Raw genomic sequence first — 56,123 nt, 5'->3', positions numbered from 1 at the left:
GGGGGGGGGGGGGGGGGGGGCGCCCCCCCCCCCACCAGAGGGGATGTCAGCCGAGGAGGGGCGTGATGCGCTTCTCGGCGTCGGCGAGGGCCGCTTCGACCGTCTTGCGGCCGGCGGCGGCCTCGGTCAGCTCCTCGGTGACGATGTCCTGCATCTCGGCCTGGCCGTCGCCGATCGACGGCGCGAGCGCGACCTCCTCGAGCGAGTCGAACACGGCCTGGCGGTTGGCCGGCGGGGTGATGTCGAGGTAGGCGGACAGCGCCGTCTGGTCGGCGATCGGCGGGAGCTCCCAGCCGGCCGTCAGACGCGTGTCGACGGTCGTCTTCGAGCTCGTGAGGAACTCGGCGAACTTCGTGGCCGCCTCCTTGTTCTTCGTGCCCGCAGACACGCCCACGGCGTTGGAGAACAGCGCGCTCGCGTGCTGCGTGTCACCCGGCTCGACGGCGATGTCCCAGGAGATGCCGGCGTCGGCCAGGCCCCCGAACATCCAGATGCCGCTGTGCCACATCGCCAGCTTCCCGTCCGCGAACAGCTTGCTGTCGAAGTCGGGGGTGCCCGCACCCTGCTCGGCCGTCGGCATGGTCGTGCCGCTCTTGCCGACGAGCCAGGTGGCGGCGGCGATGCCCTCCGGGCTGTTGAAGCCGACCTTGCCGTCGGCGGTGAGGAACTGCCCGCCCGCCTGGGCGACGGCCTTGTAGAACTCGTGGTACGAGATGGGCTGGTAGTCGCCCCACACCCCGGCGCCCGCGTCGGTGAGCTTCTCGGCGGCGGCCTTCTCGTCCGCCCACGTCCAGTCGGCGGTCGGGTACGCGAGACCCGCGGCATCGAACAGGTCGGCGTTGTAGAACAGCACGACGTTGGAGAAGGAGCTCGGCAGCGCGTACGAGGTGCCGTCGGTGGCGTAGGCGTCGACGAGCGAGGCCTGGTAGACGCTCGTGTCCACGCCGTCCAGCGCGGCGAGGACGCCGCTCTTCTGATACGCGGCGTAGTTCGCGAACTCGATGTCGAACACGTCCGCCGCCGTGCCGCCGGCCAGGTCGGTCTGCAGCGCCGTGAAGTAGTCGGTGTAGGGCAGCGTCTTCACCTCGACGGTGATGCCGGGGTTCTCCTTCTCGAAGGCGTCGACGATCGACTGCAGGTTCTTCTCGTTGCCGCCGGCCGAGATGAAGTTCGAGTACGTGATGGTCACGTCTCCCCCCGCGGCGGGCGAGCCGGAGCCGGAGCATCCGGCGAGGGCGAGGCCGGCGACGGCGAGGACGCCGATCCCGGCGATGGGTGCTGTGCGGTTCATGCGATATCTCCTTCGATACGGGTGTGCGAGGTGAGGTCGTGCGGGTCTTACTTGATGCCGCTGGAGGCGACGCCCTGGATGACGTAGCGCTGAGCGAACAGATAAATGGCCAGCATCGGGAGGATGCTGACGACCGAGCCCGCCATCATCACGTCCCACTGGGTCGTGTACTGGCCCTGCAGCCCGGCGAGCGCCAGCGGCAGGGTCTTGAGCTCGGCCGAGCGCAGGATGATGAGCGGCCACAGGAAGCCGTTCCAGCTGTTCATGAACGAGAACACGGCCAGCGTCGCGAGCGTCGGCCCCACCAGCGGCAGCACGACCGTGCCGAAGATGCGGAAGTGGCCCGCGCCGTCGAGGGTCGCGGCCTCGTCCAGCTCGCGCGGCACGGCGTTCATCGCCTGCCGGAGCAGGAACACGCCGAATGCGCTCGCGACGCCCGGCAGCAGCACACCGAGATAGGTGTCGACGAGGCCGAGGTCTCGCATCTGCACGAACAGTGGCACGATGAGCACCTGGATGGGGATCATCATCGTCGCGAGGTACACCGCGAACACCACGGAGCGCCCACGGAAGGGCAGACGACTGAAGGCGTAGGCCGCGAGCGAGCTGGTGATCAGCTGGAGCAGCGCGGTGGCGACGGCCAGACCGAGGGAGTTGGCGATGATGCGGGCGAACGGCAGTTCCGCGAACAGCGTCTGATACGCGGAGAACGACGGCTCCTCCGGGATGAGGCGGGGCGTCGCGTCCAGGCCGGCGCCCGGCGAGAACGACGTCGACAGCGTCCACAGGAACGGGAAGAACATCACGACAGCGCCGGCGATCAGCACCGCGGCCAGGAGGGCGCGCTGGGTCTTCTCACGCATAGGTCACCCACTTCTTCTGGCCGACGATCTGCACGACGGTGACGCCGAGCACGAGGATGAACAGCATCCACGACAGGGCCGAGGCCTCACCGGCGGCGCCGTAGCGGAACGTCAGGTCGTAGATCTGCTGCACGACGACGGTGCTCGAGCCCGCCGGACCGCCGCCGGTCATCGCGTAGACCTGGTCGAAGACCTGGAAGCCGTTGATCAGCGAGATCACGACGACGAAGAACGTTGAGGGCGACAGCAACGGCAGGGTCACGTTGAACAGGCGCCGCCACGGGCCCGCGCCGTCCACCTTCGCGGCCTCGTACATCTCCTGCGGGATGGCCTGGAGCCCGGCGAGCAGGATGATCATGACGAACCCGAGGTCCTTCCACGCCGAGGCCAGGATGATCGAGGGCATCGACCACGCCGGGTCGGTCCACCAGCCCGGCCCGTCGATGCCGAACACCGCGAGGGTCGCGTTGACGATGCCGACGGACGGGTTGAGGAGCCAGCGCCACACCAGGGCGACCACGATCCAGCTCGTCACGACGGGAAGGAAGTACACACCGCGCAGGATGTTGCGACCGCGCAGCGGCACGTTGAGGGCGAGGGCGAGGGCAAGACCGCCGATGTAGACGAGCGGCAGGTAGCCGACGAGGTAGTAGAGCGTGTTGAAGAACGCCCGCTGCGTCGCCGGATCCTGCACGAGGTGGACGTAGTTGTCGAGCCCGACCCACTTCATGGGGGCGAGCAGGTTCCATTCGTGCAGGCTCGTCCACAGCGCGCCGAACATCGGGTAGATCGTGAAGAGGGCGAGCGGGATGGCGCTCGGCAGCAGGAACGCGAGCACCGTGAGCGCGTAGCGCAGTCGTCGCCGGGGCCGCCGCACGGGCCGGGTCCGGATCGCCGCGCGTCCCGTCGTGGCCGGGAGAGGCCGGGCCGTGAGGGTCATCTCGCGCCGCCGCCTTCTCCGGGCTCGACCGCACGCGCCACGGCGAGCCGCTCGCGCACGAGACGTCCCTGCTCCCCCGAGCGCCCCTGGTCGTCGAACGGGGTCGAGAGCACGAGCGAGGCCGCGCCCTGCGCCCAGCGGTCGTCCTGCCACGTCTCGACCGCCACCGGTACGGCGCGGTTGCGCGGGATGAGACCGGCGCGAAACGCCGGCTCGAATCCGAACGACCAGTGTCGCCACGACTCGACGCCCTCACCGAGGAGGATCACGATCTCGGGGTCGACCACGTTGACGACGCCCGCGAGGACCCGACCGAGCAGATGGCCGGCGTGCGAGAAGAGCTGCTGGGCGCCCGCGTCGCCCGCGTCCGCCGCGGAGCGCAGCGCGCCGATGCCGGCATCGCGGCCGATGATCCCCTGCTCGCGGGCGCGGCGCACGAGGGCGTCCTGGCCGACGATGGCTTCGAGACAGCCGCGGCCGCCGCACTGGCAGAGCGGACCGTCCTCCTCCACGGGGACGTGCCCGATCTCCCCCGCCCCGCCGCTCCGGCCCCGCAGCACGCGGCCGTCGGCCACGAGCCCCGCACCGACGCCGGTGCCGATCGTGAGGACGAGGACGTTCTCGTGCCCCCGCGCCTGGCCGTGCAGCGCCTCGGCGATCGCGAGGGCGTTGACGTTGTTCTCGACGAGGACCGGGAGGTCGAGCTCGCGACGCAGCGCTTCGCCGAGGGGCACGCGCTGCCAGCCGAGCTGCGTGGAGTCGACGGTGCCGACCGCCTGCTCCTCGACGTTGCCGGGCACGCCCACCCCGAGACCGAGGAGCGGGGCGCCGTCGCCCCCGGCGATGAACGCGCGCAGCTTCTCGGCCAGGCGTGTCGTCGCGGTGCCCGAGGCCGCATCGAAGGGCTCGGTCGCGGAACGGACGACGGTGCCGTCGATCCCGACCTCCACGACGGTGATGTGATCCGCGACGACCTTGACGCCGATCGCGCGACCCGCGTCGGCCACGAGTCCGAGAAGCCGCGCCGGGCGTCCGCCGCTGGAGGGGCTGTGGTCGAGCTCGACGAGCAGCCCGTCGGCGATCAGCTGACGCGTGTGCTGGGTGATGAGCGCGGGCGAGACGTCGAGCTCGCGCGCCAGGTCGGCCCGCGAAGTGGGACCGCTGCCGCCGATGAAGGCGAGCACGGCCGATCGAGTGACATCGGCTCGGGCGGATGAAGACGGCACGGGAACCCCTTTGTTTAGGCCTGAAAGAACATTAGGACACGACGCGCGCGAACGTCAACTCGATTCCCCTTCGCCCCGATCAGCCCGGCGCGCGACTGCTCGATGAGAACAAAGGGTTGATATCCGACGCACAGGTGGTCCATACTCTCCACTAAATTCAGACCTGAACAAAGAGGTTCCCATGTCTTCTGCTGCACGGACTGTTCCCCTCGTCGGCCCCCGGCGCGCGATCGTGCTCGCCGCGGGTCTGGTGACGGCTCTCGTCATCGCCCTCCTCGCGGCGACCCCGGCACAGGCGAGCACGCTGGACGGGGTGTGGCACGACCCCTACGGCGACGACGAGCTGTATGCCGCGCAACCGACGGAACGATCGCCGCGCGACCCGATGGCGGGCGAGGACGTCACGGTCCGCGCCACGACGTGGCCGATCGCCTCGGGCCAGTCGGTGTGGGTCACCTGGAGCGTCAACGGCGTCGCCCAGACCCCGCGCGGCGCGAGCTGGGACTACAACTCCGGCAACAACACGTACTGGAAGATCGATCTGGGATCCTTCACCCGCGGCGACGACGTGCAGTACACCGTGCACGCCGACGTGAACGGCGCCGGCCAGCGCGACATCGGACCGTTCTCGTTCGCGACCACCTCGTGGAGCACCGTCACCGACGTCACGAACGTGATCGACAACGGCACCTCGGTCGACATCGTGACGGGCGACAGCGCCGGCGACTTCACTCCGAAGGTGCGCTTCGCCTTCCCCCGCCTCGACGGCTACGACGTGCAGATCGCGCCGAGCGGATCGGGCCTGAACCTGAGTGGACTGACGGACTACACCCTCACCAACGGCGCGTCGCAGGTGACCATCGCCACGAGCCAGCTCGTCCTCAAGATCGACAAGAGCCCCTACCGCCTCTCGGTCTACAAGGGAGACGGCACGACGCTCATCACACGCCAGTACGACCCGGCGCAGTTCCGCAACATCGGCTGGGCCAGCGACGGCAGCTCCACCGTGACCAAGATCGAGGACCACTTCCTCAGCCCCGCGAGCGAGCGGTTCGAGGGCTTCGGCGAGCGCTACGACCGACTCGACCATCGCGGAACCGACGTGCACAACTACGTCTACAACCAGTACCAGGACCAGGGCGCGACCCGCCGCACGTACTACTCCGTGCCGTATTTCGCGAACTCCGCCGGCTACGGCGTGCACGTCCCCAGCACCCGGTACGCGATCTTCAACCTGGCGACCTACCGCTCCGACATGGCCGGGTTCACCGTCGACACGGGCGGCGCCGTGAACTCGACCCTCACGTACCAGTTCTTCACCGGCGACCAGACCGAGATGCTCGACGACTTCACCGCCGAGACCGGCCGTCCGCTCCTGCCGCCCAAGTGGGCCTTCGGCCTCTGGGGATCGGCGAACGAGTGGAACACGCAGGCCGAGGTCGACACGTGGCTGAACCAGGTGGACTCCTCCGGCATCCCGCACAGCGCTCTCGTTCTGGAGCAGTGGAGCGACGAGGCCACCTTCTACCTCTGGAAGGACGCCCAGTACACGCCGACCGCGGGAAGCGGCAGCCTCGACTACGCCGACCTCACCTTCCCCTCCGGCGGGGCGTGGAGCGACCCGAAGCAGATGATCCAGGATGCCCACGACCAGAACATCAAGGTCATCCTCTGGCAGATCCCGGTGCTCAAGGAGAACTTCACCTCCAACCCCTCCACCGCTCCGCAGCAGCACCTCAACGACAAGGCCTACGCCGCCGCGCAGGACTTCCTCGTGAAGGACGGCGCCGGTCAGCCCTACCGCATCCCGACGGGCCAGTGGTTCGGCGACAGCACGGTGCCCGACTTCACGAGCACCGCCGCCACCGACTGGTGGATGAGCAAGCGCGCCTATCTGTTCGACGACCTGGGCGTGGACGGCTTCAAGACCGACGGCAGCGAGGCGCTGTTCGGCCGCGACCTCCAGGTGGCCGACGGACGCCGGGGCGACGAGATGCACAACGCGTACCCGAACGAGTACACCCGCGCCTACAACGACGTCGTGCAGCAGAAGACCGGTGGCGACGGCACGCTCTTCAGCCGCGCGGGCACCTCCGGCGCCCAGAGCCAGTCGATCTTCTGGGCGGGCGACCAGTCCTCCACCTTCGGCGCCTTCCAGGAGGCGGTGCGGGCGGGACAGAGCGCCGGGCAGTCGGGCGTCCCGTTCTGGGCGTGGGACCTCGCGGGCTTCACCGGCTCGTTCCCGAGCGCCGAGCTCTACCTGCGCTCGACGTCGCAGGCCACCTTCTCGCCGATCATGCAGTACCACTCCGAGAAGTCCGACCCCACGCCGTCCGAGGCCCGCACTCCCTGGAACGTGCAGGCGCGCACCGGCGACACGAGTGTGGTCCCCACCTTCGCGAAGTTCGCGAACGTCCGCATGAACCTCGTCCCCTATCTGTACACCGAGGCCGACGACAGCGCCTCGACGGGCGTGCCGATGATGCGGGCCATGAGTCTCGCCTTCCCGGGCGACGCGACCGCCGCGACCTACGACCAGCAGTATCTGTTCGGCTCGCAGCTGCTCGTCGCCCCGATCACGACGCAGGGCCAGACCGTGAAGGACGTCTACCTGCCCGCCGGCGAGTGGTACGACTTCTGGAACGGCGGCCGCGCGCTCGGCGACGGCGTGAAGCCGTACTACGCCGCCACCGACAGCATCCCGGTGTACGCACGGGCCGGCGCGGTCATCCCCCTCAACCTCAACGACGCCTACGAGCTGGGCGGCACGATCGGAAACGACGTCGAGGCGTACGACAACCTGGTGTTCCGGATCTACCCGTCGGCCTCCAGCACGTACGACTACTTCGAGGACGCGGCGGACGCCCACCGCGCCATCGCGGTCACCTCCGACCGCGTGGCGCGCACCGTGTCGATCTCGGCTCCGGCGCTGACCACCGCCGCGACCTACCAGGTGTCGGGCACGAAGCCCACCGCGGTGGCGGTCGGCGGGTCGGCGCTCACCGAGGTCGGGTCGGTGGCGGCGCTGGCCGCCGCGAGCACCGGCTGGTTCTGGGATGCCGTGCAGCAGCTGACCTCCATCAAGGTCGCAGCGAGCACGTCCGCGCGCACGATCGCGCTGGCCGGCGTCGACAAGGCCGCGTACGAGGCCGAGTTCGCCGCGCAGACGGGCGTGGGCACGAACACGGATCACCCCGGCTACACCGGCACGGGCTTCGTGGACGGGTTCGCCACGAGCGGCGACGCCGTGCAGTTCGACGTGTGGGCCGACGCGAACGCGACCCACCAGCTGCACGTGCGCTACGGCAACGGCGCGGCGACCTCGGCCGTGCGCACCGTCCGCGTCGACGGGACGTCCGTCGGCACGCTGACCCTGCCCTCGACCGGCTCCTGGGACAGCTGGGGCATCGCCTCGATCGGCGCGAGTCTCACTCCCGGCCGCCACACCGTGCGCATCGAGTACGACAGCGGCAGCGCCGGCGGCATCAACATCGACAACCTCGTGCTCGCACGCTGAGCCGGATCCCGCGGAGAGAACCATGAACGCTCTGACCCTGCGGCGCCGCGTCGCCACCCTCGCCATCGCGTCGATCGCGGCGGCCTCCCTGACCGCCCTCGGCGGCTGGGCGGATGCCGCGCCCGCCCAGGCCGCACCGCTCGGCGTGCAGCGGGCCGAGTTCACCTCCGGATCGAGCTACCTCGTGGTCGAGGTGCTCGACGACGACCTCATGCACTTCGAGGTCGCCGGCGGCGGCACGTCGCCCGGGACGTCGACGGCGCTGTTCACGACGCCGCAGATCGCGAAGACCGACTACCCCGGCCCGGAGACCTACACGCGCAGCGGCGGCACGATCCAGACATCGGGGCTGCGACTCGACGTCGACACGTCGACGCTGTGCGTGACGGCGACCGACATCACCCGTACGCCGGAGCTCGTCCTCCAGACGACCTGCCCGGTCGATCTCACGCAGGCGTGGAAGGGCCTGAACATCACGAAGTCGTCGATGGAGAACGCCTACGGCCTCGGGCAGCAGTTCTTCACGGGAGCCAGCGCCGACGGCGACTGGGTGGGGCGCGTCCGCTCCCCCGGCGGCACCTACGGCAATGCGATGGTCTACGACGCGGAGAACGGCCCGGTCGGCAACACGCAGATCCCGGTGCTGTTCGCCGTGGGCGACGCCAACGCCAACTACGGCCTGTTCGTCGACCAGCTGTACAAGCAGGAGTGGAACCTGACCGGCGACCCCTGGACGATGCGCACGTGGGGCGACCAGCTGCGGTGGTATCTCATGGCGGGGCCGGACCTGCCCGACCTTCGCGAGGACTACATGCAGCTCACCGGCACCCCGCCCGTGCCCCCGAAGAAGGCGTTCGGACTGTGGGTCTCGGAGTTCGGCTACGACGACTGGTCCGAGCTCGACGACACCATCTCCGGGCTCCGTGCCGCCGACTTCCCCGTGGACGGCGCCATGCTCGACGTGCAGTGGTTCGGGGGCGTGACCGCCGACTCCGACGACACCCGCATGGGCACCCTCGACTGGGACACGTCGAGCTTCCCGAACCCGGCGTCGAAGATCGCCGCGCTGAAGGCCGACGGCGTCGGCATCATCCCGATCGAGGAGTCGTACGTCGGCAAGAATCTGCCCGAGCACGCCGACATGGCCGCCGACGGCTACCTCGTGCGCTCCGGATGCTCGACCTGCTCCCCGGCCTACCTCACCGGCAACCCGTGGTGGGGCAAGGGCGGGATGATCGACTGGACGCAGCCCGCCGCCGGTGCCGCGTGGCACGACGAGCAGCGCCAGCACCTCGTGGACGAGGGCGTGATGGGGCACTGGCTCGACCTCGGCGAGCCGGAGATGTACGACGCGAACGACTGGACGGCCGGGATCCTCCCCGGCAAGCACGCGCACGCCGATTACCACAACGCCTACAACCTCCTGTGGGCGCAGAGCATCGCCGACGGCTACGAGCGCAACGACGAGGACGCCCGCCCGTTCCTGCTCTCGCGCGCCGCGGCCGGCGGCATCCAGCGTTTCGGGACGGCCATGTGGTCGGCCGACATCGGTTCCACGATGAAGGCCCTCGCGTCGCAGCAGAACACGCAGCTGCACATGTCGATGTCGGGCATCGACTATTACGGCTCGGATGTCGGCGGGTTCCGCCGCGAGATGCTCGACGCGGATGCCGACGAGCTGTACACGCAGTGGTTCGCCGACAGCGCCTGGTTCGACACGCCGCTGCGCCCGCACACCGAAAACCTCTGCAACTGCCTGGAGACCACGCCCGACGCGATCGGCGACGTCGACAGCAACCGCGCGAACCTGGTGCGCCGCTACGAGAACGCGCCCTACACGTACTCGCTCGCCCACCGCGCGAACCGGTACGGCGAACCGGTGGCTCCGCCGCTCGTGTACTACTACCAGAACGACGACAACGTCCGCGAGATGGGCCACCAGAAGATGCTGGGCCGCGACCTCATGGTCGCCATCGTGGCCGGGTCGGGCGAGCGCGAGCGCGACGTGTACCTGCCCGCCGGCGACTGGATCGACATCCACACGAACGAGCGCATCGCCAGCACGGGTCAGTGGATCACGGACGTGCCCCTGTGGCGCAATGGCGTGTTCACGCTGCCCGCCTACGCCCGCGCGGGAGCGATCATCCCGCAGGCCTTCGTCGATGCCGAGACGAAGGACATCACGGGCCTGCGCTCGGACTCGACCGTGCACGACGAGCAGATCACGACCGTCTACGCCGACGACACCGCGACCAGCTTCACCCTGTACGAGGACGACGGCACGAGCACCGCGTACCAGAGCGGTGCGGTGCGCACGACGCCGATCAGCCAGTCGACGTCCGACGGCGTGGCCACCGTCACCGTGGGCGCGGCATCCGGCACGTACGCCGGCGCCCCGTCAACGCGGCCGACGATCGTCAAGCTCGTCACCGACGACACGCAGGCCGCCTCGGTGACCCTCAACGGCAGCGCGCTCACCGAGCACGCGAACAAGGCCGCCTTCGACGCCGCCGCCAGCGGGTGGTACAACGCCGGTGGCAACACGGTCATCGCCAAGGCCGCCAGCAGCGCGGTCGGCACCGCGAAGACCTTCGCCTTCACCCTGGGCGAAGACCCGGTGTGGGCGACCTTCGCGTGCGAGTTCGCGACGACGACGTTCGGCCAGTCGGTCTACGTCGTGGGGAACATCCCGCAGCTGGGCAACTGGTCGCCCGCGAGCGCGATCAAGCTGAACCCGAGCGCGTACCCGACCTGGACCGGTGTGATCGAGAACCTCCCGCCGTCCAGCGCGATCGAGTGGAAGTGCATCAAGCGGCAGGAAGCGGGCAATCCGAACACGGCCGACGCGTGGGAGCCCGGCGGCAACAACGTGCTGAACACTCCCCCGTCGGGATCGGCCGGGATCACGACGGGCGCGTTCTAGCCGTGCGGACCCGGTCCCCGCGCGGGGACCGGGTCGACGCGGGCTACGCGCCGACGCGCTCCCGCACGCGCGCGGTGGCCGTGACGAGGTTCTGCAGCGCCGCCACGGTCTCCTCGTAGCCGCGCGTCTTCAGCCCGCAGTCGGGGTTGACCCAGACCTGGTGCAGCGGAAGCTCGTCCGCGGCGCGCTGCAGCAGTTCCTCGATCTCGTCGACGCTCGGCACGCGCGGGGAGTGGATGTCGTACACGCCCGGCCCGACTCCGTGCGAGAAGCCCGAGGCCGCGATGTCGTCGATGACCTCACCGCGGCTGCGCGCCGCCTCGATCGAGGTGACGTCGGCGTCCAGCGCGGCGATCGCGTCGATCACGACACCGAACTCGGAGTAGCAGAGGTGGGTGTGGATCTGGGTGGCGTCGGCCGCCCCCGCCGTCGCGAGGCGGAACGAGCGCACCGACCACTCGAGGTAGGCGGGCTGGTCGGCCCGCCGCAGCGGCAGGAGCTCCCGGAGGGCGGGTTCGTCCACCTGGATGATGCGGATGCCGGCGGCCTCGAGGTCGGCGATCTCGTCGCGCAGCGCCAGGGCGACCTGGTCGGCCGTCGCGGCGAGCGGCTGGTCGTCGCGGACGAAGGACCACGCGAGGATCGTGACGGGTCCGGTCAGCATCCCCTTCACGTACTTCTCCGACCGGGATTGCGCATACGTCGACCACCCGACCGTCATGGGCGCGGGACGCGACACGTCGCCCCACAGGATCGACGGGCGGGTGGCGCGCGAGCCGTACGACTGCACCCAGCCGTTCTGGGTGACGGCGAAGCCGTCGAGGTGCTCGGCGAAGTACTGCACCATGTCGTTGCGCTCGGCCTCCCCGTGCACGAGGACGTCGAGGCCGAGGTCCTCCTGCAGGTCGATGACGCGATCGATCTCGGCGCGCAGGAACTCCTCGTACTCCGCTGCCGACAGCTCACCGCGCGTGTGGGCCGCGCGCGCCCGGCGGATGTCCGCGGTCTGCGGGAACGAGCCGATCGTCGTCGTCGGCAGCGTGGGCAGACCGAGCGCCGTCTGCGCGGCGGATCGCCGGGCGAACGGCGCGCGGTCGGATGCCGCGGCGTCCAGCCCCTCCAGACGCGCGCGCACGTCGCCGTCGGCCACCCCGGGCGCCGACCGACGGTCGGCGAGGGCGGCGTCGGCCGCTGCGAGCTCGTCGGCGATCGCGGCGCGCCCGGCGACGAGACCGCGCGCGAGGGTCGCGACCTGGGAGACCTTCTGATCCGCGAACGCGAGCCATGCCGCGAGACGCGGGTCGAGCGCCGGCTCGTCGGCGACGTCGTGCGGCACGTGCTGCAGCGACGTCGAGGTGCCGACGGCGACCGCGGCCGCGCCGACCGCGCGGAGCCGCTCCAGCCGGTCCGCGGCGGCGGTCAGGTCGCCGCGCCACACGTTGCGACCGTCGACGACACCGCCCACGATCGTCTTGCCGGCGAGGCCGGGATGCGGGGCGGGCGCCTCGGCGGCGCGGTGCAGATCGATCGCGAGGGCCTCGATGGGCGCCGCGGCCAGCACGCTCCACGCGTCGGCCGTCAGCGGCCCGTAGGGCGCCGCCACGAGGATCGCCGGACGGTCCGCGGCGGCTCCCAGCACCGCGTACGCGCGCTCCGCCGCGGCGGCGAGTCGGTCGGCGTCGATTCCCAGACTCTCGCTGACGAGCGCCGGCTCATCCAGCTGCACCCACGACGCGCCGGCCTCCCGCAGCGACTGCAGCAGCGATGCGTAGACCGGAAGGAGATCCTCGAGGCGGTCGAGCGGGGAGAAGCCCGCGGGCGCGCCGTCGGCGGGCTTCGCCAGCGCGAGGAGGGTCACCGGACCGACCACGACGGGGCGCACGGTCACGCCGTCCGCGGCGGCCTCCGCGACCTGCCGGGCGAACCGGTCGTGCGAGAGCGCGAAGCGGGTCTCGGGAGCGATCTCGGGAACGAGGTAGTGGTAGTTCGTGTCGAACCACTTCGTCATCTCCAGCGGCTGACGATGACCGTCGCCGCGCGCGGCGGCGAAGTAGGCCGCGAGCGGCACGGCGCCGTCCTCGCCCCGGAGCGCGTCGAAGCGCGCCGGGAGGGCGCCGACGGCGGTCGCCGCGTCGAGCACCTGGTCGTAGTAGGAGAAGGTCTCGGGGATGGACGAGTCGTCGCGGCCGAGGCCGAGGTCGAGGAGCCGCGCGCGCGTCGCGCGGCGGAGGGCCGCCGCCTCGGTCTCGAGGCCGGCCTCGTCGAGCACACCGGCCCAGTGGCGCTCGACGGCACGCTTGAGCTCGCGGCGGCGGCCGATGCGCGGGTAACCGAGGATCGTGCCGGCGGGGAAGGACGTGGTCATGGGGTCGTCTCCTCAGGGATGAGCCCGGCGGCGCGGAGCACGGCCAGGACGGTGTCGTGGTTGTTGAAGGCGTAGAGGTGGATGCCGGGCGCTCCGCCGTCGAGCACGGCGCGGGCGAGGTCCGCGGCGTGGGCGATGCCCACCGCGCGCTGCGCGGCGGCATCCGTCGCGGCCTCCAGGGCGACCGCGAGGTCGTCGGGCCGGGGGTCGCCGGTGAGCTCGAGGACGCGGCGCAGGCGTGCGGGCGAGGTGATCGGCATGATGCCGGGCAGGATCGGGATGACGACGCCGGCGGCGCGGGCGCGCGAGACGAAGTCGAGGTAGTCGTCGGGGCGGAAGAAGAGCTGCGTGATCGCCGAGGTCGCTCCCGCCGCCTGCTTGGCCAGGAGCGCATCGATGTCCTCGAAGCGGTGGCGCGAGCGCGGGTGGCCGTTCGGGAAGGCCGCGACCGCGATCTCGACCCGCTCCCCGGCGGCGACCTGCGCGGCCCCGGGAACGCCGGGGATCTCCTGCTCGCGATACGGCGAGCGCTCCGCCTGCACCCGGTCGATCAGCTGCACGAGCTGCGCCGCCGACTCGAGGTCGCCGAGCGCGACCTCGTCCTCCGCGACCCCCGCGGGAGGGTCGCCGCGCAGGGCCAGGAAGCGGGTGATGCCGGCGTCGAGGAACTCCCGGATCACGGTGGTGGCCTCCGCGTAGCTGCTGCCGACGCACGTGAGATGGGCCACCGGGGGCACGGGCGTCTCGCGGAGGATGTGGGTGAGGACGGCGAGCGAGCGGTCGGTGGTCGATCCGCCGGCCCCGAACGTGACGGAGATGAAGCGCGGCCCGGTGGCGGCGAGCACACGGATCGTCTCGTGGAGGGCCGGGAGCCCCTCGGCCGTCCGGGGCGGATAGATCTCGAAGGAGAAGGGCACCGTCCGAGCGGACCTCGGGGACACGTCGTCGACGATCGGCGCGGTCGCGCGGGGCTCGTGAGACATCATGGCTCGGTTCGCTCTCGGGTCAGGGTCGTTCAGCCGGTCGGCCGCGGGGCGCACGAAGGTGCGGTTCTCGCGGGCGGGTGCCGGGCTCGGCTGTCGCTCCTGCCCGGGCGAACCGGGCGGCCCGCTGGCGCGGGCGTCGATGGCACCACTGTAGGGCCACGACGGCGGCATCCGGTGTTGTGTGACGACACGTTTCACTCCGGGCGGGGAGGATGCCGTCGCCCCGCGGCGTAGCGTGGGACGTATGGTCGACGCACGCCCCTACGGATCCTGGCCCTCCCCGCTGACCGCCGCGTGGGCCTCCGCCGCCTCCCCGCGCATCGACGGCGCCGCCGTCGTCGGCGACGAGGTGTGGTGGGGGCAGTCCGTCCCCGAGGAGGCCGGTCGCACGGCCGTCTTCCGCCGCGACGCGCAGGGCGAGGTGCACACCGTGCTGCCGGCGCCGTGGAACGCGCGCTCGGGCGTGCACGAGTACGGCGGCGGGTCATGGGCGGCCGATGACGAGGGCCGTCTGTTCTTCGTCGAGCGCAGCGATCAGCAGGTCTGGGTGATCGAGCCCGGTCACGAGCCGCGCCCCCTCACGGCGGAGCCCGACGTCCGCTACGGCGGTCTGCGCGTCAGTGCGGGAGTGCTCCTCGGCATCCGCGAGCGCGGCGGGCGCGATCGGGCGATCGTGCGGATCGAGCGGGACGGCTCCGGCGCGCGCGACCTCGTCGCCGGCAGCGACTTCGTCGCGCAGCCGGTGCTCTCGCCGCGCGGCGATCGCCTCGCCTGGGTCGCCTGGAACCATCCGGACATGCCCTGGGACCGCACGGTCCTGCGCGTCGGGCGGATCGACGACGGCGCCGTCGTCGAGTGGACGGACGTGACCGACGGCGCCTCCGCGGCGCTGCAGCCCGAATGGGCCGACGAGGACGACCTCGTCTACCTCGACGATGCGAGCGGGCACTGGAACCCGTGGCGGGTGCGGCTCGATGCGGATCTGCCGCGTACCGCACTCGCCCCCGCGGACGCCGACACGGGTGGGCCGCTGTGGTCTCTCGGCAGCCGCTGGTACGGGCTGCTCGACGACGGTGGGCTGCTCGCCGTGCGGACCGAGGGTGCCGATGAGCTCGTGGCGGTGGATGCCGCCGGCACCGCGACCGCCGTCGACGTCCCCGCCACCGCGTCGCTGGCCGTCGAGGCCGTCGCCGGTCGTCGGGCGCTCGTGTCGGGGATGGCCCCGGGAGTCAGCGGGATCTGGCTCGTCGACCTCACCGACGGTCCCGACGCGGCGCATGTGACGCGCGTCGTCGGGGCGCCGGCGCAGATCCCCGGCGACGAGCTGGGCTCGTGGGTGCCGCCGACGCGGCCGCTCACGGTGGAGGGACCGACCGGGCCGGTGCACGCGTTCGTCCATCCGCCGACGAACCCGCACGCGGCGGGCCCCGCCGGTGAGCGTCCGCCGTACCTCGTGCTCGTCCACGGCGGCCCGACCGGCCACGAGGGCGGCGTCGCCGACGGCAAGACGCTGTTCTTCACGAGTCGCGGCATCGGGGTGCTCGAGGTCAACTACGGCGGCTCCACCGGCTACGGCCGGGCGTACCGGCAGCGCCTGCGCGGCCAGTGGGGCGTCGTCGACGTGCAGGATGTCGCGGCCGCGGCATCCGGTCTCGCCGCGTCCGGCGCGGCGGACCCGCACCGGCTGGCGATCAAGGGCGGGTCGGCCGGCGGGTGGACGGTACTGGCCGCGCTCGCCCGCACCGACGTCTTCGCCGCGGGCATCTCGCGCTACGGCGTCGGCGACGCGCGCGCCCTCGCGGCGGACACCCACGACTTCGAGTCCCGTTATCTCGACGGCCTCATCGGCCCGCTGCCGGAGGCCGAGGACCTGTACGTCGAACGGTCGCCCCTGACGCACATCGCGGGCTTCGCGGTACCCGTCCTCCTGCTGCAGGGCGCGGAGGACGCGGTCGTGCCGCCGTCGCAGGCCGAGGCGATCCGCGATGCCCTCGCCGCGCGGGGGGTCCCCCACGCGTACGTCCTGTACGAGGGCGAAGGGCACGGCTTCCGCCGCGCGGAGTCGGTCGTGCACGCGTTGGAGAGCGAGCTCGCGTTCCTCGGGCAGGTGTTCGGCTTCGAGACCCCGGGGGTGCCGCCGATCACGCTCGCGTTTCGACTCCTCGCTGCGCTCGTCGCTCAACGACCGGGCCTGTCCCCCACCGCCCCGCCCGGTCGTCGAGCGAGCGCAGCGAATCGAAACGCCCGACCGTCACCACCGGTCGTCGAGCGAGCGCAGCGAGTCGAAACGCCCGACTGTCACCACCGGTCGTTGAGCGAACGCAGCGAATCGAAACGCCCGACCGTCACCACCGGTCGTTGAGCGAACGCAGCGAATCGAAACGCCCGACCGCCCCGCCCGGTCGTCGAGCGAGCGCAGCGAATCGAAACGCCCGACCGTCACCACCGGTCGTTGAGCGAGCGCAGCGAGTCGAAACGCCCGACCGTCAGACGGCGTAGGGCGCGAGCTCCGCGGCGAGACGCTCCGAGACGTGCGCGTGCACGGCCGTGCCGTCCTCCTCGTGCGACGTCGAGACGATGTGCCCCGACTCGTGCACGGCGTTGATCAGGTCGCCGCGGTCGTACGGCACGAGCGCACGCACCTCGACGGCCGGAAGCGGCAGCGCCTCCTCGACCACGGCACGGAGCTGGTCGATGCCCTCGCCCGTCCGCGACGACACGAACAGCGCGCCCGGCTCGAGACCGCGCAGCACGAGTCGGGTGTCCTCGTCGACGAGGTCCGCCTTATTGAACACGACGATCTCGCGCGTGGAGCGCGCCCCCACGTCGCCCATCACGTCGCGCACGGTCGCGAGCTGCGCGGCGGGATCGGGGTGCGAGCCGTCGACGACGTGCACGAGCACGTCGGCGTCGCCCACCTCCTCCAGGGTCGAGCGGAACGCCTCGACGAGCTGGTGCGGGAGGTTCCGCACGAACCCGACGGTGTCGGTCAGCGTGTACACGCGGCCGTCGGCCGCCTCGGCCCGGCGCACCGTGGCATCCAGGGTCGCGAACAGCGCGTTCTCGACGAGCACGCCGGCGCTGGTCAGCCGGTTGAGCAGGCTGGACTTGCCGGCGTTGGTGTAGCCGGCGATCGCCACCGAGGGGATCGTGTTGCGCTTGCGCTCGCTGCGCTTGGCCTCGCGGGCGGGTGCGAAGTCGCGCAGCTGCTTGCGCAGCTGGGCCATCTTGGTGCGGATGCGGCGGCGATCGAGCTCGATCTTCGTCTCACCCGGACCGCGCGAGCCCATGCCGGCGCCACCGGCGCCCACCTGGCCACCGGCCTGACGGCTCATCGATTCGCCCCAGCCGCGCAGGCGCGGCAGCAGGTACTCGAGCTGGGCGAGTTCGACCTGGGCCTTGCCCTCGCGGCTCTTCGCGTGCTGGCTGAAGATGTCGAGGATGACGGTGGTGCGGTCGATGACCTTCACCTTCACGACGTCTTCCAGCGCACGGCGCTGGCTGGGGGCCAGCTCGGTGTCGGCGATGACGGTGTCGGCGCCCACGGCCGCCACCAGGTCGCGCAGCTCCGCGGCCTTGCCGCGGCCGATGTAGGTGGCGGGGTCGGGGTGCGGGCGACGCTGCAGCACGCCGTCGAGCACGACGGCTCCCGCGGTCTCGGCGAGCGCCGCGAGCTCGCGAAGGGAGTTCTCGGCATCCTCGTGCGATCCCTGGGGGTACACGCCCACGAGCACGACGTTCTCCAGCCGCAGCTGGCGGTACTCGACCTCGGTGACGTCCTCGAGCTCGGTCGACAGCCCGGGCACGCGGCGCAGCGCCGCGCGTTCCTCACGGTCCCACTGGTCGCCGTCGGTGTCGCCATAGGCGACGGTCGCGGAGTCCTGCAGCGCCTGGGCGGCCACGAAGACGCGCGCGCTCGAACGCCCCTCGGCGTGGGCCAGCACGCGATCCACCGGGTCGATCGGCGTCTCGTCGCCGTGCGCGTCGGTGGTCTCGGTGGTGTGGGTCATGGATTCCTTCCAGGTCAGCCTTGCAGTCTAGCCTCCCGCGGGGGCGGGTGGCTCCGGTACGCTCGCAGGATGGGGAGTGACCACTACTTCAGCGTCTCCCCGTCCAGCGCCGAGAACCTCCGCCGCATCCGTGTGTCCCTCGCCGGACGCTCTGGCGAGGTCACGACCGCGGGCGGGGTGTTCAGCCCCGACCACGTCGATGGCGGGACGGCCGTGCTCCTGGCGAACACGCCACCGCCTCCGCCGGGAGGGCATCTGCTCGACCTCGGCTGCGGGTGGGGGCCGATCGCGTTGAGCCTCGCCGTCCAGTCTCCCCACGCCACCGTGTGGGCGGTCGACGTGAACGACCGGGCCCTCGATCTCGTCCGCCGCAACGCCGCGGAGTGGGGACTCGACAACGTCAACGCCGCACGCCCAGAAGATGTTCCGGAGGACGTCCGCTTCCGCGGCATCCGGTCGAATCCCCCGATCCGGGTCGGCAAGAACGAGTTGCACGGCCTTCTGGAGCGCTGGCTTCCGCGGCTCGACGAGCGCAGCGACGCCTGGCTCGTCGTGCAGCGCAACCTCGGCTCGGATTCTCTGCAGCGCTGGCTCGCGGCCACCTTCGACGACGGCTACTCCGTGACACGGGCCGCGACCGGGCGAGGATTCCGGGTGCTGAAGGTGCGCCGGCACGGCGCCGTGCGCACGGGAGCCATCGAGCTTCCCTGACGTGCCCCTGGCGCCGGCGCGGGCGGCGCGCCGGCCTCAGGCGAGACGGACCTCGCCCGAGTAGACGAGCGCCGCCGGTCCGGACAGCAGGACGTGGTCTCCGTCGGCCTCGGCGACGATGCGTACACCGAGCGTGCCGCCGGGCACCTCCACGCTCCACCGGTCCGGCGCCGCGGCCCCCGCCCAGTGCCGGACCGCCAGCGCGGCGGCGGCCACACCGGTGCCGCACGACAGGGTCTCCCCGACGCCCCGCTCGAACACACGCATCCGGATCGTTCCGACGCCGTTCTGCACGAGCGGATCGGCCGGGACCACGAACTCGACGTTGGCGCCCTCGACCGGGTCGGGATGCAGCTGCGGCTGCACCGTGAGGTCGAGTCCGTCGAGCTCCGCGGAGCTGGAGAGGGCAACGACCACGTGCGGGTTGCCGACGTCGACGCCCTGTCCGGGCCGGGCGACGTCGAGGCCCCTCGCCTTCACCACGACATCGCCGTCGACCCGGAACACGCCGAGGTCGACCTCGAAGCCGAGGTCGCTGCGAGTGAGGGTCTTCACGCCCGCGCGGGTGCCGATGCGCAGCGGCGCGTCATCGATGTTCGCGCGGCCGGTGTCGACGAGGTACTTCGCGAACACGCGGGTGCCGTTGCCGCACATCTCCGCGGCCGATCCGTCGGCGTTGCGGTAGTCCATGAACCACTCGGCATCCGCCGTCGCCTCACCCTCGCGGAGGCGGGCGCTGCGGACGACGCGCAGGATGCCGTCGCCGCCGATGCCGAAGCGGCGGTCGCAGAGCGCGGCGATCTGGTCGGCCGACAGGTCGAGGGCACCGTCGTCGTCCGGGACGATCACGAAGTCGTTGCCCGTGCCGTGACCCTTGGTGAATGCGATCGGCTCTGCCACCCGGCCAGTCTACGGGCCGCGCGCTGTGCACCGGCGGGGTGGACGGCGGGCACGCGTCAGTCGGCGATCAGCCGCTTGCCGGTCATCCAGACATCGAACGGCTCGTACCCGAGGCGGGCGTAGAAGTCGTGGACCGCGGTGTTCTCCGGACGCACCATCAGCTCCACCTTCGGGCATCCGAGGGCGCGCAGGCCCTCCTCCGCCGTCTCCACGAGGCGGCGCGCGATCCCCTCGCCGCGACGCTCCGCGGCCGTCGCCAGGTAGTACAGCCACCCGCGATGCCCGTCGTAGCCGGCCATGACGGTGCCCACGAGGTCGCCCCGATCGTGGGCGACGAGGAACAGCTCGGGCTGCACGGTGAGCTTGCGGGCGATGTCCCGGTACGGGTCGTTCCAGGGCCGCGTCAGCCCCGCCTCTCGCCAGAGCGCGACGACGGCGTCCGTATCGGCGGTGGCGAAGGGGCGGATCTCGACGGCGGTCACGCCATCGAGTCTGCCAGCGCGGCGGCGTCCGCGTCGGGCGCGACCCAGTGGATGCCGGGGTACCGACGGAACCACGACACCTGTCGCCGCGCGTAGCGCCGCGTCAACGCCTGGGTATGCGCGATCGCCTCCGCCTGGTCGATGCGTCCGGCGAGCTGGTCGACGGCCTGAGCGTACCCGATGGCACGGCTCGCCGTGACCCCGCGCTCGAGGCCTCGCGCGCGGAGCGCCTCGACCTCGGCGAGCATCCCCTCGCGCCACATGCGCTCCACGCGCTCGTCGAGGCGCGCGACGAGCTGCGCACGGTCGAGCTCGACGCCGACGAGCATCGTGGGCTCCTGCCACAGCACCGGTTCCGCGGGCAGTGCCGCGCCGTGCCCGCGGTCGCCCTGCAGAGCGATCTCGAGCGCACGGACGATCCGACGCCCGTTGCGGGCGTCGATGCGCTCGGCCGTCCTCGGATCGAGGAGGCGGAGCCGTGCGAGCAGGGCGCCGGGGCCGTCCTGGGCGAGGTCCTGTTCGAGCCGCTCGCGCACCGCGTCGTCGTGCGGCGGGAAGCGGAAGTCGTAGACGACGCTCGACACGTACAGCCCCGAGCCGCCGACGAGGATGGCGTCGGCATCGCGGGAGAAGATGTCGGAGATCGTGGTGCGCGCGGCATCCTGATAGGCCGCGACCGCGGCCTCGTCGGTCACCTCCAGCACGTCGAAGAGGTGGTGCGGGATGCCGCGACGCTCGGCGACCGGCAGCTTCGCAGTCCCGATGTCCATCCCGCGGTAGAGCTGCATGGCATCGGCATTGACGATCTCCGCCGCGCGTCCGCGGGCGCCCAGCGCCTCGGCGAGGCGCAGCGACAGGTCCGTCTTGCCGGTGCCGGTGGCTCCGACGACGGCCCAGAGGCGCCCGGTCACCCGAGGCGCAGCGTGGGAAGGCCCAGCGACACCGCGCGCGGCGCGCCGCCCTCCGCGCCCGCGGGAGCGGGGACGCCGCAGGACTCGGCCTGCGTCCGGTCCCACGCATCGCCGGCGCGTGTGCGGCGGATCTGCAGCGGGGCGCCGTCGGTGCTGTCGGCGAGCAGGTGGAAGGGAGCGGCGTGGGTGACGGTCACGGTGACGACGTCGCCCGGGCGGGGCACCGCGGAGCCGTCGGGCAGCTCGAAGTGCACGAGGCGGTTGTCCTCCGCGCGGCCGGTCAGGCGGCGCGTCTCGGCGTCCTTCTTCCCTTCGCCCGTCGAGACGAGCACCTGGAGCTCGCGTCCGATCTGGGCCTGGTTCTCCTCCAGGCTGATGCGCTCCTGCAGGGCCACCAGGCGCTCGTAGCGCTCCTGGACGACGGCCTTGGGGATCTGGTCGGGCATCGTGGCGGCGGGCGTGCCCTCGCGGATGGAGTACTGGAACGTGAAGGCGCTCGCGAAACGGGCCTGCTCGACGACACGCATCGTGTCCTCGAAGTCCTCGTCGGTCTCGCCGGGGAAGCCGACGATGATGTCGGTGGAGATCGCCGCGTGCGGGATCCGCTCGCGGACCCGGTCCAGGATGCCGAGGAAGCGGTCGCTGCGATAGGAGCGCCGCATCGCGCGCAGGATCCGGTCGGAGCCGGACTGCAGCGGCATGTGCAGCTGAGGCATCACCTGCGGCGTCTCGGCCATCGCGTCGATCACGTCGTCGGTGAACGCCGCCGGATGCGGGCTCGTGAAACGGATGCGTTCCAGGCCGGGGATCTGACCGGCGGCGCGCAGCAGCTTGCCGAACGCCTGGCGGTCGCCGAACTCGACCCCGTAGCTGTTCACGTTCTGACCGAGGAGCGTGACCTCGATCGCGCCGTCGTCGACGAGGAGCCGGATCTCGTTCAGGATGTCGCCGGGGCGGCGGTCCTTCTCCTTGCCGCGCAGGCTCGGCACGATGCAGAACGTGCACGTGTTGTTGCAGCCCACGGAGATCGACACCCAGCCGCTGTGGACGGCGTCGCGCTTGGTGGGCAGCGTGGAGGGGAACACCTCGAGGGCCTCGAGGATCTCGAGCTCGGCGTCGCCGTTGTGCCGTGCGCGCTCCAGCAGGCGCGGAAGCGATCCCATGTTGTGGGTGCCGAAGACGACGTCGACCCAGGGCGCCTTCTCGAGGACGGCGTCCTTGTCCATCTGCGCCATGCAGCCGCCGACCGCGATCTGCATGCCCTCGTGGCGGTCTTTACGACTCTTGAGGTGTCCGAGCGTGCCGTACAGCTTGCCCGCGGCGTTGTCGCGCACGGCGCACGTGTTGATGACGACGACGTCGGCCTCGGTCCCCGCATCCGCACGCACGTATCCCGCGCTCTCGAGCGAACCCGACAGCCGCTCGGAGTCGTGGACGTTCATCTGGCAGCCGAAGGTGCGCACCTCGTAGGTGCGGGTGCGGCCGTCGGCGGCGACGGCGGCGAGCGACGGCGCGATCAGCGTGGGGGCGGCGGACGGAGAGGTCATGGTGCCTTCATTCTACGATCCGACGACGCGTCGGACTCCGGTGCGACTGCGGGCGCGGCGGGCGGCGGGCCCGCTCAGTCGAAGCGGACGGTACCCGCGGGCGGTCGCCGTACGGGCCGGCCGAGCTCGTCGAGCGCCTGCCGGGCGGCCGACAGCGCCGTCGCGCCGTAACCGCGCCGCGCAAGCTGGCCGGACAGTCGCCGCAGCGCCGTGTCGCGATCGAGGTCGCGCAGCGATCGCGCCTTCTGGCGCGCGAAGTCGAGCGCGCGTTCGGCCTCGTCGTCCGGCAACGCCCCGAGGGCCTCGTCGACCACATCACGAGGGATGCCGCGCTTGGCCAGCGCCTGCGCGAGCATGACCCGGCCCTGACCCTTCCGCTCGACGCCACTGTGGACGAGCTGCTCCGCGAGCGCCGCGTCGTCGAGATAGCCGAGGCCGCGCATCCGCGCCAGCACGTGCTCGATCGCGTCGTCTGCGAGGTCGCGCTCGCGGAGGAAGGCCCTCGCCTCCCGCTCCGACAGCGACCGCGTCCGTAGCCGCTTGACGAGCGCGGCCTCGGCGTCCTCCGCACGAGTCGCCGTGTCGGCATCCCAGGCGTCCGCCTCCGGACTGTCCTGCTCGTCCGTCCACGTCGTGTGCCACGTCGTCGACGGGGCGTCGCGGAACGGGGTCACTCCCCCGCGGTCCGCGTCCCCGACAGTCCTGTCCTCCGCAGTCGCGTCCTCCGCGGCCCCGTCGTCGCGCCGGGCGTGATGTGCTCCGCCGAACAGCGGGATCACGGGGGCGAGGCCGTCGCGCTCGCCCCCGTCGCGCGCACCGCTCATCAGGCCGGGCGGCGCGCAGCCAGATCGTCGGCGGGCACCGTCTCGGCGGCGCCGCGCGGCTGTCCGATGCCGAGCTTCTGCTTGATCTTGGTCTCGATCTCGGCGGCGATGTCGGGGTTCTTCAGCAGGAAGTTGCGCGCGTTCTCCTTGCCCTGCCCCAGCTGCTCGCCGTCGTAGGTGTACCAGGCACCGGACTTCTTGACCAGCGCGTGCTCCACACCGAAGTCGATGAGGGAGCCCTCGCGCGAGATGCCGATGCCATACAGGATGTCGAACTCGGCCTGCTTGAAGGGCGGAGCCATCTTGTTCTTGACGACCTTCACGCGCGTACGGTTTCCGACCGCCTCGGTTCCGTCCTTGAGGGTCTCGATACGACGGATGTCGAGGCGCACCGACGCGTAGAACTTCAACGCCTTACCACCGGCGGTGGTCTCCGGCGAGCCGAAGAACACGCCGATCTTCTCGCGCAGCTGGTTGATGAAGATCATCGTGGTGTTGGTCTGGTTGAGCCCACCGGTGAGCTTGCGCAGCGCCTGCGACATCAGTCGCGCCTGCAGACCCACGTGCGAGTCTCCCATCTCGCCCTCGATCTCGGCCTTGGGCACCAGCGCGGCGACCGAGTCGATCACGACGAGGTCGATCGCGCCGGAGCGCACCAGCATGTCGGCGATCTCCAGGGCCTGCTCCCCCGTGTCGGGCTGCGAGACGAGGAGCTGATCGATGTCGACGCCGAGCTTCTGGGCGTAATCGGGGTCGAGCGCGTGCTCCGCGTCGATGAAGGCGGCGATGCCGCCCGCGCGCTGCACGTTGGCGATCGCGTGCAGCGTCAGGGTCGTCTTACCCGACGACTCGGGACCGTAGATCTCGATGATGCGGCCGCGCGGCAGACCCCCGACGCCGAGGGCGACGTCCAGCGCGATGGATCCGGTCGGGATGACCTCGACGGGGGCGCGCTCGTCGCTGCCCAGTCGCATGACCGAGCCCTTTCCGAACTGCCGGTCGATCTGGGCGAGGGCCGATTCGAGGGCCTTCTCGCGGTCGGCGGGTGAGGGCATGACGTGCTCCTTGTGCTCTGCCGTCGGCGGCTCGGCCGCGTCGGGGATTCCGTCGCCTGTAGGCTGTCGCGCTCCCACCCGACGGGAGGGACGCTGCGACAAGGCGGAGGTGTCGTGATGACGATGTCCACGCTAGGGAGCGCCTCCGACATCGGTCGGGGGCACGCCCACGGATGTGGACAAACATCTCGCTCTACCTCATGTGCAGGAGCCTACGCCCCTCGAACAGAGTTTCGAGATCGCGACACGCCGTGGCGCCGCGCACACCGTCAGCGCCGACGGGGCTCCATCATGCCCACGCCGTGTCGGCGCGCGAGAGGCACGTCGGTCTCCACGCACAGCGCGAGCCAGATCTCCCGCGGATCCACCCCGTCGGCCAGCGCCTGCGCCGCGGTGCGATGACCGACACCGGACAGGGCGAGGTCGGCGACGAGGCTCGACCCGCGGGGGCCGAATTCGTCCGCGACCGCGCGCGCGAACTCACTGCGCCGCACGTCAGCGCAGCGAGAGCTCGGGCTGGACCAGACCGCCGTCGAGGGCGGCCAGATCGTCGGGGACGACGTCGGGGAAGACCTGCAGGCCTTCGAGGACGGATAGGCGGTCGCCCACCTCGCGCATGATGGTCGAGATCGGGACGTCGAGGGCCTCGGCGACCGCGGCGAGGATCTCGCTCGACGCCTCCTTCTGACCGCGCTCGACCTCGCTGAGGTAGCCCAGGGCGACGCTCGCGCGCCCGGCGACCTGACGGAGGGTGCGCCCCTTCTGCAGACGGAAGTCGCGCAGGACTTCGCCGATCTCCTGACGAACCAGGATCATGTTCGGGCCCCCTCCTCTACTCGTGTTCCCTCGCCGGTTTCGGTACCCGGGTGGACAACAGTACCCGACTTGCTGGCCACGATAGCCCTCACGTGCTGGGTAATGGTTGGGAATCGCTCAGACGTAACCAGCGCGACACGAACGGTATTCCCCGCGACATCGCCCGCGCGCGGGCGGGCGCGTCAGAGCGCGTCGAGCACCAGTCGGATGGCGCGCGCCGCGGTCTCCGCACGGATGCCGTCCCGGTCGCCGTCGAGCTGCACCGACTCCACCCGCGAGCCCAGGGGCGTCGCGACGGCGATGTGCACGGTTCCCACCGGCTGGCCGTCGGACGAGACCGGGCCGGCGATGCCGGTGGTCGCGATGCCGACATCGGCCGGAACACCGTCGCGTCCGAGGGCGCGGCGGGCCCCCTCGGCCATCTGGCTCGCGACCCGCGGGTGGACGGGCCCGTGCGCGTCGAGGAGGTGCTGCTCCACCCCGAGCAGGCTCGCCTTGACGTCGGTCGCGTAGGCGACCACCGCGCCGCGGAAGACCCGCGACGCCCCCGACACCGAGACGATGGAGGCGGCGACGAGACCGCCCGTGAGCGACTCCGCGGCGGCGATGGTCCAGCCCAGCTCCGCCAACCGGGCCACGAGGCGTTCGGGGTCGGTGCGGCGACCGACCGAGACGAGGGTGCTCTCGAGGTCGTCGGCGAGGCCGGTCTCGCCGGACGCGGGGGTGGGCGACGCGGTCATCGCCGGGGCTCCCCGGATCCGGCCGCCCGCGACGCGCGCGCGCCGCGCACCTCGGTCACGACGTAGTCGAGACCGCTCGCGACGGTGAGGACGACCGCGATGACCATGGCGATCGTGTTGACGACGTGGATCCCGTCGCCGACGAGGGTCGACAGCGGCAGCAGCGCGAGCGAGAGCGCGACGGCCTGGGCCACCGTCTTGAGCTTGCCCATCCACGCGGCGGCCACGACGTGGTCGCTCGCGACGACGAGGCGATGCACCGTGATGCCCACCTCGCGCACCAGCACGAGGATCGTGACCCACCAGGGCAGCTCGCCCAGGAGGGAGAGGCCGACGAACGCACAGCCGGTGAGCGCCTTGTCGGCGATGGGATCGAGGAGCTTGCCCAGGTCGGTGACGATCTCGTACCGGCGGGCGAGGTAGCCGTCGATGCCGTCGGTCGCGATGGCCACGATGAACAGCGCGCCCGCCCACCAGCGCAGGGCCCCGTCGGCGCCCTGGTCGGCGAGGAGCATCCAGAGGAAGACCGGTGCGCACAGGATGCGCACGATCGTGATCGCGTTCGGGAGCTGCCGGGGAATCGCCACGAGCCGAGCCTACCCGCGGGCTCGCCGCGTCGCCGCGCTCAATCGCGGCCGGTCAGACCCCAGGCATCCTCGGAGCCCTCGTCGCCGTCCACGACCTCGAGGCCCTCGAACTGCGAGGTCACGGCATCCGGACCGTACGGGTCGGCCGACGCCGCCGCCGCCGGCGGATCGTCGCCGCGGAGGCGAGCGAGCACCTCGGGGAGCTGGTCCGGCGTGACGAGGACGTCGCGGGCCTTCGAGCCCTCCGAGGGGCCGACGATCTCGCGGGACTCCAGGAGGTCCATCAGTCGTCCGGCCTTGGCGAACCCGACGCGGAGCTTGCGCTGCAGCATCGACGTCGACCCGAACTGCGTCGAGATGATCTGCTCGGCGGCCGCCAGCAGCAGGTCGAGGTCGTCCCCGATGTCGGCGTCGATCTCCTTCTTCTCGGCGACCGCCTGCACGTCGGCGCGATAGTCGGGTCGCGCCTGGTTCTTGACGTGGGTGACGACCTTCTCGATCTCGCTCTCGGCGACCCACGCCCCCTGCACGCGGATGGCCTTCGAGGCGCCCATCGGGAGGAACAGGCCGTCGCCCTGGCCGATCAGGCGGTCGGCGCCGGGCTGGTCGAGGATGACGCGGGAGTCCGTGACGCTCGTGACGGCGAACGCGAGCCGCGACGGGACGTTCGCCTTGATGAGACCGGTCACGACGTCCACCGAGGGGCGCTGCGTGGCGAGCACGAGGTGGATGCCGCTCGCGCGAGCGAGCTGGGTGATGCGCACGATCGAGTCCTCGACGTCGCGAGGGGCCACCATCATGAGGTCGGCGAGCTCGTCGACGACGACCAGCAGGTAGGGGTAGGGCTTGAGCACGCGCTCGCTGCCGACGGGGAGGTTGATCTCGCCCGCGACCACGGCCCGGTTGAAGTCGTCGATGTGACGGAAGCCGAACGACGCGAGGTCGTCGTAGCGCATGTCCATCTCCTTCACGACCCACTGGAGCGCCTCGGCGGCCTTCTTCGGGTTCGTGATGATGGGCGTGATGAGGTGCGGCACCCCGGCGTAGCTCGTGAGCTCGACACGCTTGGGGTCGATCAGCACCATCCGCACCTCGGAGGGCTTGGCACGCATGAGGAGGCTCGTGATCATCGAGTTCACGAAGCTCGACTTGCCCGAGCCGGTGGAGCCGGCCACGAGCAGGTGGGGCATCTTGGCGAGGTTCGCGACGACGTACCCGCCGCCGACGTCCTTGCCGACGCCGATCGTCATCGGATGGGTCTGACCCGTGGAGGCCGGGGAGCGCAGCACGTCGCCGAGGGTGACGATCTCGCGGTCGGTGTTGGGGATCTCCACGCCGATCGCGCTCTTGCCCGGGATGGGCGCGAGGATGCGGACCTCGTTGGAAGCGACGGCGTAGGCGATGTTGTTGGTCAGCGCCGTGATGCGCTCGACCTTGACGCCCGGGCCGAGGGAGATCTCGTACTGGGTGACCGTCGGTCCGCGCGAGAAGCCCGTGACGCGGGCGTCCACGCCGAACTGCTCGAACACGCCCATGATCGCCGCGACGACGCGGTCGTTCGCCTCGGAACGCGCCTTCGGCGGCGTTCCCTGCGCCAGCGCCGCCACCGAGGGCAGCACGTAGGGCGCCTGCGGCGGGCGACCGTCGTGGTCGTCGCCGAGGGCGGAGATGCCGGGAAGCGTGCCGTCGTCGAGGATGATCTCGCCGCTGTCCTCCCGGATGCCGGTGTCGGCACGGCGGGCGGCCTTCTTGGCGTTCGCGATCACCGAGGGGTCGATGATCTCGGTGGGCGCGTCGGCAAGGGGCAGCGGCGGGACGGGCGGCACCGCGACCGCCTGCTCGAAGCCGCCGTCGCCGGTGGTGTCCAGAAGGGCCGTCAGGTCGTCGGAGCCCAGATGACCGTCGACGTCCTCCTCGCGTCCCGACTTGTTGCGGCGCCACCAGGGCAGCTCCTTCTGCGCGGCGTCCTCGCCCTCGGCGAAGGCGACGGTCGGCGCGGTCTCGCCCGCGGGTGCCGGCTCCGGCCGTTCCGCGCCGAACATCCACGCGTACAGGTCGCCGAGACGCCGCCCGATCCGGTTCGGCGGGGTCTTGGTGATGATGAGCACGCTGAAGAAGGTGACGACGGCGAGCACCAGATAGGCGCCGATCTCCGTCAGCAGCGTGAGCGGCTCGCCCACGGTCCACCCGAACAGGCCGCCCGCGGTGCTGAGCGCGGGAAGTCCCTCGCGCGGCTGCGGACGCCCCCCGGCGACGTGGCAGAAACCCGCGATCGCCAGGACGAGCAGGCCGAACCCGATGCCGATGCGACCGTTGTCGTGCACCGACGGCGGATGCCGGAAGAGCCACCCGGCCAGCAGCATCAGCAGCACGGGCATGATGAACGCGACGCGCCCGATGAGCGCGCCGACGGTGAACGCGCTGATGGTCGTGCCGACGTCGGTCCCGATGAGGAACCACTCGACCACGGCACCGGCCGTCGCCAGCAGCACGAGCAGGAACGGGAAGCCGTCGCGACGCTGGTCCTTCTCGAGCGTCTCCTGGCCGAACGCCCGGAACATTCCGCCGACGGCATGGGCGACGCCGAGCCACGCGCGCACGGCGACGGGCGGGTGCTCCTCCTCGTCGACGTACTTCTTGGGTGCCGGCGCGGGCTTGCGGGCACGCGACGAGGAGCCCTTCGCGGACGCGCGGGCGTTCGTGGGCGTGCTCGTGGATCGTGCCATTACTCCACGGTAGGCCGCGGGGACCCCGGATCGCCGGATTGACGCGGCCCGAGCCCGCATCCGGCGCCGCCTTCCGGATCGCGCCGGCCTCGCCGGCCCCGCAGGGGATCAGCGCAGGCGCTTGACCATCGTGTCGCGACCGTGGCCTGCCTGCGTGACGGCGAAGCCCTCGCTGCGGTAGAGCGACTGGGCGTAGTTGCCCCGCTCGACCGACAGGCTGATCCGGCCGTAGCCCTGCGCCCGGGCGTGCTCGCAGAGCCGCTGGAGCAGGGCCCGGCCGACGCCGTGGGCTCGCCAGATCGGACGCACGCCGATGATGAGCTCGGGCACGCCCGTGCCGATGTAGCCGAAGCCGGGGTCGGTGCGCGGCAGCATCCGGTACCAGGCCGCTCCGAGCGGATCGTCCTGCGCGTCGACGGCGATGAAGCCGGCATCGCCGGGCCGCATCCAGCCCGAGATGTAGCGGGTGTGGTCCGGATGCGTCAGCACCTCGTGCCGCGGACGCGCTCCGCCCTGCCGCCAGTTCGCCGCCTCGACGACCATGTCGCCGAGGAACGCGCCATCGGCCTGCGTCGCAGGGCGCACACGGAAGCTGACGGGCATGGAGCCGATGCTAGCGCCCCGCCGCGACCGCTCAGGCCTCGATGACGAGCGGCACGATCATCGGACGCCGGCGCAGACGCTGGTTGACCCAGCGGCCGATCGTGCGGCGCACGACCTGCGACAGCGCATGGGCGTCCCGCACGCCCGACTGCGCCGCCTCCGTGAGCGCGGCGGCGATCTTCGGCTTGACGTCGTCGAAGACGCTGTCGTCCTCGGCGAAGCCGCGGGCGTGGATCTCGGGGCCCGTGATGATCCGTCCGGTCGCGGCGTCCACGACGACGATGACCGAGATGAAGCCCTCCTCGCCGAGGATGCGGCGGTCCTTCAGGTCTGCATCCGTGATCTCGCCGACGGTCGAGCCGTCGACGTAGACGAATCCCAGGTCGAGCTGGCCGACGACGCGGGCGACGCCGCCCTTGAGGTCGACCACCGTGCCGTTCTCCGCGATGATCGTGTTCTCCGCGGGGATGCCGGTGTCCTGCGCGAGCTTCGCGTTCGCGATGAGGTGCCGGTACTCGCCGTGCACCGGCATGACGTTGCGCGGCTGCAGGATGTTGTAGCAGTAGAGCAGCTCGCCGGCGGCGGCGTGACCCGACACGTGCACCTTGGCGTTGCCCTTGTGCACGACGTTCGCGCCGAGCTTGGTGAGGCCGTCGATCACGCGGTACACCGCGTTCTCGTTGCCCGGGATGAGGCTCGAGGCGAGGATCACGGTGTCGCCCGGACCGGGCTCGATCGCGTGGTCGAGGTTGGCCATGCGACTGAGCACGGCCATCGGCTCGCCCTGCGACCCCGTCGACATGTAGACGATCTTGTCGTCCGGCAGGTCCTGCGCCTTCTTGTAGTCGATGAGCACGCCGTCGGGCACGTGCAGATAGCCGAGGTCCTCGGCGATGGTCATGTTGCGCACCATCGAGCGGCCGAGGAACGCGAGCCGGCGCCCGTTGGCGGCGGCCGCGTCGATGACCTGCTGCACACGGTGGACGTGACTGGAGAAGCTCGCGACGATGACGCGACGGGGAGCCTTGGCGATGACCTGGTCGAGCACCGGGCCGATGTCGCGCTCGAGCGGCGTGAAGCCGGGGACGTCGGCGTTGGTCGAGTCGACGAGGAACAGGTCCACGCCGTCCTCGCCGAGGCTGGCGAAGGCGCGGAGGTCGGTGAGGCGGCCGTCCAGCGGCAGCTGGTCCATCTTGAAGTCGCCCGTGGCGAGCACCGTGCCGGCATCCGTGTGGATCGCGACGGCGAGCGCGTCGGGGATCGAGTGGTTGACCGCGACGAACTCGAGATCGAACGGGCCGACCTGCTCCTCCTGCCCCTCCTCGACCGTGAGGGTGTACGCCTTGATGCGATGCTCCTTGAGCTTCGCCTCCACGAGCGCGAGGGTCAGCTTCGAGCCGATGAGGGGGATGTCGCTCTTCAGGCGCAGCAGGTAGGGCACCGCGCCGATGTGGTCCTCGTGGCCGTGCGTGAGCACGACGCCCACGACGTCGTCGAGCCGGTCCTTGATGGGCTCGAAGTCGGGGAGGATGAGGTCGACCCCGGGCTGGTGCTCCTCGGGGAAGAGCACCCCGCAGTCGACCACGAGGAGCTTGCCCTCGTACTCGAAGACCGTCATGTTGCGACCGATCTCGCCGAGCCCGCCGAGCGGGATCACGCGGAGGGTCTGAGGGGCGAGCGCGGGGGGCTCGGAGAACGTCGTGGGCATCGTCTGCCTTTCGTGGATGCCGCGGCATCCACCGGTATCGCGGTCGCTCAGCGGGTGGTGCCGTGGACCTTGGGGAGCGCGCCGCCGGCGGCGGCGTTGCGGTCGGGTCGGAAGTTGGAGAAGTCTGCACCGTCGACGCCCGTGACGAGCGCGAGCTCGTCCTCGATGAGGGCGGCCTCCCACTCTTCGGGGCCGACGAGCGGCAGACGCACGCGCGGGCTGGAGATGCGGCCCAGGCCGTGCAGGATGTACTTCGCGCTCACCGTGCCGGGGACGTGGGTCATGACGGCGCGGACGAGCGGTTCGAGCTGCTGGTGGGCGGCCGTGGCGGTGGCCAGGTCGCCGCGGTTCACGGCGTCCACGATGACGCGGTAGGGCGTCGCGGTGATGTTCGCCGTCACGCCGATCAGACCCGCGGCGCCGATCGACAGGTGCGGGAGCACATTGGCGTCGTCGCCGGAGAAGTACATGAGATCGGTCTGGTTGAGCACCCGGCTGACCTCGCTGAAGTCGCCCTTGGCGTCCTTCACGGCGAGGATGTTCGGGTGGTTGGCCAGCCGCAGGATGGTCTCGTACTTGATCGGCACCCCGGTGCGGCCGGGGATGTCGTAGAGGATGACCGGGAGGTCGGTCGCATCGGCGACGAGGCGGAAGTGCGTCAGGATGCCGGCCTGCGTCGGCTTGTTGTAGTACGGCGTGACGATCATGATGCCGTCGGCGCCGGCCTTCTCGCTCGCCTTGTAGAGCTCGATGGCGTGCGCCGTCTCGTTCGAGCCGCCGCCGGTGATGATCTTGGCGCGGCCGGCGGAGACCGACTTGCCGACCTCGACGAGCGTGAGCTTCTCGGGGTCGGTGAGCGTGCTCGTCTCCCCCGTCGTGCCGGTGACGACGATGCCGTCGGCGCCGGCGGTGATGACGTCGTCGATGTGCTTCTCGACGGCGGGCCAGTCGACTTCACCGTCGGCCGTCATCGGGGTGACGAGCGCGACGAGGACCTGTCCGAAGGGATTGCCCGAGTGCGTCATGCCTCCAGGCTAGCGGCTCGCGGGGCGGAGGTCGGAGCGGGCCGTCACCGCCCGGTCGCGGCGAGTCGCGCCGCCCAGGGCGCGGGCAGCGCGCGTGCGAGGCCGACGAGCACCTTGTAACGCAGCGACGGGATCGACACCGCCGTGCCGCGTGCCGCGTCGCGCAGCCCCTCACGGACGACGTCGGCGGCCTCCAGCCACATCGCGGCGGGGATGCCCTCCTCCCCCGGGGGCAGTCCCAGACGCGCGTGGAAGTCGGTGTGGGTGAAGCCCGGGCAGACGGCCGTGACCGTCACGCCGCGTGGCCGGTAGACCGCGTTCGCCCAGCGGCTGAACGAGATCACCCACGCCTTGACGGCGCCGTAGGTTCCGCGCGGCAGGAAGCCCGCGACGGAGGCGACGTTGATGACGCGGCCGCTCCCCCGTTCGAGCATCCCGCCGAGTGCCGCGTGGCTCAGGCGCATCGTCGCCCGCACGTGCAGGTCGAGGTGGCGCTGCTCGTCGGCGATGTCGTTCGCGGCGAAGTCGAGGTCGAGACCGAAGCCCGCGTTGTTGACGAGGATCTCGATCGGATGCCGGCGGTCGGCGACGCGCTCGGCCACCGCGGCCAGTCCCTCGTCGGCGACGAGGTCGGCGGCGAGCACCTCGACGCCGACGCCCGTGTCGGCGCGCAATCGCGCGGCCAGGGCCTCCAGTGCGGCGCGATCGCGCGCGACGAGCACCAGATCGGCTCCGCGGGCGGCGAGCTGACGCGCGAACTCGGCGCCGAGACCCGAGCTCGCCCCCGTGATCAGTGCTGTCCTGGGCATGGGGCCACGCTAGTGCCGATCGGGAGGATCAGGGACGGATCAGCGTCAGGAAGCGGTAGGGGACGCCGGTCCGCGACACCGTCCAGCCCTCGGCGGGGTCGATGCGCGCGACGCTCCAGCCCGCGCGGACCGGAGCGAAGGTGTCGCCGTCCACCTCGAGGTCGAGCTCGGTCACCTCGAGCACGTCCGCGCGCGCGATCGCCTCCGCGAACAGTCCCGCGCCGCCGATGACCCACACCTCGGGCTCCGGCGCCGCCAGCGCCAGGGCATCGTCCAGCGAGGAGGCCCGCTCGGCGCCGTCGTCGGCCCAGCCGGGATCGCGGCTGACCACGATGTTGCGCCGCCCCGGGAGCGGCCGGAAACGCGGCGGGAACGACTCCCAGGTGCGCCGGCCCATGACCACGGGAGCACCCGTCGTCACGGCGCGGAAGTGCGCGAGATCCTCGGGCACGTGCCACGGCATCCCGCCGTCCTTGCCGATGACGCCGCCGCGCGCCTCGGCCCAGATCAGCCCCAGTCGCGTCATACGGCCACGGCCGCGCGGATCGCGGGGTGGTGCCGGTAGTCCTCGACGACGACGTCCTCGTACGTGTAGTCGAAGATCGACGCCGGGGTGCGGGCGAACGACAGCCGCGGGTACGGATACGGATCGCGGGAGAGCTGCTCGCGCACCTGCTCGACATGGTTGTCGTAGATGTGGCAGTCGCCCCCGGTCCAGACGAAATCACCCGGCTCGAGCCCCGTCTGCTGCGCGATCATCAGCGTCAGCAGCGCGTAGGACGCGATGTTGAACGGCACCCCGAGGAACATGTCGGCGCTGCGCTGGTACAGCTGGCACGACAGCTTGCCGTCCGCCACGTAGAACTGGAAGAGCGCATGGCAGGGAGCCAGCGCCATCTGCGGGATGTCCGCCGGGTTCCACGCCGACACGATGAGCCGCCGCGAGTCGGGGTTGCTGCGGATCTGCTCGATGACCTGCGAGATCTGATCGATCTGACCACCCGACGGTGTGGGCCAGGAGCGCCACTGGACGCCGTAGACCGGACCGAGCTCGCCGTCGGCATCCGCCCACTCGTCCCAGATGCTCACGCCGTGCTCCTGGAGCCATGCGACGTTCGACTCGCCGCGCAGGAACCACAGCAGCTCGTAGACGATCGACTTCAGGTGCACGCGCTTGGTCGTGATGAGCGGGAAGCCCTGCGCGAGGTCGAACCGGATCTGCCGACCGAAGACGCTCGTGGTCCCCGTTCCGGTGCGGTCGTCCTTGTGCACGCCGTGGGCGAGCACGTCGCGCAGGAGATCCTCGTACGGGGTGGGGATGGATGCCGCGGTCACGCCAGTCAGACTACCGGCGTGCGCGGACATCGGCTCTGTTACGCACGGCCCGTCATCTGCCCGCGCACCGCGCCTCGAAGCCCGAAGCGGCGGTATCGTGGCAGATTGTGACCATCGTCGATGCCGTGCTCCTGCTCACGGCGCTTCTCGCCGTCACCGTCGGCGTCGGCCTCTTCCTCCGCTGGAAGCAGAGCCGTCCTCGCCTGCAGAACCCCGACGAGGTCGTCGAGCCGCAGCGGCTCGGGGCCCCGGCGCTCGGCGAGCGGGCGACGCTCCTGCAGTTCAGCACCGAGATGTGCTCCCGCTGCCCGGGCGTGCACCGCGTGCTGGGATCGATCGCCGACGCGCACGACGGCGTCCTCCACCTCGACGTCGACCTCACGCACCGCCCCGACATCGCGAAGCACTTCCACGTGCTGCAGACGCCGACGACGCTCATCCTGGATCGGCACGGCGTCGTCCAGACGCGCTTCGGCGGCACGCCGAACCGCAATGCGATCGAACTCGAGCTCGATCGCGTCACCGCGGCCGCCGCCGTCTGACCGGGCGCTCCACGCGTCCCCCCGTTCCGTCGCGGGGCGGGCGCGTCTAGGCTCGGGAACGAATCCCCACGACATCGAGGAGCAGTCATGAGCGTCACGAGCGAAGCGTCCACGAGCTGGAAGGGATCCCTCACCGACGGATCCGGCGAGATCGCCTTCGAGAGCTCCAATCAGGGGCCGTTCGCGGTCGACTGGAAGGCCCGCAGCGAGGGCTCCGCGTCGGTCACGACGCCCGAGGAGCTGCTGGCCGCCGCCCATTCCTCCTGCTTCAGCATGGCCCTCTCCCACGCCCTGACCGGCAACGGCACCCCGCCCGAGAGCATCGAGACGACGGCATCCGCCACGTTCATCCCCGGCACCGGCATCACGGGATCGCACCTCAACGTCAATGCGGTCGTGCCCGGGCTGTCGGCCGAGGAGTTCGCGCGCATCGCCGGCGAGGCCAAGTCGGGCTGCCCCGTGTCGGCGGCGTTGACCGGCATCGAGATCACGCTCGAGGCCACGCTTGCCTGACACCGCCGCCGAGGGCCGCGTCGTCATCGCCGGCGCCTCCGGCCTCATCGGACGAGCGCTGTCGGACTCGCTGCGCGCCGACGGCATCCCGGTGACCCGCCTCGTCCGTCGCGAGAGCACGGCCGGCAACGAGGTCACCTGGGACCCCGGCCGCACGCCCCTGCCCCCGGCGGTGCTCGCCGGGGCGCGGGCGGTCGTCGGCCTCAACGGCGCCACCCTGGGACGCTTCCCGTGGACGCGCCGCTACAAGCACGACCTGGTGTGGTCGCGGATCGCACCGACCCAGGCGCTCGCCGCGGCCGTGCGCAGCCTCGGCGACGACGCACCGGCCTTCGTCTCGTCGTCCGCGGTGGGCTATTACCCCTCCGTCCCCGGCGCGACCCTCACCGAGTCCTCGCCGCGCGGCGAGTCCTTCCTCGCCGACCTCTGCGGCGAATGGGAGACGGCGGCGCTGCGCGGGGCGGGCGACCGGGCTCGCGTCGCGACCCTGCGCACGGCCCCCGTCGTGCACGCCGACGGCGTGCTCAAGCCGCTGCTGCTGCTCACGAGACTCGGACTCTCCGGACCCCTCGGACGCGGCACCCAGGTGTGGCCGTGGATCTCGCTGGACGACGAGGTGCGGGCCATCCGCCACATCATCGACACCGGCACGACCGGACCGGTCAACCTCACGGGACCCCAGCGCGCGACGGCGAACGACCTCGGCTTCGCCCTCGCACGCCGGATGAACCGGCCCTACCTCCTGCGGGTGCCCGAATGGGCGCTCACGCTCGTGCTCGGGCGCGACGCCGCGGAGGGCTTGCTGACGTGCGACATGCACGTCGTGCCGGAGGTGCTCACGGCATCCGGATTCACGTTCTCCCACCCCACGGTGGAGGATGCCGTGGCCGCCGCCGTCCCCGCGTGATCAGCCCGTCGGCGGGTTCTTCTCGATCGTGATCGCCCGGCGGATCGCCTCGCGGGCGCGCCGGCGGTCGCCGGCGCCGTCATAGGCCAGGCCGAGGCGGAACCACGCGCGCCAGTCGTCGGGGTGGCGCTCGACATCCGCGCGGTAGAGGGGGAAGACCGCGTCGGCCTGTTCCCGGTCGGGACGGCCGCTCACGCGGACGTCGAGCTCCTCCGCCGGCAGCGCCCGCTCGGCCTCGAGGCGCTTCGCGAGCCGCTCGGCCGCACGGCCGAAGGCCAGCTCGCGCCACAGGGCCCACGCCGCGATGACCGGCAGCACCACGAGGGCGATCCCCATCGCGATGCCGATCGGCTCGCCCGAGACCAGCAGCAGCCACGCGCGCTGCGCGACGAGCACGATGTAGAGCGCCAGCAGCACCGCCATCACGGCGACGCCGATGCGGGCGTTCATGCTCCGGTGACGCGGGCGACCTGGCCGGGGACCGCGCCCTCGTCGACGCGAGCCTCCGCCGGCGCCGCGTCGCGGCGGGAACCGAGCCCGAGGTCGATGAGCGCGTCGAGGCCGATGGTCACCCCCCGCGCATCGCGGGCGGCGACGAGGGCGACGCGGATGCCGGGGGCATACGCCTGGGCCGGGTCGACCGTGTCGTGCACGATCGACAGGGACTCGCCCGGACCCGACAGGATCGTCTCCTGCTTCGCGATGACGCCGGGCCGTCGCAGCGAGTGGATCGGCACGCTCGCCACCTGCTGGCCGCGGGCGCGCTGATCGACGTGCGGCGAGGCGACGGGACCGACCGCCGAGCGCGCATCGGCGATGAGCTCGGCCGTGCGCACGGCGGTGCCGCTCGGCGAGTCCACCTTGGTCTCGCGGTGGGTCTCGACGATCTCGATCGAGGGGAACAGCGGCGCGGCGGCCGCGGCGATGGCCGTCGCGACGACGGAGCCGAGCGAGAAGTTCGGGATGAAGACGGCGCCGGTGCCGGCCGCCTCGACGAGCGGGCGCACGAGCGCGATCCGCTCGGTCGACCACCCGGAGGTTCCGACGAGCACGTTCCGGCCCCGCTCGATCGCGGCGCGCACGACGTCGATCGAGACGCCGGGCGTGGAGGCGTCGACGACGAGGTCGGCGGCGTCGATCTCGGCGAGGTCGCTCGACGAGCCGAGCACGGCGACCGTCTCGAAGTCGTCCATCTCGTCGATCACGCCGGCGATGATCGCACCGAGCTTGCCGGTGCCGCCCACGAGGGCCACTCTCGTCGTCATGGTTCCAGCCTAGGGCGTGGACCCGACACGGTTACGCTCGAGGGATGGTCCGTCTCGAGCCGCTCACCGCCGACGATCCCCGTTCGCGTGCCCTCCTGGAGGAGTACTTCCGGATGCGTGCGGCGGCCTTCCCGCAGGGACAGGCCTACCAGCCGGTGTTTCCCGCGGCATCCGTGTTCACTCCCCCGGCCGGCGTGTTCCTGGTCGTTGTGGACGACGACGGCGCGGACGCGACGGACGCGGGCTGCGGCGGTATCCGTCGGATCGAGGACGGACCGGCGGGACCGCGCTACGAGGTGAAGCACCTCTACCTCCAGCCGCGCACGCGCGGCCGGGGATGGGGACGGCTGCTGCTGGAGGCGCTCGAGGAGCGGGCCCGCGGGTTCGGCGCCGCGGAGCTGGTGCTCGACACGCACCACACCCTCGACGCGGCCGGTGCGCTCTACGCCCGCTCCGGTTTCACCGCCGTCGAGCCCTACAACGACAACCCCAACGCGACGGTGTGGTTGCGCAAGGCGCTGTGAATCACGGCGGCGCCGTCGGGTGACGACCGTCGGAGATCCTCACGGTCGGGGCCGCACAGCCCCCGCGATCACGGCACGTGGAGGGTCTCGGCGACAGCGAATCCGACGTTGCGCACGCCGACACTCCCGCACGCCGACACTCCCGCACGCCGGAGCTCAGACGGGCGGCACCTCGGGCAGGCCCGTGCGCAGCTCCATCGGCAGGTGCGCCAGATCGTTGTGCGTCACGAGCGCCCACGGCCGCCCCTTGCGCTGGGCGAGCACCGTCAGGCCGCAGTGGGCCTGGTTGATCGTCATCCAGCGCCAGTCCGGCGCGTCGAGCACCTCCCGGACGAACCAGGCGATCACGGAGTTGTGGGTGATGAGCAGCTCGTGCGCGGCGGGCTTGCGCACGAGGAACTCCGCGACCGCGTCGCCCATCTGCGCGCGCCCCGCGTCGATCTCCGCCTCGGTGTACGACCCGAAGAACGGCTCGTAGATCGACGGCGTCTCGGGGAGCATGCCGGTCGGGATGCAGTCGAACAGCAGCGCCGACGGCTCGGGCGTCACCGACGGCAGACGGCCCGCGACCGCGCGGGCGGTCTCGGCGGCGCGCTCGAGGGGAGAGTGCCACACGGCATCCAGCGGAACGCCCGACAGCCGGTCGGCCAGCAGCTCCGCCTGGCGGCGACCGCGCGGCGACAGCGGACCGTCTTCGAGCCCGTGCTCCGCGTCGAGATGCTCTCCGTGTCGCACGAGGTACAGGTAATGCGTCACGTCAATACTCGTCTCGCCTGGGGGTGGGGCTCTTCCACCCTACGTCAGGCCGACGCGGCCCGACCGGGTCTTGACAGCGCCGCGCGCCGCCGCCACGACTACTGGATCGCGCGGGCGATCTCCGCCAGATGCGCCCGGCTCAGACGCGCTCCCACGCCCTGCACGAGCTCCTCCACATGACCGACGGCGAAGACGTTGACGATGGGTGCGACGACGGCGCGCTGCGCGAGCAGCCACGCGATCGCGACCGCGGAGGGCGGGATCGCCAGCTCGGCGCCGATCCGATCCAGCGCGCGGAGGGTGCGGGACCCCCGCCTGTTCATCGACGCCGCCAGCTGGATGCCGCGCACGGAGTACGCGACGTTGGCGCGGTCGCGGTGCACGCCGGCGAGGTAGCCGTGCTCGAGCGCCTGCGACGGCGTGACCGCGATGCCCTGCGCCCCCGCGACCAGGCGCAGATCGCCGTCGAACTCGCTCTGGCGGAGGATGTTGTAGGGCACGTCGAGCACCGTGAACCGCGGGTATCCCGCCGAGGCGAGGATGCGGGCCTCGACGAGCTGCGCCGCCGAGTGACCGAACGCGCCGACGGCGCGCACCTTCCCCGACTCGATGAGCCACTCGACGGTCGCCAGGGTGTCCTCGAGCGTCGTCGCGTCGTCGGAGGTCGCGTCGAGGTACAGCAGGTCGATCCGGTCCGTCTGCAGCCGCGTGAGGGAGGCCTCCACGGCGCGGATCAGGTTGACCGGTCCGAGGCCGGGGTTGTCGGGGTTGGATCCGATCCGCACGGCCAGCACCATGTCGTCACGGATGCCGCGGCGACCCAGCCACTGGCCGACGATGTGCTCGCTGCGCCCGGCGGCGTACCCGTCGGAGGTGTGCACGGCGTTGCCGCCCCACTCGCGGTACGCGTCGAGGATGCCGTGGGCGGCGGAGAGGTCGACGTGCCAGCCGAACTCGGCCGCGCCGAGCATGATGGGGAAGACGTCGAGCCCGGACTCGCCGAGCCCGGTGCGGATGACGGATCCCACGGGAGCCCCCTGGACGGGAATGGGCGCAGAGGGGTGCGGCGCCGCGACGACGCGCGACCCGGCCGCCGTGGCGCCGATGCCGAAGTAACCCATCCGTTCACCCCCTCACGCTGCCGCCGCTGCGGCCCCGTGTGTCTCGATACCCACCCCCCGATGTGTAGTTCCGAGGGTAGGCCAGCCCCGCACCGGCGCCGCGCATCGCGCCGAACGAACGGTAAACATTCCATAACGCTTCCGTCACGACGCCGTCGCGGGGCATCGGATGTCCGCCATTCGGTGGACATCACGTGAACGAACGGATGCCCGCCCCTCCGAGACGGGAGGAAGCGGGCATCCGTGTCCTTGGGCGGCGCGGCGACCCTACGGGGTGCCGCGCCGCGTGCGCTCAGCCTTCGGCGGGAGCCTCCGGGCCCTCGCTGGCGGCCGCACGGCCTTCCTGGTCGGCGGCCTCTTCGAGCACGGGCTCGAGCGACAGCTTGCCACGGTCGTCGATCTTCGTGATCTTGACGAGCAGCTTCTGGCCGACGCCGAGCACGTCCTCGACGTTCTCGACACGCTTGCCACCGGCGAGCTTGCGCACCTCGCTGATGTGCAGCAGGCCGTCCTTGCCGGGAAGCAGCGAGATGAACGCGCCGAACGCCGCCAGCTTGACGACCGTTCCGAGGAACTGCTCGCCGACCTCGGGGTTGGTCGGGTTCGCGATCGCGTTCACCTGGGCGCGGGCGGCCTCGGCCGATGGGCCGTCGGTCGCGCCGATGTAGACGGTGCCGTCCTCCTCGATGGAGATCTGCGCCCCCGTCTCGTCCTGGATCGCGTTGATCGTCTTGCCCTTCGGGCCGATCAGCTCGCCGATCTTGTCGACCGGGATCTGCACGCTGATGACGCGCGGCGCCGTCGGAGCCATCTCGTCCGGGCCGTCGATCGCGGCGTTCAGGACGTTCAGGATCGTCATGCGCGCGTCCTTCGCCTGCGTCAGCGCGGCGGTCAGCACCGACGACGGGATGCCGTCGAGCTTCGTGTCGAGCTGGATCGCCGTGACGAACTCGCTGGTACCGGCGACCTTGAAGTCCATGTCGCCGAGCGCGTCCTCCGCGCCCAGGATGTCGGTCAGCGCGGCGTAGCGCGTCTGGCCGTCGACCTGGTCGGAGACCAGACCCATCGCGATGCCGGCGACGGGGGCGCGCAGCGGCACACCCGCGTTCAGCAGCGACAGGGTCGAGGCGCAGACGGAGCCCATCGACGTCGAGCCGTTGGAGCCGAGGGCCTCGGACACCTGACGGATCGCGTAGGGGAACTCCTCGCGGCTGGGCAGCACCGGAACGAGCGCGCGCTCGGCCAGGAAGCCGTGCCCGATCTCGCGACGCTTCGGCGACCCGACGCGGCCGGTCTCACCGGTCGAGTAGGGCGGGAAGTTGTAGTGGTGCATGTAGCGCTTGCTCGTGGTCGGCGACAGCGAGTCGATCTGCTGCTCCATCTTGAGCATGTTCAGCGTCGTGACGCCCAGGATCTGGGTCTCACCGCGCTGGAAGATCGCGGAGCCGTGCACGCGCGGGATGACCTGGACCTCGGCATCCAGCGGACGGATGTCCGCCAGGCCGCGGCCGTCGATGCGGACGCCCTCGGTGAGGATGCGGCCGCGGACGATCAGCTTGGTGACCGACTTGTACGCGGCGCCGAACTCGGCCAGCGCGCTGTCGGGCAGCTCGCCCGCCTCGACGGCGGCGACCAGCTGAGCCTTGACGTCGTCCTTGACGGCGTCGTCGGCGTTCTGGCGCTCGATCTTGTCGGCGATCTGGTACACCGGCACCAGACGGTCGTAGGCGCGACCGGCGACGAAGTCGTAGGTCTCCGTCGCGTACGGCGGGAAGACCGGGTACGGCTGGATCTCCTTGGCCGCGGTGTTCGCGACGACGTTCTGCGCGGCGACGAGCGCGGTGATGAAGGGCTTGGCGGCCTCCAGACCCTGCGCGACGATCTCCTCGCTGGGCTTGGTGGCGCCGGCCTTGATGAGGTTCCAGCTGTTCTCGGTTGCCTCGGCCTCGACCATCATGATCGCGACGTCGCCGTCCTCCAGGACGCGACCGGCGACGATGAGGTCGAACACGGCCTCCTCGACCTGGGCGGCCGTCGGGAACGCGACCCACTGGTCGGCGTGCTCGCCGTGACCCGGGATGAGCGCGAGGCGCACACCGGCGATGGGGCCCGAGAACGGCAGACCGGAGATCTGCGTCGACAGGGATGCCGCGTTGATCGCGAGCGCGTCGTAGTACTCGCCCGGGGCGATGCTCAGCACGGTCACGACGATCTGGACCTCGTTGCGCAGGCCGTCGACGAACGACGGGCGCAGCGGACGGTCGATGAGGCGGCAGACGAGGATCGCCTCGGTGGAGGGGCGGCCCTCGCGACGGAAGAACGAGCCGGGGATCTTGCCGGCGGCGTAGGAGCGCTCCTCGACGTCGACGGTCAGCGGGAAGAAGTCGAAGCCCTCACGCGGGTGCTTGCCCGCGCTCGTGGCCGACAGCAGCATGGTCTCTTCGTCGAGGTACGCGGCGACGGCACCCTGTGCCTGCTGCGCGAGTCGTCCGGTCTCGAACCGGATCGTGCGGGTGCCGAAGCGGCCGTTGTCGAGAACGGCTTCGGCGGCGGTGATTTCTGGACCTTCCAAGAGGTCTCTCCTTCTTTGTTTAGACTCGCGCGCGCGTTTCGCGCACGAGATCGTGCGAAGGAGCAGGAACGGGCAGATCCAGACGCGCGGCGACACCGCGTGAGGCGCCGCCGGGACGGTCAGCGCTGGCCACCAGTAGAAAGCCACCGTTCGCATCGGATCGCGTCGAACGGGAACCCACCACAGGGGACCAGCTTCCTGCCGGCCTGCTCCGGATGCCGCAGAAGATCCACGGCAACCTGCCCAAGCCTATCAGTCGCGCCCTCGCCTGCGTATGGTTGGGGGCATGAGCACCGATGACACCACGGCATCCGAGGAGATGAAGCGCAAGTTCAGGGAGGCGCTCGACAAGAAGAACGCGCAGAGCCGCACCGGCGAGGCGCACCTGGACGGCGACTCGGCCGTGCACGGCACGCACGGCGCGGTCACCAAGCGGGAGTTCCGCCGCAAGAGCGGCTGACGCGCCGACGCGCCCCGCGGTCATCGCGGGTCAGCGCTGCGGCGTGCGCGCACGGTCGGACGACCCGCCGGCGGGCAGATCGACGTAGTCGGTGTGCTTCGCCGTCACGGCGTCGCCGGCCGTGCGCCCGCGCAGCCGCCGCCACGCCCACGGCAGCGCGTCGCGGGTGAGCCACGTGCCGCTGACCGGGCGGTCGTCGTCGGCGTGCAGGGCGGCATCGAGCGCACCGAGCGCCTCCACGTCGGGCAACCCGAGCACCTCGGCGGCGCGGTACGCCACGAACCGATGCCCGCGCGAGCTCAGGTGCACCTTGTCGTGCGCCCACTTCTCGCGCTCGCCGATGTCGGGATCGCTCTCGAGGTCCAGCAGGAAAGCCCCGTGCCGGGCGGCGATCTCGCGCAGCCGCACCGCGAAGCGGGCGAACCGGCGGGAGAACAGCCGTGAGGCGCGGCGGTCGGGCAGGAACGGCGTGACCAGCAGCACATCGCTGCCCGCCGCGCGCAGGCGGCCGACCGCGTCATCGACCCGGGCGGCCACGGTGTCGGCGTCGACGTGGTGCGACACGAGGTCGTTCGCGCCGATGAGCACGGTCGCGAGCTCGGGGCGCATCGCGAGCGCGCGCGGGAGCTGCTCGTCCAGCAGGTCGCCGACACGGCGGCTGCGCACGGCGAGGTTCGCATAGCGCACCGGTGTCGGCGAGCGCTGGGCCAGGAGGGTCGCCAGCCGGTCCGCCCAGCCGCGGTACTCCCCCTCCGGCATCCGCGACGTGTCGCACAGCCCTTCCGTCAACGAGTCGCCGAGGGCGATGATGCGCGACCATCCGCGCGGCGGCGGCGCCGGACGCTCCGCCGCGGGGGCCGAGGCCGACCCGACGCGTGTGCCGCGCTCCGCGCCGTGCAGCCGCCGCGCTTCGAGGTAGTACTGCTCCAGCGTGTCGACGAGGGCAGGCCAGGTCCGCCCCTCGACGCCGGCCCGCGCCGCCGCTCCGAAGGCCTGACGCTTGCTCGCGTCGCCGACCAGGTCGCGCACGCGATCGCGCAGGTCGTCGAGGTCGCCCGGCCGGTAGAGCCAGCCGTCGACGCTGGAGCGTACGAGGTCGACGGGGCCGCCGCGACCGGTCGCGACCACGGGTACGCCGCTGGCGTGGGCCTCCTGGATGGTCTGCCCGAACGTCTCGCTCTCCCCCGGATGCACGAAGACGTCGAAGCCGGCCATCGCCTGGGCGAGCTCGGCGCCGGCGAGGTGTCCGAGGAACACGGCGCGCGGCAGCGCGCGCTCCAGTCGCGCGCGGGCGGGGCCGTCGCCCACGATCACCAGGCGGACGCCGGGGATGTCGGCGAGAACCGCCAGGTCTTCGACCTGCTTCTCGGGGGCGAGACGCCCGACGTAGCCGACGATCACCTCGCCCGGCGCGATCCAGGAACGCCACGCCTCACTGCGGTGCTCGGGGCGGAAGCGCTGGGTGTCGACGCCCCGGCCCCACAGCCGTGTGCGATCGACGCCCAGTTCGTCGAGCTGTCGCAGCGCCGACGACGAGGGCGCGAGCGTCAGCGTGGCCCGGCCGTGCAGACGGGCCACGTGCGCGGCGGTCAGGGCGGTCGCCCGCGGGACGCCGTACTTGCGGGCGTAGGCGATGACATCGGTCTGGTAGACCGCGACGGTCGGCAGCTCCAGCGCCTCCGCCGCCGCGACGGCGCGCCAGCCGAGCACGAACGGCGAGGCGAGGTGCACGACGTCGGGCGCGTAGTCGCGCAGGATGCCGGCGAGCGTCCCGGTGCGCCCCAGCGCGATGCGCACCTGGCGGTAGGCGGGCAGCGGCACGGAGGGCAGCAGGGTGGTCGTCGCATCCGAGCGCGCACCCGGCGCACCCGGCGCGATGACGAGGGCGTCGTGGCCGCGTGCGGTGAGATGACGCACGGACTGCAGGACGGATCCGGTGACGCCGTTCATGTGAGGCAGGAACGACTCGGCGACGAACGCGACTCTCATGGGTCCAGGGTCGCGGGTGCGCGGCCCCGGGGGCGTGCTGACGGGCCCCGGGAACGCAGTGTTCCCCGAACGCTCCGCGGACGGTCACCGCACGGTCATCCCCGCCGCGCGCGTTCGCCGCGCGTTCATGGGCCCGTGCTACTCCGGGACGGTGACGGACGCATGGCTCCAGGCTCTCGCGCACAGCCCGTGGGCGCTGCCGGCGATGGCGGGGCTGGTGCTGGGCGATGCGCTGCTCGTCGTGATCCCCGGCGAGGCGGCGGTGACGACCTTCGGCGCGCTGGCGGTGGCCGAGGGCGCGCCGCCGCTGGTCGCGGTGATCGCCGTCGCCGCGCTGGCCGCCCTGCTCGGCGACCTCGGCTGCTACGCCCTCGGACGAACGGTCGGCCTCGATCGTTGGCGATGGATGCGGGGGCCGCGCGTGACCGCCGCGTTCGGCTGGGCCCGCGACGCCCTCGCGCGGCGCGGGGCGACGCTGATGTTCACGGCCCGCTTCATCCCGTTCGCCCGCCTGGCGGTCAATCTCGCGGCGGGCGCCTCCCGCATGCCGGTGCCGCGGTACCTGCTGCTGGCCGCTCCCGCGGCGACGGCGTGGGCGCTCTACCAGGCGCTGCTGGGAGCCGCCGTCGCCGCGATCGTGCCCGGCGGCACGGTCGTCGCCGTCGCGGTCTCGATCGCGCTCGCGCTCGCCCTCGGCGCGGCCGCCGACGCCGTGGCGGGCCGCGCGCGGCGACGCCGCGCCCCGGAGGCCTGAGGACAGGCACCCCCGGACGCGGCGACGTGACCGCGCCGTCAGTGCGCGGCCGCCCGGCGGCGGGCGCGCTCCTCCTTCGCGGCGGCCTCGTCGAGGGCAGCCTGCTCGAGTCCCTGCGTGCCGACGGCGCCGGTCGCGGTGGACATGCCGTCGTGGCCGTCACCGGTGAGGGTGGACTCGTCGAACGGCGCCCGACCGGCGAGCACCTCGCGGACGCGGTCGCGGTCGATCTGCTTCGTCCAGGTGCCGATGAGCAGCGTCGCGACGGCGTTGCCGGTGAAGTTCGTGACGGCGCGCCCCTCGGACATGAACCGGTCGATGCCCACGATCACGCCCACCCCGTTGACGAGGTCGGGGCGGAACGCCTGGAGCCCGCCGGCGAGCGTCGCCAGACCCGCCCCCGTGACCCCGGCGGCGCCCTTGGAGGCGATGATCATGAACACGAGCAGGCCGATCTGCTCGGACCACGACATCGGCGTTCCCATGCCCGCGGCGATGAACAGCGACGCCATCGTCAGGTAGATGGCCGTGCCGTCCAGGTTGAAGGAGTAGCCGGTCGGGACGGTGATGCCGACGACGGGCTTCGAGACGCCGAGGTGCTCCATCTTGGCGATCAGCCGGGGAAGGGCGGACTCGCTCGAGGAGGTGCCGACGATCAGCAGGTACTCGCGACCGAGGTACTTCATGAGTCGCAGGATGTTCACGCGGGTGACGGCGTACAGGAGCACCCCGAGGATGCCGAAGACGAACACGGCGCACGTGATGTAGAACGCGATCATGAGGATGCCGAGGCTGACGATGGCGGCGAAGCCGGTCTTGCCGACCACGGCGGCGATCGCGCCGAACGCGCCGATCGGGGCGAGCCAGAGGATCATCCCGAGGATGCGGAACACGAGCACCTGCAGCTGCTTGACGGCGTACATGATCGGCTCGCCCTTGCTGCCGAGTCCCTGCAGGGCGAAACCGACCAGCAGCGCGATGAAGAGCACCTGCAGCACGCTCTCGCCGGTGAAGGCCGAGAAGAACGTCGTGGGGATGATCCCCATGAGGAACTGGGTGGTCGAGGTGGCCTCGATGCTGGATGCGTCGTAGGTCGAGCTCGACATGTCCAGTCCCGTGCCCGGGTGGATGATGTTGCCCACGACGAGGCCGATGAACAGCGCGAACGTCGTCATCACCATGAAGTAACCCAGGGCCAGCCCGCCGATCTTGCCGACCGTGGCGGCCTTGGCGATGGAACCGACGCCGACCACGATGGTGCAGAAGATGATCGGCGCGATCATCATCTTGATGAGGTTGACGAACGCCTTGCCGATCGGCTCGAGCCCCTTCGCGAACTCGGGCCAGACGAGGCCGACGACGGCGCCCAGCACGACGGCGATGATCACCGACACGTAGAGCCAGGTGTGTTTGTCCCAGGACGTCTTGCCGCGGCGCCAGTTGTAGCCGGGGAGTCTGAAAGATGTCGTCGAGAGGGCCATGTCCGCCTCCAGGTGTGAACGGGTCGTTGTTCGCGGACCGCCGACGTTGGCGGCCACGTGCCCAGAGTGCGCCCACCGGGACCTCGTGGTTCACTTGTGGTCGTATTGGTCCCGCCCCCCGGGCGGCGACGCACGCCACCGCCGTTCACCGTCGAGAGGGGCGCCATGGCCCGCAGCATCGGACGCAGCGCCGCGTCCCGGCTGTTCCTGTGGCTCGCCGGTGCGGCGCTCGTGCTGGCGCTGGGGACGGCGGGGCTGCTCGTGCTGGAGGCCCAGCGGGCGGCCCGCGCCGAGGCGGAGCGGGCGACCCAGGCCGTCGCCGCGACACTCGCGGGCCTTCCCGAGGTCCGGTCCGCTCTCGCGGCGGGCGACGGCGAGGCGGCAACGCGCACGCTCCAGCCGATCGCGCGCGAGGTGATGTCGAGCGCGGGCGTCGATTTCGTCACCGTGATGGACACGGCCGGCATCCGCATCACGCACCGCGACCCGGCCCAGATCGGCCAGCACTACATCGGCACGATCCCGCCGTCGCCGCAGACGATCACCGAGGAGTTCACCGGAACCCTGGGTCCGTCGCTGCGCACGATCGTGCCGGTGGAGGCGGACGGGCGCCTCGTGGGCTGGGTGTCGGTCGGCGTGACGGTGCGCACCGTCACCGCGCAGGTCGTGCCGCGGCTGCTGGTGGTCGCGGCGGTCGGGCTCGCCCTCGTCGGGGCGGGACTGGCGGGGGCGGTGCTCGCGCGTCGAGCGACCCGGAGCGTCGCCGGCGACCTCCCCGCCGGAGCGATCCGCGACACCCTCGCCTCGGCCGAGTCGATGCGCACGCTCGGCGAGGCGCTGCGGGCGCAGACGCACGAGCACGGCAATCGGATGCACGCCGCCGTCGCCCTGATCGAGCTCGGCCGGAGCGCCGACGCCATCGGCATCCTGACCGACTCCGCACGCCAGAGCCAGGCGCTGGTCGACCAGGTCGCCGCGCGGACGGACGGCGACCCGACGGTGGGGGCGCTGTTGCTCGGCAAGGCGTCCCAGGCGATGGAGCGGGGAATCGAGTGGAGCGCGGACATCGCCGCCGACGCGCCCCGTTCGCTGCTCCGGCCGATCGACGCGGTCGCCCTCGTCGGCAACCTGATCGACAACGCCCTGGATGCCGCGGCCGCGGGCCCGGAGCCGCGCTGGGTGCGCGTGCACATGTCGCGCACCGCTGAGGACGAGCTGCTGCTCAGCGTCGCCGACTCGGGCGAGGGGCCCGACGAGCACACCCGCGCGCGGATGTTCGAACGGGGCTTCTCGACCAAGCCCGCCGGCGCGGACGGCCGGGGGGTGGGTCTGGCCCTGGTGCGCGCGGTCGTCGACGAGGTCGGCGGGACGATCTCGCTGGGGCTGTCGCCGACGACGTTCCGCGTGGTGCTGCCGACGGGACTGTCATGATCGGGGTGCTGCTGGTCGACGACGAGGCCCTGACTCTCGAGCTGCATCGCACCTACGTCAGCCGCGTGCCGGGCTTCGAAGTCGTGGCCGAATGCGCCGGCGCGCGCGCCGCCGTCGCGGCGGTGCTCGAGGCGCCCGAGCGGTCGCGGATCGATCTCGTCCTGCTCGACATGACGATGCCCGACGGCACGGGGCTGGACGTCCTGCGCCACATCCGGGCGCGCGCCGCGGACGTCGATGTGATCGCGATCACCTCGGTGCGCGACGCCGACGTGGTGCGTCAGGCGATCGCGCTCGGTGCGGTGCAGTACCTCGTGAAGCCCTTCACGTTCGCCGCCTTCCACGATCGGCTGGATCAGTACCGCGCGTATCGCGCGCGAGCCCGTGCCGCGACCGGAGCGGCGACGCAGTCGGAGATCGACGCGATGCTGGGCGCTCTGCGCCCGACGGGTCCCGTCGTGCTGCCGAAGGGCCTGTCTCCGGCATCCCTCGATCGCGTGTCGGACGCCGTCCGCGACCGCGGCCCCCTCTCGGCGACGGAGGCCGCCGACGCGCTGGGGATGTCGCGCGTGGCCGCGCGCCGCTACCTCGAACACCTCGCCGACGCGGGACGGGTCGAGCGTTCGCCGCGGTACGGCACGCGCGGGCGTCCCGAGACGGAGTACCGCTGGCGCTGATCAGCGCCCGGATGCCGCGACGCCCGCGTCGTCCCACCCGATCCCGCTCGATCCGGCGGCGTACTCCTCGAGCGGCACGTCGCCGCGCCGCCAGGCGTCGCGGACGGGCTGGATGATCCGCCAGCACTCCTCGGCGACGTCGCCGCGCACCGAGAGCATCGCGTCCGCGTCGAGGATCGCGGCCAACACCTCGGTGTAGGCCTGGTGCGAGCCCAGGCCGAGATCGGCTTCGAGGCGGGCCCGGTGCAGCGCGAACGGCCCGTCGCCGCCGTTGACGGAGATGTCCATCGTGACCCGGTCGGGGCCGAGGGAGAAGCGGATGACGCTGCCGGCGGCGTCGCCGGTGAAGCCCGCGGGCAGGTGGCGGACCGGCCGGAGCACCACGTCGATCTCCGCACGCTTGGCATCCAGAGCCTTCCCCGACCGCAGCGTGAAGGGCACGCCCGCCCACCGCGCGTTGCGCACCTCCACGGTGACCTGTGCCAGCGTCTCGGTCTCGCGTGCGGGATCGACGCCCGACTCGTCGACGTAGGAGGGCATCTGCTCGCCGCCGGCGGTGCCGGCCGTGTAACGGGCTCGGTGAGAGAAGCGCACCGCGTTGTCCTCCCAGACGTGCGTGGCGCGCAGGACCGCGGCGGTCGCGTCGCGGACGTCGGTCGCGTTCAGCGCCGCGGGCGGCTCCATCGCGACCACCGCCATGACCTGCAGGAGATGGCTCTGGATCATGTCGACGAGGGCGCCCGCGCGATCGTAGAAGCCCGCGCGCCCCTCGAGGCCCAGGGTCTCGTCGAACCGGATCTCGACCCGCTCGACGTGCTCGGCCGTCCACACGGGCTCGAGCAGGCGGTTGGCGAAGCGGACGCCGAGCACGTTCAGCACCGTGGATCGGCCGAGGAAGTGGTCCACGCGGAAGATCTGCTCCTCCGGCAGCAGCGTCCGCAGCACCTCGTTCAGCGCGCGGGCGCTCGCCTCGTCCTCGCCGAACGGCTTCTCGAGCGCCAGCACGGTCCCCGCCGGCAGGTCGCCCGGCGACAGCGCGGCGCACGCGGCCGCCGCGGCCGCAGGCGGCACGGCGAAGTAGAGCACGAGCCGGCCGTCGGGGGCGTCGCGCACGACGCGGCGCAGCCCCGCGGCGGTGGTCGCGTCGACGGCGAGGTAGGGCGTGGAGGCCACCGCGGCGAACGCCTCCTCGGCATCCGCTTCGCGAAACGCGGTGCGCACGCGACGCCGCCACTGCGCATCGCTGAGCGCCGTGCGTCCCACCCCCAGCAGATGGATGCGGCGATCGGGCTGACTCTTCAGCAGGTCGGCGACCGCGGGCAGCAGCAGCCGCTCGGTCAGATCGCCGCTCGCTCCGATGATGGCCAGTGTCGACACGTCGCCCATGAGCACACCCTACGTGGCCCCCTCCGCCCCGGGGAGACGGCAGAATCGTTGCGTGGCAGATGCACCTCCAGGATCGGACTCCTCGCCCGCGCCCATCGAGGACTACGCGCTGCTGAGCAGCAGCCGCACGGCGGCGCTGGTGTCGGGATCGGGGTCGATCGACTGGCTCTGCCTGCCGCGCTTCGACTCGGCGTCGGTGTTCGCCGCGCTTCTCGGCGACGAGCACCACGGGCAGTGGATGCTGCGCCCGACCGATCCGCAGGCGCAGCACACGCGGCGCTACGACGGCGAGACGTTCACGCTCGTCACGCGCTGGGAGAGCGCCGACGGTGTCGCCGAGGTGCACGACTGCCTCCCGGTCGATCCGCACCACCTCGACACCGCGAGCCGCACCGACCTCGTCCGGCGCGTGGTCGGCCTCTCCGGCAGCGTGGAGTTCGAGCAGCGCGTGCGGCTGCGGTTCGACTACGCGCGGGCCCTGCCCTGGGTGCGCCAGACCGGCACCGCCGAGGCGCCCGAGCTGACCGCCATCGCCGGCCCGGATGCGGTGGTCCTGCGCGGCGCCGCCCTCACGGCCACCGACCATCTGCACCGCGGTGCGTTCCGCGTCTCGTCGGGTGAGCGGCGCGACCTGACCCTCACCTGGCACGCTTCGCACCGTCCGGCGCCCGAGCCGCTCGACGTCGACGCGGCTCTCGCCCGCACCCGCGACTGGTGGAGCACGTGGGCGCAGCGCATCGACGTGCACGGCCCGCACCGCGAGGCCGTGGTGCGCTCGCTGCTGACCCTGCGCGCGCTGACGCACCGCGACACCGGCGGGATCATCGCCGCACCGACCACGTCCCTCCCCGAGCAGTTCGGCGGCGGCCGCAACTGGGACTACCGGTTCGTGTGGCTGCGCGACGCGTCCCTGACGATCGAGGTGCTGCTCGGACAGGGCTTCGCGCACGTCGTGGAGCACTGGCAGCGGTGGCTGCTGCGGGCCATCGCGGGAGATCCCGCCGACCTGCAGATCGTCTACGGCATCGCGGGCGAGCGCGACCTCGCCGAGCGCGAGCTGGAGAGCCTCCCCGGCTACCGGGGCGCCGCCCCCGTGCGCATCGGCAACGGCGCGGCCGGGCAGTACCAGGCCGACGTCACGGGCGAGGTGATGACCTGCCTGTTCGCGGCGCGGCAGGCGGGCATCGAGCAGTCGGACATCTCGTGGCCGCTCGAGCGTGCCCTGCTGCGCCGGGCCGAGAAGCGCATCGACGAGCCGGACAACGGCATCTGGGAGATCCGCGGCGACCCGCAGCTGTTCACGCACTCGCGGGCGATGGTGTGGGCGGCGTTCGACCGCGGCGTCCGGTCGGTGCGCGAGTTCGGCCTCGACGGGCCGGACGAGCGGTGGGAGCGTCTGCGCGATCGCGTGCGCGCCGACATCGATCGGCGCGGCGTGTCGGCGCGCGGGCACTTCGTGCAGCACGCCGGCACCGATGCGGTCGACGCGTCGCTCCTGTTGCTGCCGGTGGTCGGTTTCTGCGCCGCCGACGACCCGCGGATGCTGGCCACCGTCGCCGAGATCGAGCGCACGCTGATGGTCGACGGCCTCGTGCTGCGCTATCGGACCGAGTCCGGCGTGGACGGCCTCGAGGGCACCGAGAACCCGTTCCTCGCCTGCTCCTTCTGGCTCGTCGAGCAGTACGCCGCGAGCGGCCGGCTCGACGACGCCCGCGCGCTCATGGACCGTGCCTGCTCGCGCGCCAACGACGTCGGCCTGCTGTCGGAGGAGTACGACGTGGCCGGCAGACGCCAGGCCGGCAACACCCCGCAGGCGCTGTCGCACCTGGCGCTGGTGCGCGCGGCATCCGCCCTCGCCCGCGCCGAGGCGGCGCACGGCGACGCCCCCGACCGCGCCGGAGCGTGATCGGGGGCGTCGACGTGCGGGCTCACTCGCCGGCGAGACCGCCGAGCAGGTGGCCGAACGAGCGTCCCTCGCCGAGGTAGTTCGCCGGGTCGAACGGGTCGCCGCTGCCGGCGGGCTGACGGCGTGCGACGGCCTCGGCCAGTTCGCGGGCGCCGCGCTCGACGCGCGAGCTCAGCGGTGCGACCTGATCGGCGGCGGCTCCCCAGTCGCTGGATGCCGCGAACACACCGGTCGAGACCGTCTCGGCGTGGAGGTACGCGAACAGCGGGCGGATGGCGTAGTCGATCGCGAGCGAATGCCGCGCCGTTCCCGCATTGGCCCCGATCAGCACCGGCATGCCGGTGAGGGCGTCGGGATCGAGCACGTCGATGAACGACTTGAACAGGCCCGAGTAGCTCGTCGAGAAGATCGGCGTGACCACGATGAGCGCGTCGGCCGAGACCACCGTGTTGATGGCCGACTCCAGCGCGGGCGGCGCGAAGCCGGTCAGCAGGTTGTTCGTGATGTCGTGCGCGAGATCGCGCAGCTCGATCGTGTCGACGGTGGCCTGGATGGGGGCACCGTCGGGTCCCGACTGCTCCCCCAGCGCCGTCACGGTCGCGGCCGCGAGACGGTCGGCGAGCATGCGGGTGGACGACGGGTTGGACAGGCCGGCGGAGACGACGGCGATGCGCCGGGCGCTCATCGGGTCGCCCCCACACCGAACGCGGCGCCGGCCGGCGCGGGCGCGTCCTGATAGGGCGACGGGCCGCTGAGGTTGTCGCCGCGGTTGGCGCGCGGGGTGGCCTGGCGCGCCGGGCCGTCGCCGTACGCGGCGCGCACGAGCGAGGCGTGCGTGGGCGCGTCGGGCACGTTCTCCGGCCGGTCCTTCGCGAACTCCTTGCGCAGGACGGGCACGACCTCGCCGCCGAGGAAGTCGAGCTGCTCGAGCACGGTCTTCAGCGGGAGTCCGGCGTGGTCCATGAGGAACAGCTGGCGCTGGTAGTCGCCGAAGATGTCGCGCATGCCCGCGTAGCGGTCGATGACCTGCTGGGGCGAGCCGACCGTCAGCGGCGTCATCTCGGTGAAGTCCTCCATCGAGGGGCCGTGACCGTAGACCGGGGCGTTGTCGAAGTACGGACGGAACTGGTTCACGGCATCCTGCGAGTTCTTCGCCATGAACGCCTGTCCGCCGAGGCCGACGATCGCCGTCTCGGGGGCGCCGTGACCGTAGTGCTCCCAGCGCTGGCGGTACAGGCCGATGAGGCGCTGGTAGTGCTCGGCGGGCCAGAAGATGTTGTTCGCGAAGAAGCCGTCGCCGTAGTAGGCGGCCTGCTCGGCGATCTCGGGCGTGCGGATCGAGCCGTGCCAGACGAACGGCGCGACACCGTCGAGCGGCCGCGGGGTCGCGGTGAAGCCCTGGAGGGACGTGCGGAACTTCCCCTCCCAGTCGACCACGTCCTCACGCCACAGCGTGTGCAGCAGCGCGTAGTTCTCGATCGACAGCGGCAGACCCTGACGGATGTCCTTGCCGAACCACGGGTAGACCGGGCCGGTGTTGCCGCGGCCGAGCATGAGGTCCATGCGTCCGCCCGACAGGTGCTGCAGCATGGCGTAGTCCTCGGCGATCTTCACCGGGTCGTTCGTCGTGATGAGCGTCGTCGAGGTCGAGACGATGAGCCGCTCGGTCTGGGCGGCGATGTAGGCCAGCGTGGTCGTCGGGGACGACGACCAGAACGGCGGGTTGTGGTGCTCGCCGAGGGCGAAGACGTCCAGGCCCACCTCTTCGGCGTGCTTCGCGATCTCGACGGTCGCGCGGATGCGCTCGGCCTCGCTGGGCGTGTGGCCCGTGGTCGGGTCCTGCGTGATGTCGCTGACGGTGAAGATGCCGAACTGCATCTGCGGGCTCTTCTCGTTCACGGTGTCCTTCGCCTTCCGGATGCCTCGGCATCCAATACATGCAAATGAATGTATCTGGTGCAACGCGGTGCTGTCCAGGTTATTCCCGCCCCGTCCTGCTCCCCCGGTAGGGTGACCAGACGATGACCGACCCTGTCCCCTCGCCCGCCTCCCCGGCACCGCGCCCGGCGAAACGGCGGGTGCCGCTGTGGGACAACGCCCGCTTCGCCTGCATCGTGCTGGTCGTCCTGGGCCACGCCATCCAGCGACTCACGTACGACAGCGACGCCGCGCTGGCGCTCTACCTCGTCGTCTACGCGTTCCACATGCCCGCCTTCGCCCTGATCTCCGGCTACTTCTCGACGTCGGACGGGCCGTCGCGGCGGCAGATGGCCCGGGTGCTGACGGACATCGTCGCCCCCTACGTGGTGTTCGAAAGCCTGTGGACGCTGACGAAGTGGCTCGTCGAGGGCGAGGCGAACCCCAACCTCACCCAGCCGTCCTGGACGCTGTGGTTCCTGCTCGCGCTCGCCATCTTCCGGCTCGTGCTGCCCTACCTGGCGCTCCTGCGGTGGCCGCTCGCGTGGACCGTCGCCGTCTCCCTCGCCGTCGGCTACTGGCCCAACGTCGACTCGACCCTGTCGCTGTCGCGCACGCTGGGCCTGCTCCCGTTCTTCACCCTCGGGTGGTGGGTGTCGCACCACCGGATCGTGCAGCGGCTCGACCTGCTCCGCCGTCGCCGCAGGGGTCCGCGGATCGCGGCCGTCGCCCTGTTCGCCGCGGCGGGCGCCGTGGCGTGGCTGTTCGCCGACACCTGGCGCGCGGTCGACCTGCGCCAGTGGCTGTTCTACGACCAGGACTACGCCGCGCTCGGCGGCCCCTGGTGGTCGGCCGCGGTGCGCCTGGCGCTGATGGCGATCGCGCTCGTCCTCAGTGTCGCGTTCTTCGCCCTCGTCCCGCGCGGCGCGTACGGGTGGACGGCGTTCGGGCGCTACACGATGTACGTGTACCTGCTCCACTCGTTCGTGCTGTACCCGTTCCGCGAGAGCGGTCTGCTGCGC

At 71.7% G+C, this 56,123-nt stretch carries 48 protein-coding genes; 14 read left to right on the top strand and 34 right to left on the bottom strand.

Annotated features, from left to right (window positions below; genetic code table 11):
- Positions 1 to 46: 46 nt before the first annotated feature.
- Genes AC1Q49_RS05195 through AC1Q49_RS05180 form a run of 4 tightly spaced genes read right to left on the bottom strand, consistent with a single transcriptional unit; the run spans position 47 to position 4,320 of the window.
- Positions 47 to 1,291: an ABC transporter substrate-binding protein gene (locus AC1Q49_RS05195; protein WP_492491137.1), complete on the bottom strand. Its 1,245-nt coding sequence runs from the start codon at positions 1,289 to 1,291 to the stop codon at positions 47 to 49.
- 47 nt (positions 1,292 to 1,338) lie between these two features.
- On the bottom strand, positions 1,339 to 2,154 hold the full coding sequence (locus tag AC1Q49_RS05190) for a carbohydrate ABC transporter permease (protein ID WP_060959495.1): 816 nt from the start codon (positions 2,152 to 2,154) through the stop codon (positions 1,339 to 1,341).
- Positions 2,147 to 3,094 carry a carbohydrate ABC transporter permease gene (locus AC1Q49_RS05185; RefSeq protein ID WP_082734139.1) on the bottom strand — a complete coding sequence of 316 codons (948 nt, stop codon included), beginning with the start codon at positions 3,092 to 3,094 and terminating at the stop codon, positions 2,147 to 2,149. Before AC1Q49_RS05185 ends, AC1Q49_RS05190 begins: the two co-directional genes overlap by 8 nt.
- Entirely contained in the window at positions 3,091 to 4,320 is a 1,230-nt protein-coding gene (locus AC1Q49_RS05180; protein ID WP_061782138.1) for an ROK family transcriptional regulator, read from the bottom strand. Before AC1Q49_RS05180 ends, AC1Q49_RS05185 begins: the two co-directional genes overlap by 4 nt.
- 181 nt (positions 4,321 to 4,501) lie before the next feature.
- On the opposite strand from AC1Q49_RS05180, the gene AC1Q49_RS05175 reads away from it, so the two are divergent.
- Together AC1Q49_RS05175 and AC1Q49_RS05170 are read left to right on the top strand one after the other, a co-directional pair.
- A complete protein-coding gene (locus AC1Q49_RS05175; protein ID WP_492491136.1) occupies positions 4,502 to 7,837 on the top strand; it encodes a TIM-barrel domain-containing protein in 3,336 nt (1,111 codons plus the stop codon).
- Positions 7,838 to 7,859: 22 nt separating this feature from the next.
- Complete coding sequence (locus AC1Q49_RS05170; protein ID WP_492491135.1) at positions 7,860 to 10,760, top strand: TIM-barrel domain-containing protein; 2,901 nt, start codon at positions 7,860 to 7,862, stop codon at positions 10,758 to 10,760.
- Between the two features lie 43 nt (positions 10,761 to 10,803).
- On the opposite strand, the gene metE is transcribed toward AC1Q49_RS05170, so the two are convergent.
- Positions 10,804 to 13,125: a 5-methyltetrahydropteroyltriglutamate--homocysteine S-methyltransferase gene (gene metE, locus AC1Q49_RS05165; RefSeq protein WP_492491134.1), complete on the bottom strand. Its 2,322-nt coding sequence runs from the start codon at positions 13,123 to 13,125 to the stop codon at positions 10,804 to 10,806.
- Positions 13,122 to 14,042: a methylenetetrahydrofolate reductase gene (locus AC1Q49_RS05160; protein ID WP_492491133.1), complete on the bottom strand. Its 921-nt coding sequence runs from the start codon at positions 14,040 to 14,042 to the stop codon at positions 13,122 to 13,124. Before AC1Q49_RS05160 ends, metE begins: the two co-directional genes overlap by 4 nt.
- Before the next feature lie 313 nt (positions 14,043 to 14,355).
- On the opposite strand from AC1Q49_RS05160, the gene AC1Q49_RS05155 reads away from it, so the two are divergent.
- The gene (locus AC1Q49_RS05155) at positions 14,356 to 16,473 is read left to right on the top strand and encodes a prolyl oligopeptidase family serine peptidase (protein ID WP_492491132.1); all 2,118 of its coding nucleotides are present in this window, start codon (positions 14,356 to 14,358) and stop codon (positions 16,471 to 16,473) included.
- Positions 16,474 to 16,597: 124 nt separating this feature from the next.
- On the opposite strand, the gene hflX is transcribed toward AC1Q49_RS05155, so the two are convergent.
- Positions 16,598 to 18,121: a GTPase HflX gene (gene hflX, locus AC1Q49_RS05150; RefSeq protein WP_492491131.1), complete on the bottom strand. Its 1,524-nt coding sequence runs from the start codon at positions 18,119 to 18,121 to the stop codon at positions 16,598 to 16,600.
- A gap of 69 nt (positions 18,122 to 18,190) precedes the next feature.
- Here hflX and AC1Q49_RS05145 point away from each other — a divergent pair, with 69 nt between their 5' ends.
- Positions 18,191 to 18,832, top strand: coding sequence for a class I SAM-dependent methyltransferase (locus tag AC1Q49_RS05145; protein WP_492491130.1), 642 nt, complete (start codon positions 18,191 to 18,193; stop codon positions 18,830 to 18,832).
- 36 nt (positions 18,833 to 18,868) lie between these two features.
- Here the strand turns inward: AC1Q49_RS05145 and dapF are convergent, their stop codons facing one another.
- The 17 genes from dapF to AC1Q49_RS05060 all read right to left on the bottom strand — a co-directional run bounded on the left by dapF (position 18,869) and on the right by AC1Q49_RS05060 (position 34,930).
- Positions 18,869 to 19,732, bottom strand: a complete 864-nt coding sequence (dapF, locus tag AC1Q49_RS05140; protein ID WP_191008775.1) for a diaminopimelate epimerase — start codon at positions 19,730 to 19,732, stop codon at positions 18,869 to 18,871.
- Positions 19,733 to 19,788: 56 nt separating this feature from the next.
- Entirely contained in the window at positions 19,789 to 20,214 is a 426-nt protein-coding gene (locus AC1Q49_RS05135) for a GNAT family acetyltransferase (protein WP_060959488.1), read from the bottom strand.
- Positions 20,211 to 21,125: a tRNA (adenosine(37)-N6)-dimethylallyltransferase MiaA gene (gene miaA / locus AC1Q49_RS05130; RefSeq protein WP_492491129.1), complete on the bottom strand. Its 915-nt coding sequence runs from the start codon at positions 21,123 to 21,125 to the stop codon at positions 20,211 to 20,213. The genes AC1Q49_RS05135 and miaA overlap by 4 nt, the downstream gene beginning before the upstream one ends.
- Positions 21,122 to 22,672: a tRNA (N6-isopentenyl adenosine(37)-C2)-methylthiotransferase MiaB gene (gene miaB / locus AC1Q49_RS05125; protein ID WP_191008778.1), complete on the bottom strand. Its 1,551-nt coding sequence runs from the start codon at positions 22,670 to 22,672 to the stop codon at positions 21,122 to 21,124. Before miaB ends, miaA begins: the two co-directional genes overlap by 4 nt.
- A gap of 74 nt (positions 22,673 to 22,746) precedes the next feature.
- Positions 22,747 to 23,496, bottom strand: a complete 750-nt coding sequence (locus AC1Q49_RS05120; RefSeq protein ID WP_492491128.1) for a regulatory protein RecX — start codon at positions 23,494 to 23,496, stop codon at positions 22,747 to 22,749.
- Complete coding sequence (gene recA / locus AC1Q49_RS05115; protein ID WP_060959484.1) at positions 23,496 to 24,551, bottom strand: recombinase RecA; 1,056 nt, start codon at positions 24,549 to 24,551, stop codon at positions 23,496 to 23,498. The genes AC1Q49_RS05120 and recA overlap by 1 nt, the downstream gene beginning before the upstream one ends.
- 269 nt (positions 24,552 to 24,820) lie before the next feature.
- The gene (locus AC1Q49_RS05110) at positions 24,821 to 25,045 is read right to left on the bottom strand and encodes a DUF3046 domain-containing protein (protein ID WP_060959483.1); all 225 of its coding nucleotides are present in this window, start codon (positions 25,043 to 25,045) and stop codon (positions 24,821 to 24,823) included.
- Between the two features lies 1 nt (position 25,046).
- Entirely contained in the window at positions 25,047 to 25,367 is a 321-nt protein-coding gene (locus AC1Q49_RS05105) for a helix-turn-helix domain-containing protein (RefSeq protein WP_060959482.1), read from the bottom strand.
- 182 nt (positions 25,368 to 25,549) lie between these two features.
- The gene (locus AC1Q49_RS05100) at positions 25,550 to 26,107 is read right to left on the bottom strand and encodes a CinA family protein (RefSeq protein WP_060959481.1); all 558 of its coding nucleotides are present in this window, start codon (positions 26,105 to 26,107) and stop codon (positions 25,550 to 25,552) included.
- Positions 26,104 to 26,694 carry a CDP-diacylglycerol--glycerol-3-phosphate 3-phosphatidyltransferase gene (pgsA, locus tag AC1Q49_RS05095; RefSeq protein ID WP_492491127.1) on the bottom strand — a complete coding sequence of 197 codons (591 nt, stop codon included), beginning with the start codon at positions 26,692 to 26,694 and terminating at the stop codon, positions 26,104 to 26,106. The genes AC1Q49_RS05100 and pgsA overlap by 4 nt, the downstream gene beginning before the upstream one ends.
- Positions 26,695 to 26,732: 38 nt before the next feature.
- Positions 26,733 to 29,420, bottom strand: coding sequence for an FtsK/SpoIIIE family DNA translocase (locus AC1Q49_RS05090; RefSeq protein WP_492491126.1), 2,688 nt, complete (start codon positions 29,418 to 29,420; stop codon positions 26,733 to 26,735).
- Between the two features lie 108 nt (positions 29,421 to 29,528).
- Positions 29,529 to 30,023 (bottom strand): GNAT family N-acetyltransferase, encoded by a 495-nt coding sequence (locus tag AC1Q49_RS05085; RefSeq protein ID WP_060959478.1) that lies wholly within the window; start codon positions 30,021 to 30,023, stop codon positions 29,529 to 29,531.
- 31 nt (positions 30,024 to 30,054) lie between these two features.
- Positions 30,055 to 31,731, bottom strand: coding sequence for a ribonuclease J (locus tag AC1Q49_RS05080; RefSeq protein WP_060959477.1), 1,677 nt, complete (start codon positions 31,729 to 31,731; stop codon positions 30,055 to 30,057).
- Between the two features lie 47 nt (positions 31,732 to 31,778).
- A complete protein-coding gene (gene dapA, locus AC1Q49_RS05075; RefSeq protein ID WP_060959476.1) occupies positions 31,779 to 32,756 on the bottom strand; it encodes a 4-hydroxy-tetrahydrodipicolinate synthase in 978 nt (325 codons plus the stop codon).
- A gap of 44 nt (positions 32,757 to 32,800) precedes the next feature.
- Positions 32,801 to 33,565: an SDR family NAD(P)-dependent oxidoreductase gene (locus AC1Q49_RS05070; RefSeq protein ID WP_492491125.1), complete on the bottom strand. Its 765-nt coding sequence runs from the start codon at positions 33,563 to 33,565 to the stop codon at positions 32,801 to 32,803.
- Between the two features lie 28 nt (positions 33,566 to 33,593).
- Positions 33,594 to 34,091, bottom strand: a complete 498-nt coding sequence (locus AC1Q49_RS05065) for a dihydrofolate reductase (RefSeq protein ID WP_060959474.1) — start codon at positions 34,089 to 34,091, stop codon at positions 33,594 to 33,596.
- Positions 34,088 to 34,930, bottom strand: a complete 843-nt coding sequence (locus tag AC1Q49_RS05060) for a thymidylate synthase (protein WP_157831622.1) — start codon at positions 34,928 to 34,930, stop codon at positions 34,088 to 34,090. The genes AC1Q49_RS05065 and AC1Q49_RS05060 overlap by 4 nt, the downstream gene beginning before the upstream one ends.
- Positions 34,931 to 35,007: 77 nt before the next feature.
- Here AC1Q49_RS05060 and AC1Q49_RS05055 point away from each other — a divergent pair, with 77 nt between their 5' ends.
- From AC1Q49_RS05055 to AC1Q49_RS05045, 3 genes are all read left to right on the top strand, one after another.
- A complete protein-coding gene (locus tag AC1Q49_RS05055) occupies positions 35,008 to 35,442 on the top strand; it encodes a TlpA family protein disulfide reductase (RefSeq protein WP_492491124.1) in 435 nt (144 codons plus the stop codon).
- Positions 35,443 to 35,529: 87 nt separating this feature from the next.
- Entirely contained in the window at positions 35,530 to 35,955 is a 426-nt protein-coding gene (locus AC1Q49_RS05050) for an OsmC family peroxiredoxin (protein ID WP_492491123.1), read from the top strand.
- Positions 35,948 to 36,862 carry a TIGR01777 family oxidoreductase gene (locus AC1Q49_RS05045; RefSeq protein ID WP_492491122.1) on the top strand — a complete coding sequence of 305 codons (915 nt, stop codon included), beginning with the start codon at positions 35,948 to 35,950 and terminating at the stop codon, positions 36,860 to 36,862. Before AC1Q49_RS05050 ends, AC1Q49_RS05045 begins: the two co-directional genes overlap by 8 nt.
- Here the strand turns inward: AC1Q49_RS05045 and AC1Q49_RS05040 are convergent, their stop codons facing one another.
- Entirely contained in the window at positions 36,863 to 37,312 is a 450-nt protein-coding gene (locus AC1Q49_RS05040; protein WP_205283187.1) for a hypothetical protein, read from the bottom strand.
- The gene (dapB, locus tag AC1Q49_RS05035) at positions 37,309 to 38,127 is read right to left on the bottom strand and encodes a 4-hydroxy-tetrahydrodipicolinate reductase (protein ID WP_061782132.1); all 819 of its coding nucleotides are present in this window, start codon (positions 38,125 to 38,127) and stop codon (positions 37,309 to 37,311) included. The genes AC1Q49_RS05040 and dapB overlap by 4 nt, the downstream gene beginning before the upstream one ends.
- A 44-nt stretch (positions 38,128 to 38,171) precedes the next feature.
- On the opposite strand from dapB, the gene AC1Q49_RS05030 reads away from it, so the two are divergent.
- Complete coding sequence (locus AC1Q49_RS05030) at positions 38,172 to 38,651, top strand: GNAT family N-acetyltransferase (RefSeq protein WP_205283189.1); 480 nt, start codon at positions 38,172 to 38,174, stop codon at positions 38,649 to 38,651.
- A gap of 156 nt (positions 38,652 to 38,807) precedes the next feature.
- Here the strand turns inward: AC1Q49_RS05030 and AC1Q49_RS05025 are convergent, their stop codons facing one another.
- From AC1Q49_RS05025 to AC1Q49_RS05015, 3 genes are all read right to left on the bottom strand, one after another.
- Positions 38,808 to 39,407, bottom strand: a complete 600-nt coding sequence (locus AC1Q49_RS05025) for a histidine phosphatase family protein (RefSeq protein WP_060959466.1) — start codon at positions 39,405 to 39,407, stop codon at positions 38,808 to 38,810.
- Between the two features lie 98 nt (positions 39,408 to 39,505).
- Complete coding sequence (locus tag AC1Q49_RS05020; protein ID WP_060959465.1) at positions 39,506 to 40,528, bottom strand: aldo/keto reductase; 1,023 nt, start codon at positions 40,526 to 40,528, stop codon at positions 39,506 to 39,508.
- Between the two features lie 292 nt (positions 40,529 to 40,820).
- The gene (locus AC1Q49_RS05015; protein ID WP_060959464.1) at positions 40,821 to 43,100 is read right to left on the bottom strand and encodes a polyribonucleotide nucleotidyltransferase; all 2,280 of its coding nucleotides are present in this window, start codon (positions 43,098 to 43,100) and stop codon (positions 40,821 to 40,823) included.
- Positions 43,101 to 43,386: 286 nt separating this feature from the next.
- Between AC1Q49_RS05015 and AC1Q49_RS05010 the strand changes: the two genes are divergently transcribed.
- Positions 43,387 to 43,560 (top strand): DUF5302 domain-containing protein, encoded by a 174-nt coding sequence (locus AC1Q49_RS05010; RefSeq protein ID WP_157831623.1) that lies wholly within the window; start codon positions 43,387 to 43,389, stop codon positions 43,558 to 43,560.
- 30 nt (positions 43,561 to 43,590) lie between these two features.
- Here the strand turns inward: AC1Q49_RS05010 and AC1Q49_RS05005 are convergent, their stop codons facing one another.
- Positions 43,591 to 45,549: a GDSL-type esterase/lipase family protein gene (locus AC1Q49_RS05005; RefSeq protein WP_492491121.1), complete on the bottom strand. Its 1,959-nt coding sequence runs from the start codon at positions 45,547 to 45,549 to the stop codon at positions 43,591 to 43,593.
- Between the two features lie 151 nt (positions 45,550 to 45,700).
- On the opposite strand from AC1Q49_RS05005, the gene AC1Q49_RS05000 reads away from it, so the two are divergent.
- Positions 45,701 to 46,303 (top strand): DedA family protein, encoded by a 603-nt coding sequence (locus tag AC1Q49_RS05000; RefSeq protein ID WP_492491120.1) that lies wholly within the window; start codon positions 45,701 to 45,703, stop codon positions 46,301 to 46,303.
- 38 nt (positions 46,304 to 46,341) lie between these two features.
- On the opposite strand, the gene AC1Q49_RS04995 is transcribed toward AC1Q49_RS05000, so the two are convergent.
- Positions 46,342 to 47,784, bottom strand: a complete 1,443-nt coding sequence (locus tag AC1Q49_RS04995; protein WP_061782130.1) for a cation:dicarboxylate symporter family transporter — start codon at positions 47,782 to 47,784, stop codon at positions 46,342 to 46,344.
- A gap of 165 nt (positions 47,785 to 47,949) precedes the next feature.
- Between AC1Q49_RS04995 and AC1Q49_RS04990 the strand changes: the two genes are divergently transcribed.
- Together AC1Q49_RS04990 and AC1Q49_RS04985 are read left to right on the top strand one after the other, a co-directional pair.
- The gene (locus AC1Q49_RS04990) at positions 47,950 to 49,215 is read left to right on the top strand and encodes a sensor histidine kinase (RefSeq protein ID WP_061782129.1); all 1,266 of its coding nucleotides are present in this window, start codon (positions 47,950 to 47,952) and stop codon (positions 49,213 to 49,215) included.
- Complete coding sequence (locus AC1Q49_RS04985) at positions 49,212 to 49,892, top strand: response regulator (RefSeq protein ID WP_101306583.1); 681 nt, start codon at positions 49,212 to 49,214, stop codon at positions 49,890 to 49,892. The genes AC1Q49_RS04990 and AC1Q49_RS04985 overlap by 4 nt, the downstream gene beginning before the upstream one ends.
- On the opposite strand, the gene AC1Q49_RS04980 is transcribed toward AC1Q49_RS04985, so the two are convergent.
- Positions 49,893 to 51,278, bottom strand: a complete 1,386-nt coding sequence (locus AC1Q49_RS04980) for a glucose-6-phosphate dehydrogenase (protein ID WP_101306584.1) — start codon at positions 51,276 to 51,278, stop codon at positions 49,893 to 49,895.
- 52 nt (positions 51,279 to 51,330) lie between these two features.
- Here AC1Q49_RS04980 and AC1Q49_RS04975 point away from each other — a divergent pair, with 52 nt between their 5' ends.
- The gene (locus tag AC1Q49_RS04975; protein ID WP_232783915.1) at positions 51,331 to 53,184 is read left to right on the top strand and encodes a glycoside hydrolase family 15 protein; all 1,854 of its coding nucleotides are present in this window, start codon (positions 51,331 to 51,333) and stop codon (positions 53,182 to 53,184) included.
- A 22-nt stretch (positions 53,185 to 53,206) separates the two neighbouring features.
- Here the strand turns inward: AC1Q49_RS04975 and AC1Q49_RS04970 are convergent, their stop codons facing one another.
- Entirely contained in the window at positions 53,207 to 53,869 is a 663-nt protein-coding gene (locus AC1Q49_RS04970) for an FMN reductase (protein WP_061782126.1), read from the bottom strand.
- Positions 53,866 to 55,062 (bottom strand): LLM class flavin-dependent oxidoreductase, encoded by a 1,197-nt coding sequence (locus AC1Q49_RS04965; RefSeq protein ID WP_292681899.1) that lies wholly within the window; start codon positions 55,060 to 55,062, stop codon positions 53,866 to 53,868. Before AC1Q49_RS04965 ends, AC1Q49_RS04970 begins: the two co-directional genes overlap by 4 nt.
- Before the next feature lie 143 nt (positions 55,063 to 55,205).
- Between AC1Q49_RS04965 and AC1Q49_RS04960 the strand changes: the two genes are divergently transcribed.
- The coding region (locus tag AC1Q49_RS04960) for an acyltransferase family protein (RefSeq protein WP_492491119.1) at positions 55,206 to 56,123 on the top strand (918 nt) is incomplete at its 3' end.

It is taken from the genome of Microbacterium sp. MPR-TSA4 (genome assembly GCF_058792815.1).
The sequence above is the reverse complement of the archived record's forward strand: the minus strand, read 5'-3'. Positions and strand labels throughout refer to the sequence as shown.

What these genes read in the sequence shown, in the direction of transcription:
- AC1Q49_RS05195 (WP_492491137.1), bottom strand. Translation starts at nt 1,291, where the DNA reads ATGAACCGCACAGCACCCATCGCCGGGATCGGCGTCCTCGCCGTCGCC.
- AC1Q49_RS05190 (WP_060959495.1), bottom strand. Translation starts at nt 2,154, where the DNA reads ATGCGTGAGAAGACCCAGCGCGCCCTCCTGGCCGCGGTGCTGATCGCC.
- AC1Q49_RS05185 (WP_082734139.1), bottom strand. Translation starts at nt 3,094, where the DNA reads ATGACCCTCACGGCCCGGCCTCTCCCGGCCACGACGGGACGCGCGGCG.
- AC1Q49_RS05175 (WP_492491136.1), top strand. Translation starts at nt 4,502, where the DNA reads ATGTCTTCTGCTGCACGGACTGTTCCCCTCGTCGGCCCCCGGCGCGCG.
- AC1Q49_RS05170 (WP_492491135.1), top strand. Translation starts at nt 7,860, where the DNA reads ATGAACGCTCTGACCCTGCGGCGCCGCGTCGCCACCCTCGCCATCGCG.
- metE (WP_492491134.1), bottom strand. Translation starts at nt 13,125, where the DNA reads ATGACCACGTCCTTCCCCGCCGGCACGATCCTCGGTTACCCGCGCATC.
- AC1Q49_RS05155 (WP_492491132.1), top strand. Translation starts at nt 14,356, where the DNA reads ATGGTCGACGCACGCCCCTACGGATCCTGGCCCTCCCCGCTGACCGCC.
- hflX (WP_492491131.1), bottom strand. Translation starts at nt 18,121, where the DNA reads ATGACCCACACCACCGAGACCACCGACGCGCACGGCGACGAGACGCCG.
- AC1Q49_RS05145 (WP_492491130.1), top strand. Translation starts at nt 18,191, where the DNA reads ATGGGGAGTGACCACTACTTCAGCGTCTCCCCGTCCAGCGCCGAGAAC.
- miaB (WP_191008778.1), bottom strand. Translation starts at nt 22,672, where the DNA reads ATGACCTCTCCGTCCGCCGCCCCCACGCTGATCGCGCCGTCGCTCGCC.
- AC1Q49_RS05120 (WP_492491128.1), bottom strand. Translation starts at nt 23,496, where the DNA reads ATGAGCGGTGCGCGCGACGGGGGCGAGCGCGACGGCCTCGCCCCCGTG.
- recA (WP_060959484.1), bottom strand. Translation starts at nt 24,551, where the DNA reads ATGCCCTCACCCGCCGACCGCGAGAAGGCCCTCGAATCGGCCCTCGCC.
- AC1Q49_RS05105 (WP_060959482.1), bottom strand. Translation starts at nt 25,367, where the DNA reads ATGATCCTGGTTCGTCAGGAGATCGGCGAAGTCCTGCGCGACTTCCGT.
- AC1Q49_RS05100 (WP_060959481.1), bottom strand. Translation starts at nt 26,107, where the DNA reads ATGACCGCGTCGCCCACCCCCGCGTCCGGCGAGACCGGCCTCGCCGAC.
- AC1Q49_RS05090 (WP_492491126.1), bottom strand. Translation starts at nt 29,420, where the DNA reads ATGGCACGATCCACGAGCACGCCCACGAACGCCCGCGCGTCCGCGAAG.
- AC1Q49_RS05085 (WP_060959478.1), bottom strand. Translation starts at nt 30,023, where the DNA reads ATGCCCGTCAGCTTCCGTGTGCGCCCTGCGACGCAGGCCGATGGCGCG.
- AC1Q49_RS05080 (WP_060959477.1), bottom strand. Translation starts at nt 31,731, where the DNA reads ATGCCCACGACGTTCTCCGAGCCCCCCGCGCTCGCCCCTCAGACCCTC.
- dapA (WP_060959476.1), bottom strand. Translation starts at nt 32,756, where the DNA reads ATGACGCACTCGGGCAATCCCTTCGGACAGGTCCTCGTCGCGCTCGTC.
- AC1Q49_RS05070 (WP_492491125.1), bottom strand. Translation starts at nt 33,565, where the DNA reads ATGCCCAGGACAGCACTGATCACGGGGGCGAGCTCGGGTCTCGGCGCC.
- AC1Q49_RS05065 (WP_060959474.1), bottom strand. Translation starts at nt 34,091, where the DNA reads ATGACGCGACTGGGGCTGATCTGGGCCGAGGCGCGCGGCGGCGTCATC.
- AC1Q49_RS05060 (WP_157831622.1), bottom strand. Translation starts at nt 34,930, where the DNA reads ATGTCCGCGCACGCCGGTAGTCTGACTGGCGTGACCGCGGCATCCATC.
- AC1Q49_RS05050 (WP_492491123.1), top strand. Translation starts at nt 35,530, where the DNA reads ATGAGCGTCACGAGCGAAGCGTCCACGAGCTGGAAGGGATCCCTCACC.
- AC1Q49_RS05040 (WP_205283187.1), bottom strand. Translation starts at nt 37,312, where the DNA reads ATGAACGCCCGCATCGGCGTCGCCGTGATGGCGGTGCTGCTGGCGCTC.
- dapB (WP_061782132.1), bottom strand. Translation starts at nt 38,127, where the DNA reads ATGACGACGAGAGTGGCCCTCGTGGGCGGCACCGGCAAGCTCGGTGCG.
- AC1Q49_RS05030 (WP_205283189.1), top strand. Translation starts at nt 38,172, where the DNA reads ATGGTCCGTCTCGAGCCGCTCACCGCCGACGATCCCCGTTCGCGTGCC.
- AC1Q49_RS05020 (WP_060959465.1), bottom strand. Translation starts at nt 40,528, where the DNA reads ATGGGTTACTTCGGCATCGGCGCCACGGCGGCCGGGTCGCGCGTCGTC.
- AC1Q49_RS05010 (WP_157831623.1), top strand. Translation starts at nt 43,387, where the DNA reads ATGAGCACCGATGACACCACGGCATCCGAGGAGATGAAGCGCAAGTTC.
- AC1Q49_RS05005 (WP_492491121.1), bottom strand. Translation starts at nt 45,549, where the DNA reads ATGAGAGTCGCGTTCGTCGCCGAGTCGTTCCTGCCTCACATGAACGGC.
- AC1Q49_RS04995 (WP_061782130.1), bottom strand. Translation starts at nt 47,784, where the DNA reads ATGGCCCTCTCGACGACATCTTTCAGACTCCCCGGCTACAACTGGCGC.
- AC1Q49_RS04990 (WP_061782129.1), top strand. Translation starts at nt 47,950, where the DNA reads ATGGCCCGCAGCATCGGACGCAGCGCCGCGTCCCGGCTGTTCCTGTGG.
- AC1Q49_RS04985 (WP_101306583.1), top strand. Translation starts at nt 49,212, where the DNA reads ATGATCGGGGTGCTGCTGGTCGACGACGAGGCCCTGACTCTCGAGCTG.
- AC1Q49_RS04980 (WP_101306584.1), bottom strand. Translation starts at nt 51,278, where the DNA reads ATGGGCGACGTGTCGACACTGGCCATCATCGGAGCGAGCGGCGATCTG.
- AC1Q49_RS04970 (WP_061782126.1), bottom strand. Translation starts at nt 53,869, where the DNA reads ATGAGCGCCCGGCGCATCGCCGTCGTCTCCGCCGGCCTGTCCAACCCG.
- AC1Q49_RS04965 (WP_292681899.1), bottom strand. Translation starts at nt 55,062, where the DNA reads ATGCAGTTCGGCATCTTCACCGTCAGCGACATCACGCAGGACCCGACC.